Origin of the sequence: Streptomyces sp. NRRL WC-3742 (assembly GCF_000720635.1) — a bacterium.
Lineage (GTDB): Bacteria > Actinomycetota > Actinomycetes > Streptomycetales > Streptomycetaceae > Kitasatospora.
The window spans coordinates 115,343-171,848 of record NZ_JOCF01000007.1; the positions used below are offsets into that span (position 1 = coordinate 115,343).

General features: G+C 70.8%; 50 protein-coding genes and 4 pseudogenes. 27 read left to right on the forward strand and 27 right to left on the reverse strand.

Going from position 1 to position 56,506, the window contains the following annotated elements:
- Positions 1 to 72 precede the first annotated feature (72 nt).
- The 3 genes and pseudogenes from IH61_RS46775 to IH61_RS0106535 all read left to right on the forward strand — a co-directional run.
- The gene (locus IH61_RS46775) at positions 73 to 222 is read left to right on the forward strand and encodes a hypothetical protein (protein ID WP_158844709.1); all 150 of its coding nucleotides are present in this window, start codon (positions 73 to 75) and stop codon (positions 220 to 222) included.
- A gap of 729 nt (positions 223 to 951) precedes the next feature.
- Positions 952 to 1,359 (forward strand): hypothetical protein, encoded by a 408-nt coding sequence (locus tag IH61_RS0106525; RefSeq protein ID WP_031066305.1) that lies wholly within the window; start codon positions 952 to 954, stop codon positions 1,357 to 1,359.
- A 233-nt stretch (positions 1,360 to 1,592) separates the two neighbouring features.
- Positions 1,593 to 1,799: pseudogene (locus IH61_RS0106535) on the forward strand (transposase); the annotation flags it as partial.
- A gap of 155 nt (positions 1,800 to 1,954) precedes the next feature.
- On the opposite strand, the gene IH61_RS0106540 reads toward IH61_RS0106535, so the two are convergent.
- Positions 1,955 to 4,405, reverse strand: a complete 2,451-nt coding sequence (locus IH61_RS0106540) for a tetratricopeptide repeat protein (protein ID WP_078910885.1) — start codon at positions 4,403 to 4,405, stop codon at positions 1,955 to 1,957.
- Positions 4,406 to 4,636: 231 nt separating this feature from the next.
- Positions 4,637 to 5,479, reverse strand: coding sequence for a hypothetical protein (locus tag IH61_RS0106545; protein WP_031066316.1), 843 nt, complete (start codon positions 5,477 to 5,479; stop codon positions 4,637 to 4,639).
- A 1,045-nt stretch (positions 5,480 to 6,524) separates the two neighbouring features.
- On the opposite strand from IH61_RS0106545, the gene IH61_RS0106555 reads away from it, so the two are divergent.
- Genes IH61_RS0106555 through IH61_RS0106565 form a run of 3 tightly spaced genes read left to right on the forward strand, consistent with a single transcriptional unit; the run spans position 6,525 to position 8,548 of the window.
- Positions 6,525 to 6,833, forward strand: coding sequence for a hypothetical protein (locus IH61_RS0106555; RefSeq protein ID WP_031066321.1), 309 nt, complete (start codon positions 6,525 to 6,527; stop codon positions 6,831 to 6,833).
- 43 nt (positions 6,834 to 6,876) lie between these two features.
- Positions 6,877 to 7,599, forward strand: coding sequence for an HAD family hydrolase (locus IH61_RS0106560; protein WP_420713849.1), 723 nt, complete (start codon positions 6,877 to 6,879; stop codon positions 7,597 to 7,599).
- A 58-nt stretch (positions 7,600 to 7,657) separates the two neighbouring features.
- A complete protein-coding gene (locus IH61_RS0106565; RefSeq protein ID WP_031066328.1) occupies positions 7,658 to 8,548 on the forward strand; it encodes a hypothetical protein in 891 nt (296 codons plus the stop codon).
- Here IH61_RS0106565 and IH61_RS43890 read toward each other — a convergent pair.
- The 7 genes from IH61_RS43890 to IH61_RS0106605 all read right to left on the reverse strand — a co-directional run bounded on the left by IH61_RS43890 (position 8,438) and on the right by IH61_RS0106605 (position 16,728).
- Entirely contained in the window at positions 8,438 to 9,013 is a 576-nt protein-coding gene (locus tag IH61_RS43890; RefSeq protein ID WP_037971783.1) for a DUF4913 domain-containing protein, read from the reverse strand. The genes IH61_RS0106565 and IH61_RS43890 overlap by 111 nt on opposite strands.
- Positions 9,006 to 10,742, reverse strand: coding sequence for a type IV secretory system conjugative DNA transfer family protein (locus tag IH61_RS0106575; protein WP_031066335.1), 1,737 nt, complete (start codon positions 10,740 to 10,742; stop codon positions 9,006 to 9,008). Before IH61_RS0106575 ends, IH61_RS43890 begins: the two co-directional genes overlap by 8 nt.
- Entirely contained in the window at positions 10,739 to 12,265 is a 1,527-nt protein-coding gene (locus tag IH61_RS0106580) for an ATP-binding protein (RefSeq protein ID WP_234327056.1), read from the reverse strand. Before IH61_RS0106580 ends, IH61_RS0106575 begins: the two co-directional genes overlap by 4 nt.
- 14 nt (positions 12,266 to 12,279) lie before the next feature.
- Positions 12,280 to 13,728, reverse strand: coding sequence for an SCO6880 family protein (locus tag IH61_RS0106585; RefSeq protein WP_234327057.1), 1,449 nt, complete (start codon positions 13,726 to 13,728; stop codon positions 12,280 to 12,282).
- On the reverse strand, positions 13,725 to 15,314 hold the full coding sequence (locus IH61_RS0106590) for a hypothetical protein (protein WP_158844712.1): 1,590 nt from the start codon (positions 15,312 to 15,314) through the stop codon (positions 13,725 to 13,727). Before IH61_RS0106590 ends, IH61_RS0106585 begins: the two co-directional genes overlap by 4 nt.
- Before the next feature lie 670 nt (positions 15,315 to 15,984).
- Complete coding sequence (locus IH61_RS0106600) at positions 15,985 to 16,281, reverse strand: hypothetical protein (RefSeq protein WP_051836399.1); 297 nt, start codon at positions 16,279 to 16,281, stop codon at positions 15,985 to 15,987.
- A gap of 3 nt (positions 16,282 to 16,284) precedes the next feature.
- Complete coding sequence (locus IH61_RS0106605) at positions 16,285 to 16,728, reverse strand: hypothetical protein (RefSeq protein WP_158844715.1); 444 nt, start codon at positions 16,726 to 16,728, stop codon at positions 16,285 to 16,287.
- Positions 16,729 to 16,926: 198 nt separating this feature from the next.
- Here IH61_RS0106605 and IH61_RS0106610 point away from each other — a divergent pair, with 198 nt between their 5' ends.
- A complete protein-coding gene (locus IH61_RS0106610; protein WP_107057062.1) occupies positions 16,927 to 17,952 on the forward strand; it encodes an NlpC/P60 family protein in 1,026 nt (341 codons plus the stop codon).
- Between the two features lie 104 nt (positions 17,953 to 18,056).
- Here IH61_RS0106610 and IH61_RS44250 read toward each other — a convergent pair whose 3' ends face one another.
- The gene (locus tag IH61_RS44250) at positions 18,057 to 19,277 is read right to left on the reverse strand and encodes a helix-turn-helix transcriptional regulator (RefSeq protein ID WP_031066352.1); all 1,221 of its coding nucleotides are present in this window, start codon (positions 19,275 to 19,277) and stop codon (positions 18,057 to 18,059) included.
- Between the two features lie 456 nt (positions 19,278 to 19,733).
- Between IH61_RS44250 and IH61_RS46780 the strand changes: the two genes are divergently transcribed.
- The 6 genes from IH61_RS46780 (at position 19,734) to IH61_RS0106650 (ending at position 23,724) form a co-directional block, all read left to right on the forward strand.
- The gene (locus tag IH61_RS46780) at positions 19,734 to 19,952 is read left to right on the forward strand and encodes a hypothetical protein (RefSeq protein ID WP_031066356.1); all 219 of its coding nucleotides are present in this window, start codon (positions 19,734 to 19,736) and stop codon (positions 19,950 to 19,952) included.
- Positions 19,953 to 20,179: 227 nt separating this feature from the next.
- Positions 20,180 to 20,623 (forward strand): NUDIX domain-containing protein, encoded by a 444-nt coding sequence (locus IH61_RS46785; RefSeq protein ID WP_267883992.1) that lies wholly within the window; start codon positions 20,180 to 20,182, stop codon positions 20,621 to 20,623.
- Positions 20,624 to 21,092: 469 nt separating this feature from the next.
- Entirely contained in the window at positions 21,093 to 21,362 is a 270-nt protein-coding gene (gene tgmA / locus IH61_RS0106635) for a putative ATP-grasp-modified RiPP (RefSeq protein WP_031066366.1), read from the forward strand.
- A gap of 11 nt (positions 21,363 to 21,373) precedes the next feature.
- The gene (gene tgmB / locus IH61_RS0106640) at positions 21,374 to 22,327 is read left to right on the forward strand and encodes an ATP-grasp ribosomal peptide maturase (RefSeq protein ID WP_031066369.1); all 954 of its coding nucleotides are present in this window, start codon (positions 21,374 to 21,376) and stop codon (positions 22,325 to 22,327) included.
- Positions 22,324 to 23,439, forward strand: a complete 1,116-nt coding sequence (tgmC, locus tag IH61_RS0106645; protein WP_031066371.1) for an ATP-grasp peptide maturase system methyltransferase — start codon at positions 22,324 to 22,326, stop codon at positions 23,437 to 23,439. Before tgmB ends, tgmC begins: the two co-directional genes overlap by 4 nt.
- A gap of 96 nt (positions 23,440 to 23,535) precedes the next feature.
- Positions 23,536 to 23,724, forward strand: a complete 189-nt coding sequence (locus tag IH61_RS0106650) for a hypothetical protein (protein ID WP_158844721.1) — start codon at positions 23,536 to 23,538, stop codon at positions 23,722 to 23,724.
- Positions 23,725 to 23,802: 78 nt separating this feature from the next.
- On the opposite strand, the gene IH61_RS0106655 is transcribed toward IH61_RS0106650, so the two are convergent.
- Positions 23,803 to 24,129 carry a hypothetical protein gene (locus tag IH61_RS0106655; protein WP_031066376.1) on the reverse strand — a complete coding sequence of 109 codons (327 nt, stop codon included), beginning with the start codon at positions 24,127 to 24,129 and terminating at the stop codon, positions 23,803 to 23,805.
- 318 nt (positions 24,130 to 24,447) lie between these two features.
- On the opposite strand from IH61_RS0106655, the gene IH61_RS44260 reads away from it, so the two are divergent.
- A complete protein-coding gene (locus IH61_RS44260; RefSeq protein ID WP_234327061.1) occupies positions 24,448 to 24,555 on the forward strand; it encodes a hypothetical protein in 108 nt (35 codons plus the stop codon).
- A gap of 24 nt (positions 24,556 to 24,579) precedes the next feature.
- Here IH61_RS44260 and IH61_RS50190 read toward each other — a convergent pair whose 3' ends face one another.
- A complete protein-coding gene (locus tag IH61_RS50190) occupies positions 24,580 to 25,095 on the reverse strand; it encodes a hypothetical protein (protein WP_420713850.1) in 516 nt (171 codons plus the stop codon).
- Between the two features lie 22 nt (positions 25,096 to 25,117).
- On the reverse strand, positions 25,118 to 26,539 hold the full coding sequence (locus IH61_RS0106660; RefSeq protein ID WP_031066379.1) for an alpha-L-fucosidase: 1,422 nt from the start codon (positions 26,537 to 26,539) through the stop codon (positions 25,118 to 25,120).
- Between the two features lie 815 nt (positions 26,540 to 27,354).
- Between IH61_RS0106660 and IH61_RS0106675 the strand changes: the two are divergent.
- Positions 27,355 to 27,723: pseudogene (locus IH61_RS0106675) on the forward strand (IS5 family transposase); the annotation flags it as partial.
- 54 nt (positions 27,724 to 27,777) lie between these two features.
- Here the strand turns inward: IH61_RS0106675 and IH61_RS0106680 are convergent.
- From IH61_RS0106680 to IH61_RS0106690, 3 genes are all read right to left on the reverse strand, one after another.
- Positions 27,778 to 28,482, reverse strand: a complete 705-nt coding sequence (locus IH61_RS0106680) for a hypothetical protein (RefSeq protein ID WP_031066391.1) — start codon at positions 28,480 to 28,482, stop codon at positions 27,778 to 27,780.
- A complete protein-coding gene (locus IH61_RS0106685) occupies positions 28,482 to 30,593 on the reverse strand; it encodes a hypothetical protein (RefSeq protein ID WP_031066395.1) in 2,112 nt (703 codons plus the stop codon). The genes IH61_RS0106680 and IH61_RS0106685 overlap by 1 nt, the downstream gene beginning before the upstream one ends.
- 117 nt (positions 30,594 to 30,710) lie before the next feature.
- Positions 30,711 to 31,586 carry a hypothetical protein gene (locus IH61_RS0106690; protein WP_031066398.1) on the reverse strand — a complete coding sequence of 292 codons (876 nt, stop codon included), beginning with the start codon at positions 31,584 to 31,586 and terminating at the stop codon, positions 30,711 to 30,713.
- Positions 31,587 to 32,887: 1,301 nt separating this feature from the next.
- Between IH61_RS0106690 and IH61_RS0106705 the strand changes: the two genes are divergently transcribed.
- Positions 32,888 to 34,039, forward strand: coding sequence for an agmatine deiminase family protein (locus IH61_RS0106705; RefSeq protein ID WP_158844724.1), 1,152 nt, complete (start codon positions 32,888 to 32,890; stop codon positions 34,037 to 34,039).
- Between the two features lie 208 nt (positions 34,040 to 34,247).
- Here IH61_RS0106705 and IH61_RS0106710 read toward each other — a convergent pair whose 3' ends face one another.
- Positions 34,248 to 34,679 carry a hypothetical protein gene (locus tag IH61_RS0106710; protein ID WP_031066406.1) on the reverse strand — a complete coding sequence of 144 codons (432 nt, stop codon included), beginning with the start codon at positions 34,677 to 34,679 and terminating at the stop codon, positions 34,248 to 34,250.
- A 221-nt stretch (positions 34,680 to 34,900) separates the two neighbouring features.
- Here IH61_RS0106710 and IH61_RS0106715 point away from each other — a divergent pair, with 221 nt between their 5' ends.
- Both IH61_RS0106715 and IH61_RS0106720 read left to right on the forward strand, forming a co-directional pair.
- Entirely contained in the window at positions 34,901 to 35,299 is a 399-nt protein-coding gene (locus tag IH61_RS0106715; RefSeq protein ID WP_031066409.1) for a hypothetical protein, read from the forward strand.
- Positions 35,300 to 35,520: 221 nt separating this feature from the next.
- Positions 35,521 to 36,051 carry a GNAT family N-acetyltransferase gene (locus tag IH61_RS0106720; RefSeq protein WP_031066412.1) on the forward strand — a complete coding sequence of 177 codons (531 nt, stop codon included), beginning with the start codon at positions 35,521 to 35,523 and terminating at the stop codon, positions 36,049 to 36,051.
- Positions 36,052 to 36,114: 63 nt separating this feature from the next.
- Here the strand turns inward: IH61_RS0106720 and IH61_RS0106725 are convergent, their stop codons facing one another.
- The gene (locus IH61_RS0106725; protein ID WP_031066413.1) at positions 36,115 to 36,876 is read right to left on the reverse strand and encodes a dienelactone hydrolase family protein; all 762 of its coding nucleotides are present in this window, start codon (positions 36,874 to 36,876) and stop codon (positions 36,115 to 36,117) included.
- Between the two features lie 68 nt (positions 36,877 to 36,944).
- Here IH61_RS0106725 and IH61_RS0106730 point away from each other — a divergent pair, with 68 nt between their 5' ends.
- The gene (locus tag IH61_RS0106730) at positions 36,945 to 37,766 is read left to right on the forward strand and encodes a helix-turn-helix transcriptional regulator (protein ID WP_037971785.1); all 822 of its coding nucleotides are present in this window, start codon (positions 36,945 to 36,947) and stop codon (positions 37,764 to 37,766) included.
- Between the two features lie 37 nt (positions 37,767 to 37,803).
- Here IH61_RS0106730 and IH61_RS49505 read toward each other — a convergent pair whose 3' ends face one another.
- The 4 genes from IH61_RS49505 to IH61_RS42625 all read right to left on the reverse strand — a co-directional run bounded on the left by IH61_RS49505 (position 37,804) and on the right by IH61_RS42625 (position 41,468).
- Positions 37,804 to 37,935: a hypothetical protein gene (locus IH61_RS49505; protein ID WP_267883994.1), complete on the reverse strand. Its 132-nt coding sequence runs from the start codon at positions 37,933 to 37,935 to the stop codon at positions 37,804 to 37,806.
- A gap of 347 nt (positions 37,936 to 38,282) precedes the next feature.
- Positions 38,283 to 39,404 carry a hypothetical protein gene (locus IH61_RS0106740; RefSeq protein WP_031066417.1) on the reverse strand — a complete coding sequence of 374 codons (1,122 nt, stop codon included), beginning with the start codon at positions 39,402 to 39,404 and terminating at the stop codon, positions 38,283 to 38,285.
- 16 nt (positions 39,405 to 39,420) lie between these two features.
- Positions 39,421 to 41,115, reverse strand: a complete 1,695-nt coding sequence (locus tag IH61_RS0106745) for a relaxase/mobilization nuclease domain-containing protein (protein ID WP_051836402.1) — start codon at positions 41,113 to 41,115, stop codon at positions 39,421 to 39,423.
- Complete coding sequence (locus IH61_RS42625; protein WP_234327058.1) at positions 41,112 to 41,468, reverse strand: hypothetical protein; 357 nt, start codon at positions 41,466 to 41,468, stop codon at positions 41,112 to 41,114. Before IH61_RS42625 ends, IH61_RS0106745 begins: the two co-directional genes overlap by 4 nt.
- Before the next feature lie 165 nt (positions 41,469 to 41,633).
- On the opposite strand from IH61_RS42625, the gene IH61_RS0106755 reads away from it, so the two are divergent.
- On the forward strand, positions 41,634 to 41,969 hold the full coding sequence (locus IH61_RS0106755; RefSeq protein WP_158844727.1) for a hypothetical protein: 336 nt from the start codon (positions 41,634 to 41,636) through the stop codon (positions 41,967 to 41,969).
- Positions 41,970 to 42,076: 107 nt separating this feature from the next.
- Positions 42,077 to 42,328 (forward strand): annotated as a pseudogene (locus tag IH61_RS48250) (cytochrome P450); the annotation flags it as partial.
- On the opposite strand, the gene IH61_RS50195 reads toward IH61_RS48250, so the two are convergent.
- Entirely contained in the window at positions 42,212 to 42,649 is a 438-nt protein-coding gene (locus IH61_RS50195) for an MFS transporter (RefSeq protein ID WP_031066425.1), read from the reverse strand. The pseudogene IH61_RS48250 and the gene IH61_RS50195 sit on opposite strands and share 117 nt — an antisense overlap.
- A 131-nt stretch (positions 42,650 to 42,780) precedes the next feature.
- Here IH61_RS50195 and IH61_RS0106765 point away from each other — a divergent pair, with 131 nt between their 5' ends.
- Together IH61_RS0106765 and IH61_RS0106770 are read left to right on the forward strand one after the other, a co-directional pair.
- Entirely contained in the window at positions 42,781 to 43,155 is a 375-nt protein-coding gene (locus IH61_RS0106765) for a YciI family protein (RefSeq protein WP_234327059.1), read from the forward strand.
- A pseudogene (locus IH61_RS0106770) lies at positions 43,152 to 43,937 on the forward strand (RNA polymerase sigma factor); the annotation flags it as partial. The gene IH61_RS0106765 and the pseudogene IH61_RS0106770, both read left to right, overlap by 4 nt.
- A gap of 483 nt (positions 43,938 to 44,420) precedes the next feature.
- Here IH61_RS0106770 and IH61_RS45665 read toward each other — a convergent pair.
- Entirely contained in the window at positions 44,421 to 44,921 is a 501-nt protein-coding gene (locus IH61_RS45665; protein WP_324607583.1) for a YciI family protein, read from the reverse strand.
- On the opposite strand from IH61_RS45665, the gene IH61_RS0106775 reads away from it, so the two are divergent.
- Positions 44,920 to 45,285, forward strand: a complete 366-nt coding sequence (locus tag IH61_RS0106775) for a nuclear transport factor 2 family protein (RefSeq protein ID WP_051836406.1) — start codon at positions 44,920 to 44,922, stop codon at positions 45,283 to 45,285. The genes IH61_RS45665 and IH61_RS0106775 overlap by 2 nt on opposite strands.
- A gap of 87 nt (positions 45,286 to 45,372) precedes the next feature.
- Positions 45,373 to 46,626 (forward strand): RNA polymerase sigma factor, encoded by a 1,254-nt coding sequence (locus tag IH61_RS0106780; protein WP_051836407.1) that lies wholly within the window; start codon positions 45,373 to 45,375, stop codon positions 46,624 to 46,626.
- Positions 46,627 to 46,660: 34 nt separating this feature from the next.
- On the opposite strand, the gene IH61_RS0106785 is transcribed toward IH61_RS0106780, so the two are convergent.
- The 3 genes from IH61_RS0106785 to kdpB all read right to left on the reverse strand — a co-directional run bounded on the left by IH61_RS0106785 (position 46,661) and on the right by kdpB (position 52,548).
- On the reverse strand, positions 46,661 to 48,574 hold the full coding sequence (locus IH61_RS0106785) for an ABC transporter ATP-binding protein (RefSeq protein ID WP_078910891.1): 1,914 nt from the start codon (positions 48,572 to 48,574) through the stop codon (positions 46,661 to 46,663).
- 98 nt (positions 48,575 to 48,672) lie between these two features.
- On the reverse strand, positions 48,673 to 50,139 hold the full coding sequence (locus IH61_RS40460) for a S41 family peptidase (RefSeq protein ID WP_107057064.1): 1,467 nt from the start codon (positions 50,137 to 50,139) through the stop codon (positions 48,673 to 48,675).
- A gap of 222 nt (positions 50,140 to 50,361) precedes the next feature.
- Complete coding sequence (kdpB, locus tag IH61_RS0106795; protein ID WP_078910892.1) at positions 50,362 to 52,548, reverse strand: potassium-transporting ATPase subunit KdpB; 2,187 nt, start codon at positions 52,546 to 52,548, stop codon at positions 50,362 to 50,364.
- A gap of 598 nt (positions 52,549 to 53,146) precedes the next feature.
- On the opposite strand from kdpB, the gene IH61_RS0106800 reads away from it, so the two are divergent.
- On the forward strand, positions 53,147 to 53,968 hold the full coding sequence (locus IH61_RS0106800) for an SDR family NAD(P)-dependent oxidoreductase (RefSeq protein WP_031066440.1): 822 nt from the start codon (positions 53,147 to 53,149) through the stop codon (positions 53,966 to 53,968).
- Positions 53,969 to 54,345: 377 nt separating this feature from the next.
- Positions 54,346 to 55,842 carry a hypothetical protein gene (locus IH61_RS0106805; protein WP_051836408.1) on the forward strand — a complete coding sequence of 499 codons (1,497 nt, stop codon included), beginning with the start codon at positions 54,346 to 54,348 and terminating at the stop codon, positions 55,840 to 55,842.
- Positions 55,843 to 56,506 lie beyond the last annotated feature (664 nt).

Here is a 56,506-nt window from a genome sequence, read left to right on the forward strand (position 1 = left end):
GGGTGTGGGCGGCTGCGATGGCCATCGGAACACTCTCCCGTTTGGGCAGGCGGTTGCGGGGGTCAGCAGCGGGTGGGAGGTGAGCGGACGGGCGGGGACGAGGACCGTGTCGCCGGCGGCCAGACCCAGAGCCAGCGGCGCACCGCCGCAGGCCCGCGCGAGGGCCTCGGCAGCGGCCGGTTCCGCCCACATCTGCTCCTCGCCGACGATGCGGCCGACTAGGCGGGCGACATGGGCGGGCCGCGAGCAGGCCCATGCGCTGGTGGTGGGCGCCCAAGGCGGCGAGCCCGGGAATCGGCGAACAACTGGTCACGACCGTCGGGCAGCTGGGTTCCGCCGGGACCAGCGGCACCACCTGTTCGACGCGGACCGCGTCATCGAGCAGCACGAGCAACCGCCGCCCGGCGGCCTCACTGCGCCACATTCCGAGCAGGTCCTGCTGGCGGCGAGCAATACTCGATTTTGCCGAATGCGTCACCACAAAAATACGGAAAGTCACCGCAGTTAAGGCGGCCGTCATGCCTAGCACGAACTGTGCTGTGACTGGAAGTGGCAGTTGGCGGTAGGAAGCAATGGTTGGCGGCTCGCCGCTATCGTCACTGTGGGTGATCTGTGACTCGGTGCGCTAAAGCCGCGGCGCTGGCCTGAGCCTCTACCAAGTCGTCCGCGAGCTGCAGTTACTCCTCGCCCCCTGGGCCGGCGCCTGCCCCACCTGTCACCGCGACATCCCCACGCCGACACGCACCTGCCCGGGAGGATCTACGAAGCGGCTGTACGGGTTCGTACGGGAAACGTGACTCCGCACGGCCGCCTCGGGCAACCTGGACCCGCTGGCAGGGACGAACAGCGAGGAACGTCCAACGGCACGAACGGTCGTGGACGGCACGCACCCGCCACGAGAACCACGCGACCAAGCCATCCAAGCCTCACGTAAAACCTCGGAGGTAGCACATGAAGATCCGGCTCACCCGCCGCGCCGCGACGATCGTGGCGGCAGCGACGCTGACCGCCGGCGCCGCTGTCGCCATCACCCCGACGACCGCGTCCGCGTCCACCACGGACATGGGAATCCGCCTGAGCACCACCCACAACGTGGGGGTGTACGGGTATTACAAGAACATCAGCAACGCCAGCAAGGTCGCCCCCGACCTCTCCCCCTACAACAATGACGGGATCGAGACAGACTGCTGGAGCAATCAGGGGCAGGACCTGGGCTACGGGCCGTACTGGTACCACACGATCAGCGAGTACTACAACAGCGCCGGACAAACCCTGCACGTCTACTCGTGGACCTACGCCCCCTACGTGGACAACGGCAACGCCATGAACCACCTTGGCCTTCAGTACTGCAACTACTAGGCCGTTTCGTTTGGATCAGTGGGCGGACCAGAGGGAGGTGCCCGCGATGTGGAGTCCGGCCCGGTAGATGGTGTCGGTCTTCTTGTAGCGGGTGGCGATGCCCCGCCACTGGTCGGGTAGCCGGGCCACGTTGCCGTGGCCCGGCTCCCTCAGAACCGGTGGGCTGCCCCGAATTTCGTGGAGTCCATGATCGTGTTATCAAGCGGCTTGCGGGGCTTGGAAGTGGATTGGAAGTTGAGTCGATGAACTCCCGGCTGAGAAAGGCCACCCACAACCGCGGCCACTTCCCCTCGGAGCAGGCGGCGTTGAAGGTGCTCTACCTCGCCGTCCGAGAGCAGATCACTCCCAGGGCCAGCGACATCAACCATGTCGCCGCACGCTGGAAGGAGGCGCTGAACCAGTTCTCGCTCTTCTTCGAGGACCGGCTCAGCATCCGATAACCACAAGGCCCTGCGGCGAGACCCCCTGTTCCTACCCGCGAGGCCCCAGTTGATGAAGCCTCAGCCGACGACTCCCCGGGAGACGCCCACCGGGGCATCCCTGACGGTTCACCGTGAAGTCTGGCCGGGCCAGGGCCCGGACAGAGTGACCACACTCATGAGGTGCTGCGGCCGCCGCCTTGTCGCTCTGTCTGCTCCTCGTCGGCGGTCTCGTGGCGTTTCTCGATTTTCCTGAGGGGTTGAGGGGCGGCCCAGTCTGTCGGTGTCCAGGGGATCGGGCACTCAGTCGCGGTGGCGTCGAGCCGCTGCTGCGCTTGGGCCGCCCTGGGGTGGCTGATCTCCTCGAAGAGGTGAAGTGCTTTCTGCCAGGCGTGACGCGCTTGGTCGAATTGGCCGGACGTGGCGTGGGTCTCGCCGGTGCCGAAGAGCGCGTCGGCCTGGAGGAAGGTGTCGGAGAGGAGAAGGGCAAGGTGTTCTTGTTCGCGGTAGAGATCGAAGGCGACGTCGAGGTCTGCGTCGACAAGGTGGAACCAGGCCAGATTGCCGATGGCCAGAGCTTCACCGCGGCGATCGTCCAGCTGCCGGTAGATCGCTAGGGCCTGACGAGTATCCGCGAACGCTTGAGCCAGGCGTCCCAAACGTTGCTGGAGCACCCCACGGTTCTGCAGCGCTACCGCGCAGGCCCGAGGCGCGTCCTCGCCGTGGAGCAGCTCGAGGGCCTGGGTGAAGAGGGCGAGGCTGTCCTCGTTGTTCCCACGCTGGCATTGAACCGCGCCGTAGTCGATCAGAGCCGTGCCCTCGCCGCAGGGGTCGACGACCGTGCCACGGTAGATCTGCAGCGCCTTCAGGCAGCTTTCTTCTGCTTCGTCGAGGCGGTCCGTCCTCCAGTAGACACTGGCGAGCCCGGACAGCATCAGGGCCTCGGCGGCCTGGTCGCCGGCGGCCCGCGCGGCCACGACAGCGCGTTGCTGCACAGCGAGGAAGTCGTCGAACTGGTAGCGGGCGATACGGAATTCCTTCTGGACTGCGGCGAGTTGCCACACGTGACGGTGAAGTCCGGCTTGTGCGGCAGAGACCTGGATGGCGGCGAGGTTCTGGTGCTCGTTATCGAACCAGGTCAGGCCCTCGTCGTAGCCGGCGAACCGCATGGGCCTTCCGGCTCCTTCGGGCGGCACACCAGTCAGGGGCGGGGAACCGATGACGCGTGACGCGGCGTGGCCGGTGGCCACGGCCCAGGTCGCCAGCCGGGCCACAGGCCCGGCGGGGTCCGGCTCCGGATCGGCATCGGCGAGTTCCGCGGCGTAGCCCCGGAGCAGGTCGTGAAGTTCATAGCGGCCGGGTGTGTTCTGGCGGATCAGGTTCTCGTCCTGGAGCTGCTCGAGGGCGTCCTCTGCCTCGAGGTCGGGGATATCGGCGAGTGCGGCGACGAGGGCCGGGGTGAAGTCGGGGCCCAGGTGGTGGCCGAGGAGACGGAAGGTCCGCTGGAGCGGCTCGGCGAGGTCCCGGTAGGAGAGGTCGAACACGGGGCGTATCGCGCGGCGCCCGGCGCGGATCGCCTCAAGCCGGCCGGCCTGAAGCCGGTCGGCCAGCTGAGCAAGGCTCCAGGCGGGCCGGGAGCGCAATCGGGCGGCGGCCAGCGCCAGCGCCAGCGGGAGCCGGTCGCAGAACTCCACGATCCGCATAGCTGCCGCAGGTTCTGCCGCAACGCGGGCGCTGCCGGCGATCCGTGACAGCAGGTCGAGTGACTCGGCGTCGGAGAAGGTGTCGATCATGTGCGGGGAGACGCCGTCCAGGTCGGCCAGACTACGCCGACTGGTGATGAGGACCAGGCAGGTGGGGTCGGCAGGGATGAGGTCGCGGACCTGGCCCGCGTCCGCGGCGTTGTCCAGCAGTATCAACGCGCTGCGATTTCGCATCCGGTCGCGGAACATCGCCGCTCGCTCGTCCCGGCTCTCGGGGATCTGCCGCGCGGGCACGCCGAGCTGCCGCAGGAAGGCATCCAGGACCGCCGACGGGTCGGACGGGGGCAGATCAGGGTCGAAGCCGCGCAGGTTCACGTGCAACTGGATGTCCGCGAAGTGACCGGCACGGACCAGTTCGTGTGCGGTCCGGATTGCGAGCTGGGTCTTGCCTACCCCAGCCATGCCCTCGATCGAGGAGATCACCACTGCGTTCGCGACGCCACCGTCGCGAGGCTGCCTCGCGGCCTCGATGAGTCGGGCGAGCTCGTCCCGGCGCCCGGTGAACGTCACAAGGTCCCCCGGGAGCTGACCGAACACGCCCACCGGGCCACTGCTCTTGGCCAACCCGTGCACTCGGATGCACGCCTCCCGCCAACGCGCCGTTCCAGGCTCGTCCACGCCCAGTGCCCGGACGATCGCCACCACCAGATCCAGATCCAGGCGCCGTCGACCGACCTTGAAAGCGTCCACCACCGTGGTCGTCGACACAACGCGCGCCGGCCGTAGCAGCGGCCCGGTCCGCTTCGCCAGCACGCGATAAGACGGCATCCCCGCCCACGTGCGCAACTCACCCAACAAGCTGACGAGCTCGGCCAGATCCATCGCCTGGCTCGGATCCGGCATGCCGCCGTACGGCTCTCCCATGATGACCCCGCCCCGTGAAGCCGTGCCCCTGACCGTGAGTCTAGGTGCGAGGTGTTCGCGATCGTACGGGATCGTGCGGAAAGCGGGACTACGCCAAGCTTCCGCGAGCAACCCGGTTCTGCCGCTTCGCGCTAGAAGATCCTGATGATCTTGGAGTGGATGGGCGGGCTGGCCGGTGGTCGTGGGCGGTCGGCCGCTCACTGACCGCCCACGACCACTTTGCGAGTAGCTCTACTCCGGGCTGGTTGGGGCTTGTGCCGCTTGGAGGCGGCTGGCGACGTAGCTGGCGCGGTCGCCTCCGTTCCACTTGTGCCAGTGGTTGGCGGTGCCGTCAGCGGCGCCCAGGAGGTCGGCGAGCATCTTCCAGTGGACCGCGCCGACGAGTGCCAGCCAGGCGCCGTTGCGGGCCTTGTTGGCGCTGGGGATGCCGAGGCGCTGGAGGCGACGTTGCAGGGTGTTCGAGCTGAGGTGGCTGGAGGGGCGAAGGCCGGGAAATCGATAGGGGGACTCCTGATCTTTGAGTGCTGCCGCCAGCGGGCGGCGTTCGTGGATGAGCTGTTGGAGGAGGGCGGACAGGCGCGGCCGGAGCCAGAGTGTTTCTCGGCCGAGTTGGAGGCCGAGGACTCCTGGCTCGTCGGGATGGATGTGGATCTGGGTGAGGGTGAGCTTGACGATCCGGTCGGTGCTCTGGCCGTACTGCAGGACGAGGCAGCCGGCGACGCGGTCCGCGAGCGGGAGGCTGTGGTCGGTCTCCAGCTTGAGAGCGGTGAGGACCCGGTCGGTGTCGTTCATGATGGAGCGTTCGCCGTGCCTGCTTGAGGTGGCGATGGCGACGTCCGCGGGTGCGAGCTTGGCGGTTGCCGCCCACAGCAGGAAGGGCCGGGCGTAGTACGGGCCGGTCGAGTTGGCGATGAGCCACCGGTCGACGAGGTGCTGGGTGAGGCCGTCGAGGGTGCGTCCGCGGCTGCGGATGTGACCGAGGAGGATGCGGGCGGCGCTCAGCTGTCGGCGCAGGTGCTCGCGCTGGTAGCGGCTGAAGCCAGCTTGGTCGACGCGCTGGTGGGCGAGGGGCATCAGATGCCAACGCGCGTATCGGGCGAGGAGGGTCCGCCGTGGTGCGACGGCTGCCGCCGCGGCGTCTGAGGCCCCACCCGTACATCGTCGTGAACATCGCCAGATCCCGGGCCGCGGCGAGAGCCCCCTTGTGGCCCTGCTCGCGAAGCCGCTTGATCTCCGGGTCCATCTGGCCGAAGAAGAGCTTCACCTCTGCCCTGGTCAGCGGCCGGTTGCCGCTGGGCTGGCCGATGTACTCCTGCGCGTGCCGGACCGCGTTCAGATCCCGCAGGGCGAAGCCGGTGAACATCCCGAAGGTGCTCAGACATACCTGGGGCCACTCGTAGGCCGGGTCACTCAGGTAACTGAGGTACAGGGCAAGGTCGTTCTGGTACTTGCGCATGGTCGACGTGGCGACGGTGTCCGCCAGCATCGCCGACCATCGGTCGAACAGCTGCCGGTTCCAGGCCGGTTCCCAGGGATACCCGGCGGACATCGCCTGGACTTGGCGCGCGATCCTTGCCCTGGTGTTGACGGTGTCCCAGGACAGTCGGCGGGCCCGCTGGTGGTCTGCGAAGCCCTGCAGCGTCTTCCCGAAGACGACCTCCTCGGGGCGGAGCATCGCCACGCCGGGCAGCACGTGCAGGGTCGCGACGCCGGGAACCGCCACCGAGCTTCCTGAAGTTCCTCGGCTCATCCATCACCCTCTGTGTCCGACGCTGGGCCCCACTTTCGACGCGGTGATGCGCGGGACACAACATCGGTGCGCTGAACACACCACTTTTGAGGGGATCGCAGGCCAAACCGCACACGACCCCAGCGGAGCGTGATAGAACTCGACTCCAGCGGGCACTGGTCGCCCTGCTGGCCAGGAGGAACGCCGCAGAGCTCTTGGTGCGCGCACCGCAACATTGCTCGAAGTGCTCGGCCCAGGGAAGGGAGACGTGCTCGCCGAGTCCGAGTGAGTGCAGCAGCGACCGGGCGGTTTCGGCGGCCGGGGCCGACGCTCGTGGCCCGGCCCCGCGCAGGTGGGCCACGAGCTGCCCGTCCAGGCTGGCTCTACTGGATGAACTCAGGCGGAATCCTCGGCCAGACCGGCAGCTGCCACCTCGAACTCGGCGAGCACAGGACGGCGGCGGAGCACTTCGAGCAGGCCGCCTCGACCTTGAACCCCGCCGATCTGCGGACGCGGGCGCTCTTCGCCTCGCGGGCGGCCTCCGCCCACTTCCTCGCGGGCGACCAGGACGGCGGCCTCGCTGCCGCCGACTCCGCCCTCGACCTCGCGGCTCACGTCCAGTCCGCCCGGCTGAACGAGCACCTGGAGCAGACCATGGACCATCTCCGGGCCGCTCCGGCCACCGGTCTAACGACCTGATAGAACGATCACGACAAGTGATGGCGGCCAAGGAGTCGTGACCGTGACCGGCACCGTGCTCGTTCTATGGGACGTCGACCGCACCCTGGTGTACGTCGGCGAGACCGACCGCGCGGTCTACCGCGAGGCGTTCCTCCACGTCGTCGGCCGCGAGGCGGCGAGGCTTCCCGAGCGGGGGACCGGACGCACGATGCCGCTTGCCGTACGCGAGCTGCTCGCCGCCAACGACGTCGACCAGCAGGACGTGGAGCCGCTCGCGGAACAGATCGTCGCGCTGCTGCCCAGGCTCCTCGCCGCCAAGTCCGAGGAGCTGCGCTCGGCCGGCGTGCTGATGCCCGGCGCCACGGCGGCCCTCGCCGCGGTCGCGGCCCGTCCCGACCTCGTCCCCACGGTGGTCACCGGGAACCTGCAGCAGAGCGCCGAGATCAAGCTGAGCGCCTTCGGACTCGACCGGTACGTCGACCTCGCCGTAGGCGGCTTCGCCTCAGACGACTCCCACCGGCCAGCTCTGGTCGGCATCGCCCAGCGGCGCGCGGGCGCCCGCCACGGGACGGCCTTCGACCGCTCGAACACGGTGATCATCGGAGACTCGCTCGAAGACGTTCGGACCGGAGCGGAAGGCGGAGCTGCCGTGATAGCCGTGGCCTCCGGCACCACCAGCGCCGAACGACTCGCCGAAGCCGGGGCGGACCGCGTCCTCGACAGCCTGAGCGACCCTCGCGCGGTACTCCGCGCAATCGCCGAACTCACCGGAACAAACCAGTAGTTCGGAGGGTGGCTCTGGTCACCCAGCCCGGGCGCACGGGACTGCTACCGTCACCGCCATGACGCTCTCCGCAGCAGACGGCCGCGTGGTCGACCTCCGCAAGGAGGCCGTCGACCAGGTCCTCGAACTCGTCGAGCAGCGCCTCGGCACAGCGCTCGGCCGGAGCGGCCTCGTGCGCAAGCGCCGCTCGGTCGGGGCGAGCACCGGCCGGGGCACGTGGGTCCGCATCGAGCGCCGCCCGTGGACGAGGGCCCGCGAGCAAGGCTGGACCGGCACCGAGACCGCCGCCGCGCTGACCGATGTCGCGATGCCCCGCTGGCTCGGTTCCGTGGCATGGCGCGACGCGGTCGACGGAGCGATCTGGCGAGCGGACGAGACGGAACTCCTCCCCGACAGCCCGGTCGGCACCGCCGTCCTGGCCGCCGACCCCCAGCTCCCGGACAGCTGGTGGCAGGCCCTGAACGCCTCGCTGGACGCGCTCGCAGCCCAACCCACGTCCACGGTCGCGACACCGGACACCGAACCGATCACCCAGCAACTGGTCGACCACACGGTCCGCACGGCCTTCCCCCTGGCCCAGAACACCCGGGTCATCTCGCGGCGAACCGCGCACGCCGACCTGAACTGGGCGAACCTCACCGGCCCCGCGTTCAGCGTGTTCGACTGGGAGGACTGGGGGACCACTCCACGCGGCCTGGACTCGGCCTCGCTGCTCGCCGCCTCCCTCGCCGCGAGGAGCCGCCGGTACTCGCGGAGGCGTCCGGTCCACCTCCAGCCCGATGGCGGCCGCCAGCTCCCGCAGGAACGTCAAGTCAAGGTGTGTTCGGGGGAGCGCAGTTCAGTTGTCCTCGGCTCTGTACCACGCGCTCGGCACGCGGCCGGGGAGGCGGTGCTCGATGCGGTGCTCGCTCTTGGTGCAGCCGGCGAAGGGGCCGTTGGGGCCGCGTAGGTCGGCCATGCAGGGGCGGTAGTGGTCGCGGTACCAGGTGCTGGGGCCGGTGTAGCCGCAGGTGGCGGGGTCGGTCAGTTGTTGCCAGGCGAGCCAGAGGGCGTGCAGTGCGCCGACGGCGTCCCAGTGTTCGGTCCAGAGGTGGCACCAGCGGGCGTCGGCGGAGGGCTCGCCGAGACAGCCGGGGACGAGGACGCCTTCCACCCACTCGGTGAGCAGCCGGAGCTCCGACTCCAGCGAGTCTCCCTCGAGGAGGAAGATGAACGGCGGGTACTTGTCCTTGTCCTCCGGGGGCTGCCCGGGCGGCGATACGGCGGTGAAGAGCGCGTCGGGTTCCGGCGTTCCGGAGGACAGTTTTCGTACGGTGGCGCGCAGCGCGGCCATCTCGGCCTTGAGGTCTTCGATGTCCTCCGCCATCGCCGTGTGGTCCGGTGCCTCCGCGCCGGGGCCGATGGCGTCAGCCACGTCGTCCTGCCTTGCGCTTTTCCCAGGCCATGTTGGCGCGTTCGGCGATGGCGGCTTCCTCTGCCCGCATGGCGGGAGCGAGGTGTCCCAGCGTGTCCTCCAGGTACCAGGGCCGCAGGGCGATCTGGGCGACGGGCATGCCGGTCGACAGGAGCAGGGCGGTGCCGCGCTTCAGGGCGCGGATCTGGGCCGGTTCGAGGATCTGTTCGCGGTGTTCGCTGACGGAGGTGGAGCCGCCGTCGCGGCTCTTGGAGTAGGACCCGCGGGTGATCTCGTGGTTGCCGACCAGGGTCGCGATGTCGTTGACGAACCGCGCGTCGTCCAGCCCGACACCGATGACCTTCTTGGTGGCGGCGCCCCAGAGGGAGCTCATGCCGGCCTCGCCCCAGGCGCGTACGCCCTGGGAGTAGCTCTGCAGGATCGTGTAGGGGGTGATGCCGCGCGAACCGAGGTGGCTGTAGAGGTCGGGGAGGTCGGCGATGTTGCAGATGTTGGCGGCTTCGTCGAGGACGGCGCGCATCGGTTCGGGCAGGCGTCCGCTGTGCCGTTCGCCGGCCTCGGAGGCCGCGGTGAAGACGGCGTCGGCGAGTGCGGCGACGACGGCGGAGGAGGCGCCGCCTTTCTTACTGAGGAGGTAGAGGGTGTCCCGGCCGAGTGCGAACTCCTCCGGTCGGAATCGGGGCCGGTACCGGTCGGGCATCATCCAGGCGAGGACGTTCTCGTCGCGCAGCGCCGAGATGGCGGTGCGGGCGTTCTGGTAGATGCCGGACTGGGTCTCTTCGGCGATGTTGACGGAGCTCTCGACCTGCTCGGCCAGGACCTCCTCGTGCTGGTAGAGAATTCGCAGTGGCGCCCGTTCCTTGGGGTCCGCGACCCAGGTGAGGACGTCCCGGACGGTGGCGCCGTCCCACCAGGCGGCGCGGAACATGCCGACGAGCAGGTCGCTGGCGCCCTGGGCCCAGAAGGGGTCGGCGGCGTCGCTCTTGACCTGGTTGACGAAGTGGGTGGCCAGGCGCTCCGCGCGGTCGAGGGTTTCGGCCTCGGCGATGATGTCCCACCAGCAGGAGCGCGAGATCTGCGCGACGCCCTGGGTGTCGAAGGCCCAGACGGTGCCGGCCTTCTGTCGGGAGGCGAGGGTGGCGGCGTAGACGTCCGGCTTGTTGCTGGTTACCAGGAGCGCGGCGGGCGCTTCGACGGCCACGGGGATGGCGATGGCGCTGGACTTGCCGGCGCGGGGGGCCATCAGGGCGAGGTAGGTGTCCTCGTCGGAGCCGCGCAGCTCGACGTCGGACGGGAGGTGGTCGCCGAGCAGCACGCCCCGGTCGCGTGGGGCGAGTTTGCGGGGTTTGACGTCGCGGAGGGAGGCGCGCAGCCGGGTCGCGGTGCGGGCCGCCCGCTGGGGTGTGAGGTCGCGGACTTGGTGGAGGGTGGCGAGGTGGGACGCGTTGTGGAATCGGCGCAGGCATGCCCACAGGCCCCAGGTGAGGGCAGCGACGACAACCAGGTCGAGGAGCACGGCGCCGACGGCGCTTGCGGTCGGTGATTGTGGCCAGACCGCCGTCCAGTCACGCGTCATCTCGAAGACGGTGTACGGGCTGAGCGGCGGGACGTCGGCTTCGGTGACGGCAGCGCCGAGGGCGGCCCCGGTCCAGGTGGAGGCGGACAGCGCCGCCGCACCGACGACGAGCACGCCGCCACCGAGCCACAGTCGGTCGTTCTCGGTCATCATCGGTCGGCGCCGTCCAGGGGCTCGGTGTTCTTGTCGGTGTGGTAGAGCCGTCGTTCGGTGACGGTGAGTTCCATCGCGGCGGCGATGCCGGGCCGGGTGCCGATCTTGATCAGGTACTTCCCGCGTCCGGGGTGGACCTGGTCGGCGGCGTCGAGGCCCGTGCTGGTGGCCGATGCCCAGGAGGTGATCATCATCCGCTCCTGCTCGGTCAGCGATCTCTTGCCGGACACGCGGCCCAGTTCCTCGTCCGTCGAGCCTCCGATCACCCACGTGTCGCAGCGGTCCATCAGTCCTCGCGCCTTCGCCCGGTCCTCCTCGGTCGGCAGAGCCTCGACGTCCTCGAGGGAGTGGGTCACGTAGACGGTGACGTCGTCGGTGGTCCTGTTGAGCCGGCTGATGGAGTCCATGGCGTCGACAAGGCCCGGTCCGGCGCGCAGGGCCCGCCACATCTCGTCCATGGGCAGCACCAGCCGGCGGCGCACCACGTCGAGGCTGCGCGCGCTGTCGATGGTGTTGTAGGTGTAGGCCCAGCTCGCGATCATCCCGGCCGAGACCACGTCGTTGCCGCGGGCGCGCAGGGCGCTGATGTCCACGGACACGGCCGGGGCGTGGAGGTCGAGAGGCGTGCTGGTCGGTCCGTCGAACATGCCCTTGAGCGGTCCGTCGACGAGGTTGTCAAGGCCCGCGACGACCGATCGGGTCAGGTCGAGGTAGGTGTAGCCGTCCGCCGCCAGCTTGAGCCTCAGCGCCTCGGGCGCCTGCCGGAGGACGGCGATCACGTCGGGTACGACCGGGTCGGTGTGCGGTGCGGCGTCGGCGGCGAGTTGTACGGCGGTGGTCAGCGCGCTGCGCTCGATTTCGTCGGGCTGGCGTCCGAGGCCGCAGCGGGTGGCGAGCAGGGCGCCCAGCGTCTCCAGGCGCCTTCCGGTGAGGACGTCGAGCAGGGCCTGGCGTTCGGTGACGGGCAGCCGGGCCAGGTGGTGCTTCAGGGGGCCGGAGTCGAGCGGGTTGATTCGGTCGACTCCGGTGCCGATGCGCAGCACGCTGCCGCCCAACTCGCGGATCAGTGTGGAGTATTCGCCCTTCACGTCGGCCGGCACGCACATCATGCAGCCGTACGCGACGTAGACGAGGCAGACCCGCTTTACCAGGGCGCTCTTGCCGACGCCGGGCTGGGCCATCACCCACATGCCGGGGTTGGTGGTGAGCCGACCGGTCCAGCCGGACGGGTCGACGCAGACCAGCTCGCCGGTGAGGACATCGCGGCCGACGGGCACCCCGCGCGGTGGCAGGCCCGAGCCGAGGAGGAAGGGGTAGATCGACGCGACCTGTGTGGAGGGGCCGGTGTAGACCGTCCCGGCGTCCTCCACCGCCACCCGGCCGCCGAACGGGCCGCCCCATCCCAGCCGAGGGGCGAAGACTCCACGGCCTCGCAAGGGGGACCGAAGGCTTCTGCGCGGAGCCGTCGGCACGGTGTCGACGGCCCAGCGGGGCGTCAGGAGCTCCGGCTTCTTCTCGGGCATCGTCAGCTCAGCTCCTACTGGACGAGGGGGTGGTAGCCGATGGGCAGACCGGCGGCGAAGACGGCCGCCTGCGCGCCGTAGGCCGGTCGCATCCGGATGCCCCGGGTCCCGGACACGGCGAGCTTCAACTCCTGGAGCGCGAGCGGGAGTTCCTCGGAGTTCCGGGCGGTGGTCGTGACCGTGAGCGTCCAGTCGACGACCTGCGCGCCTCCAGCTGCCTGGCGAGCGGCCTGCTCGGCCCTTTGGTAGTCGGCCTTCTGGCTCCACCGGGCACGGCCCTTGACCTCGGCGGTGGCCTGAGCGCGGTGCTCGGCGGCCGAGATCTCCCGCTCCAGGACCGCTTCGCCCTCCCGCGGGTCCAGGACCCGGTAGCTCAGCGTGATCCGCCGTTGGAAGCGGCCGGGGGCGAGCAGCGGGAGCAGCGCGCTGTAGGGGATCGGGCGGCGCGGCATCTCCTCCAGCACCCAACTCGCCGACACGGCGCCGTCGTGCGCGTAGGACTCCACCCGGTCGTCGGCGGCGACCGGCCCGCACTCGCCCCACTGCAGCTCCTCGAACTGTTCGTCGCGGGCGAGCGCGACCTCGGGGTCGTACGCCGAGCGGACGATGCGGCGCAGGTCCGTGGGGGTGACCCGGCGCACGATGTCGGTGCCGGTGCCGCTCATGTCGAGGGTGTCCACCACCCGGAGGGTCTCGCCGACCTGCTCGGCGAGGTCGGTCGGTGGGAGGGTGGTCGCGGACGGATCGACCACCACGCTCATCCACGAGGCCACCGAGGCGGTGGACCTCGGTGTCTTGCGCACCAGCTCGTCGATGGTGTCCAACGCCAGCGGGGGAGCGTCCGCCCGGCGGCGGGTCTTCACGTCGTCGGCCAGGGCTTCGCCCGCTCCGGGCGTGATCTGGATGGTGACCGAGGCCCCCTTGACCTGCTCGCTCGTCGACATGGCGTTGAGTACCTCGCCCCAGGTCCGGATCCCCGCTCGGACGGCGCCCGTGGGAGCCATGAGGCTCCCGCCGGGGGCGAGCAGGGTGGACACGGTCATCCGGCCGGTGGAGCGGTCGTGCACGACGCCGATCCTGCGCCCGCTGACGGGGTCGTGGGCCGAGATCAGGGCCGAGCTCGCACCGACACCGGGCAGGTCGAGGGCGTACGGCTGGGGCAGCAGGATCCGCCGGTAGGAGGTGTTTCCCGCGCGGGCCGCGCGACGCCACGCCAGCTGCGCCCAGTAGTAGGCGAGAGCCGACATGCCGTGCCGCCGTGCGGCCGCCAGACCCACGAACGCGCCGGTCAGCGGCAGGGTGACGAGCAGACTGGCCGGGTGGTGGGCCCCGACGAGACCATCGGCGACGAGGACCGTCGCGGCTGCGATCGTCGCCTGCTTGGACAGGGTCCCCATTCCGAAGCTGCGGCGGGTGCGGAAGCCGCTGACCATCAGCCCGTCCGGAACCTCGTGGGCGCTCACAACTCTCCTCCACCGTTTCCGATTTCACCCGCGCCGCGTTGGACGGCGCTGTTCAGGCCGTCGAGGACCTGGATGGCGATGCCCACCCCGCCGGCCGCTGCTCCAGCGGCGCCCGCTGCGCCCGCGGCGCCTGTCGCGCCGGCGGCCCCGCCTCCGCCGGCCGCCGCGGAGGCCCCGGCTTCGCCCGACAGCCCGTCAGGGGAGACGGTGGGGGAGGGGATCATCCCGGCCTGGGTCTGGTTGCGGGCCGCCTGAGCGAGCGCGTCCCCGCCCGATCCCGGCTGCCCGTCCCCGCCGGAACCGGCGGACATCGACTGCTCGACACGGCGTGCGTGCTCGACCGCGGTGGACGGCCCGGCGCCTTCCTCGTGGTCTTCGCCGCCCTTCGGGCGAGAGGCGTAGGACGCAGCGGCGGACATCGCGGCCGTCGCTCCGCCGCTGCTCATCGCGCTCCCGACCTCCTCGGCGATCGGCCCGAAGATGCGCATGAGCGCGGCCGGGGCGATCACGCCGAGCATCAGCGTGGTCAGCCCGCGCAGCCACTCGACGGTCGTGTCGGCGTGGCCGAACTCGGCGAACCCGGCGCAGACGATGACCGCGACCATCGGCTTGTAGGCGATGCCGAGGAGGATCGACTTGATCAGCAGCGGAGCCCACTTGCGACTGGCGTCGCCCCCGACCCGGCCTGCGCCGGCGATCGGGAGCAGTAGGCACTGGATCGGGATCGCTGAGTTCCGAAGGAAGATCAGCACGAGCTGGATGAATCCGATGGGCACGAGAACGAGCAGGCCGCAAAGGACGATGAACGGATTGACGACGTGGGGGACGAGGACGTCGGCGATGTGCCCGGATGCCGCCCCGAAGTCGCCGAACGCGAGCTTCACCAGTCCGTCCGTCAGCGCGTCGCCGGCCTCGAGGACTATGGCGACGGCGGAGACGCCCACCGCGCACAGGAGGCAGTTCTGGAACCAGCCACTGACGGCCTGGCCGAGATGTCGGACCTGGCCGGTGACGGCCATCCGTCCGACCTGCCACATCAGTCCGACGACGGAGATCACCAGACCGAGCCAGACCAGTATCCCGGCCAGGGTTGCCTTCTCGCCGAAGAGCCCGGTGTCCTCGAGGCGGAGAGACGGCCCCTTGAGGGCGACGGTCAGGGTGAACTTCACCAACCCTCTGGTGAACTCGGTTCCGGCTTTGAGTAGTTCCCCGAGGGCGGAGTCCCAGAGGTTGCTCCACTGCTCGGAGATGACGTGGTCGGCGGTCTCGCCGGCTTTCGCGCAGGTGTGACTGTCGGTGACGATGTCGTAGATGCCGACGAAGTTGTACCTGCAGCCCATCTCGACGATCGAGCCGACGACGCCCTTGTCGTCGGCCGCAGCTGGGTGAGCGACCGGAAGGCCAGCGAGCAGCATGGTGAGTGCCAGCACCAGGCTGGCGAGACGGCGCCTCACGATGCCTGCCTGATCGCGGTCCAGCCTTGCACGTTGAACGCCGCGTCGCCGGGCGCTGCGATCTCGGGCACCGGCCCCGGGGAGGCGGAAGCGCCCCCGGTGACGTCGAGCTTCCAGTCCTCGTCGAGCCATGCCACCGCGATCGTGCCCACGGTGTAGACCACGGACTCCGACTTGGTCTCGCCCGCCTTCTGACAGGTGCGGAGCAGCACATGGGCGGTGACCGAGTCGGGTCGTGCCTGGACGATCTTGAAGCCGACAAGATGAGTACGGACCCATGTGCCGGACGGAAGCGGTCCCGATTCCGGTGCACCCATGGACGCGCGCACCTGTGCATCCGCCTTCGCTGCGCCCTGACGGACCCTCTGCTCCCTGGTCGGCGTCCGGTCGGACTCCGCGGTATAGGTGAAGTAGGTCGTGAGCTGTTCGTCCACGGTTGTCGTGGCGCCTTCGACGTTGTACGTGGAGGAAGCCAGAAGCATCCCGATCGCGCCGTCCGTGGTGTGGGGAAACCCGACCTCGTGGCCGTGGACGGTGCGAGTTCCGCGAGGGGCAGCGAGCCATCGGGCGGGTTCGCTCCACGTGGCGGGAATGCTGTACGTGGACACCGGCACAGGGGTGGCAGTGGTTGTGGCGGAGGCCGGTGGTCCCGGAAGCGGCGTGCCGCTCGCCGGAAGGGACGCCGACTTGTCGCCTGAGCCGAGGAAGGCGGCGTAGCCGGTCAGTCCGATCACTGCCGCCACCATGGCTCCGGCTCCCCACAGCACAGCTCGGGACCGACGATGGCTCGTTCTGCGCACCGTCACCCCGCGATGCCGTTGAGGATGGAGATCAGAGAGCCCGCCAGCAGGATCGCCGCGATGCCCGACCCCATCCATTTGAACGGTTCCGACCCGCCGCCGTGGCGGTTCTTCTCCGACGTCGCCAACTTGACGACGCCCCAGCCCGTCGCGCAGACCCCGGCGAGGACCACGATCCACAGGCCGTAGCCGAACAGGGTCGAAACCATGCCGTCCATCCCCGGGATCTTCGTGGGCTTGGCGGCGGGGATCAGCCCCGAGCTGGGCTGAGGTCCCTCGGCGATGAATGCGATGAGCATGTGTCACTTCCCTTCGAGCTGGGCGCGTAGTCGGGCTGCCGCGCGGGCCACGGCCTCGTCGGCCAGGGCGTCCTCGACGCGCTCGACCGCTCGGAGCGCCGGCAGATACGGCAGGTACGCGATCCCGGCGAGCCGGCCAGCCAGGGCGCGCAGCCGGTAGCGGGCAGCCGGCGCCGGGCGGACCGGCGCGTCGGCCACCACGACGAGCCAGGGCGTCGGGACGAGGCCGGTCGGCCACCCTCGGAGCAGCCCCTCGAGCGCCACAGTGCCGTAGACGGTGCTCGGGGCGACGATCACCGGCTGGACACCGTAGGGCACGGACTCTCCCGGACCGAGCCCGCGCGCTCGAAGTCCCCGCCCGTCCTCGCCGTCGAGCATGTGGAGCACCGCGGCCGCGGCGATGTCGTAGCCGTGGATCGGCATCAGCCCGTACCGCGGTTCGGCCACGACCTGTTGACGGGGAACCACCGGATCGGGCGGCAGGTCGGAACCTTCGTACAAAACCTGCGTTGTCAAAATCGCCTCCCTTCGAGTGCAGAGGGTAACGTGATCGTTCGACCACGTGGCGTAACCGGGCTGGTGAGGTGAAGGGCACGCTGATCCGCCCATTCGGACGGATCTGATTCACGGGACGGAGAGGGATCGGTGACGAAGGTCCTCGTCGGATGCGGTGCGGTTCTGGTGCTGGTGCTCGCTGCGTTCGGCATCGCCGTCGTCCTCGTGGTGCCGACGGCGGCAGCCGGGCCGCGCGGTGCATCCGTGAGCGGGACGCCGGAGGAATACCGGGTTTGGACGCTCCGCGCCTCGGGGGAGTGCCGGAACCCGGGCCTGACCCCGGCGCTGCTCGCCGCTCAACTCTTCGAGGAGAGCGGGTTCCGTGCGGGCGCCGTCAGTCCGGCTGGCGCGCAGGGGCCCGCGCAGTTCATGCCGGGTACGTGGGCGACGTGGGGGCGCGACGACGACCACAACGGGTCAGCGTCGCCCTTCGATGTGGGCGACGCCGTGATGGCGCAGGGCCGGTACATGTGCAGCCTGCTCGGGCAGGCGGCGTCCTCCGGCTTCGCCGACGATCTGCGGCGCCTCGCGCTGGCTGGCTACAACGCCGGATGGGCTGCGGTCGAGGGCCACCACGGCGTTCCGCCGTACGCCGAGACGCAGCGCTATGTGGCTGACATTCTGGGGAATCTGAGCCGCTTTCAGGCCGGTGGCTCGCTGCCGCAGATCGCCGGTACAGGCGCCGGCCCGGAGGCCCTGCGTAGAGCCGCCACCCAGCTCGGAGTCCCGTACAGCTACGGCGGCGGGAGCCCCGCAGGCCCGAGCCGTGGCCATTGCGACGGGGACGGCGGATACCGGGACGGGCAGTGCTTGGCCGACTCCACCACCGGTTGGGACTGCTCGGCCCTCGTTCAGTACGCCTACTGGCCTTCGCGTCGGCTTCCGCGCACCGCGGCCGAGCAGTACTCCGCAACCGCGGACCACGCCGTCGCCCAAACAGCCCTTCGGGCCGGGGACTTGCTGTTCTGGCGCCACGACGACGGCCACATCTACCACGTGGCGCTCTACCTGGGCGACGGCCAGATGATCTCCGCGCCGAAGACCGGGGACGTCGTCAAGTCCGCGCCGGTCACCGACATGCCCGGCACCGACTACGTGGGCGCCACCAGACCCTAGACGGTCGCCATGTAGGTTCTCATGCCACTTTCGGGTTCTCGCACGAGGGCCCCGCCCTGCTCTCGCGAAATGGAGGCAGGGCGGGGCCTTTTGTGTTTGCCCCGTCAATCGCCCGATGACGATATCTGTAGGCGCATTCCTTCGTAGACCTCCCTGAGGTCCCGCGCATCGGAAATCTTTCGCACTTCTACTGCCTTTACGACTTCAAGGGCGCGCCAATGGTTAGATGGCGCCACCCGACCAGATAGCATGGCGCGCTGTGCCGAATCACATGCTTCATCCAATCGATTAGTAGCCACCAGAGAGAGCGCCAGGTCGATATTGGCAGATGCCACCCGGCGAGGCCATTTGCTAACGTCATCCGAGGGGGAGAGTCGCGAAATGACTTCTCGTGCATACGCTTCGGCTGCCGGGTCACCGAGCCATGCAAGCGTGGTAGCCGCATAGGCAAGTGATTTAGCTGGATCATATTGAAAATGATGTTCCGGCCGATTTGGAGTCCCCAAGGCAGCGGAAAGCGCTTGCACTCGATCTATTGCGGCATAAGTCTCGGCCGAATAGCCCAAGCGTGCAAATGCTCGCCCTTGCTGAGCAAGAGACTGGATTTCAACCGAGCTTCCGGTCGGCGCCAACTGCTGAGCAGTAGCGCTGAGTTCCACCGCCTTTGAGTAGTTGCCATCAGTGAGAACCCGCCAGGCATCAGTCTCAAAGCACCAAGCCTGGATTTCCGAATTCTCTGCATGTCGCGCTAGCGTCATCGCCGTTCGCAGTCTCGCCGTTGCCGCATCCTGTTGATCAAGGTCAATGTGCAGGGTTGCACCGAGAAGAGAAAACCAGCCACCTATTACGAGCAGCTGCCGATGTTCGGCGAGAGTCTTTTTTGAATCCATGAGACTTGCTACATAAAGTGCATACTTCCGCACCTGGCCCAAGAGTTCCTGTGGGGCTACGGTCGGATATTTGATTGCCAGGTCATGAAAAGTCAGCTCAAGACGTTCAAGCGTTTCCCTGCCTACGTCACTGGCGGAGACCCTGCGTGCAAGCTCCAATGCTTCAATTTCATCGTCATATTCCGCCGCATTGCTGGGGATCTCATCCCGTGCGGGTTTCGGAGTCGCTGCACCACGCAGGAGAGAGTCGAGCTCAACTAGCGTAACTCGCAATACCTTGGCCAGGGTCGGGCGCTGCCAATCCTGCGGATCTACATTTCCATTTTCCCATCTCGCAACAGTGGAGCGGTCCACAGCCAGATTCTGAGCCAAGGACTCCTGAGTGAATCCAAGGGCCTTTCGCCTTTCGACAAGGGCCCTGCGCCGCTCTGCCATGCCGCCTCCCGGTCTCTGACTACCCGTTCTAGCAGGTCAGGACCCTTGGTGCAGAGAGTCTGAGACATGGATGCCACACGGATGCGTCATCCCTGCTCTGTCCAAGTGCGAGCGGCAGCCCTGTACTGGTGAACCACACAGTCCGGCGCTGATCGGAGGAGCAACAGTGAAACGACCGAGCATCGTGACTGGCGCCCTGGCGGTCGTGGTCGCTCTCGGGCCCGCCGCTCTGGTGGTTGCCCTGGCCAAGCTCGACCCGTACGCCGCACGTCGGTGGGTCTGGTGGTTCTTCGCCCTGGCGGTGGCCATGCTCGGCATCGTCTACGGGGCGGACTGGGAACTCTGGTGGCGCCGAAGACGGGCCCGAGCCCGCGTGAGAGCCGCCCGTCGCCACGGCACGGCACTTTGCCGAGAGGCGAGGCGGGTGTCCTCGCGGCACGCAGAAGGGCGCGTAGGGTGACGGATCTCCCGAGTGCGGCGGAGCCGCTTAAGTGCCTGTGCAATACCGAGATTGAACCGGAGGAGCCGAACGCGGACGGGCTCGCCGGCTGGTGGTGCGGCAAGTGTCGAGAGTTCGGGTTCATCGTGTCGAACGCGGACGCGGACACGCTCAGCGTGCAGTACTGCGGGCGCTCGCCCTACGGCCGCCGGAAGGTCGACACCGCGCAGAAGTAGCCCCCAAGACTCCCGTCCCGGCCGGACGTCTCTCGGAACCAGACTCCGGCCGGGATGGGATCCAACTCCCGTACCGCCGCCGCTCAGTACGGGACAGGTCCCGTCCGTACGCGTATCCCCCGTCTCGGACGGGCGGGACCACCCTCAAATCCCCCCGTCCTCCGATCGGAGCCGTTTCCGTGATCCCCCTGAGCATCGAGCCGTTTGCCGTCCTCCGCCGTATCGACGTGTCCGTGTTGATCCGCGACCCGCAGCGCCGCGTGCTGCTGGTGCAGCCGGCGACCCGAGACGACTTCGTGGTTCCGGGTGGCAGCGTGCACCCGGACGAGTCGTTGGAACAGGCCGCCGCTCGGGTGCTCGCCTACGACTTGGGGATGCGCAGGTCCACCGAGGGTGTCTTGGTCCGCGATCGGGTCCCGGCCTGTTTCGACTCGGGTGCGGCCGAGCGGCTGCACGTCGTCCTCGACGGTGGAACGATGAGCGGTGCCCAGGCGGGCGCCCTGTCTGTCCCCGTGGGCGGACAGGCGGTCAACACCCTCGCATGGGTGTCCCTCGACGACCTGTCCAAGTACGTCCGGCCCCACGCCGAGGCCAGGGTGCGGGCCGCGTACGGCGCCGCTTGCAGCGGGCTCCGCCTCCGTGCGGGCGCCGGACGGTTCTGCGCCGCCTAGAGATGCTGCCTCGCAGGACGCCCGGTGCGAACCTGGCCGTGTTCGCCGACGGCATCAGCCCACGCGCTGGCGAGTCCACGGCCTGTCAGTGCCCGCAGCGCCCCGATGGATGTATCGAGCGGCTCGAACTCCCAGTGGCCCGAAGCACGTTCGCGGATGCTGAGGGTCGCCGATGGGTGGTGGAGCAGCGTACGAAGTTCGCGGACCCGCTGTCCGGCCAGATTCGGTACACGACCATCGTGATCAGCCGGACCGACGAGAACGGGCAGACGGTCCGCAGGAAGTACCGCTGTAAGGGCCCGATCCGGATCGAGAACCAGTACGAGCGGGCGCGCGCTGACAGGCCGCCCCGGACCCGATAGGACCCATCCCAACTCCACAGATTCCCGTCTCGGCTTCCAACTAGTGCGTCGTCACAGCACTGCCGAGGCGGGCTCGCAAGTCCGTGCAACAACGAGACACAGGAGGCATGTTGAGCACCACTACCGAACTCCACCCCGCTGCTCCGTGGGGCATGGGGCGCATGGCACCGCTGCGTAACGGCGGTGAACCGTCGCCCGTGCGGTTCGCCGGGCTCGACCCGGAGACGCAGACCGGCCTGTGGACCGGCGAGGACGGCACCCTGACCGTGGCCGAGATGGGCAAGCACGGCACCAGCGTCAACACCTACCCGCCCACCGCCATCGGTAAGGACGGGAAGAACGACCCCGACACCGGCCACGACGCGACGCAGGACTAGGAGGTAGGACCATGGACGGACGCCCGGTGCTGGTCTCGACGGAAGCCGAGGACCCGACCGCCGATCTGGTCATAGCGGAGTTGAACCGGCGCCGGGTTCCCGTCCTCCGGTTCGACCCCGGACGCGACTTCCCGACCCGCGCCACTCTGGCCGCTTCGATCACGGCCGGTGGCTGGTCCGGAAGCCTCACGGTGGACGGACGCGCTGCCGATCTCTCCCGCGTTCGCGCGCTGTACCACCGGCGGCCGAACCCGTACGCGCCGGAGGGCGACCACCGGGCCGACCGGTTCGCCGCGCAGGAGAACCGGCGGGGGCTCGGCGGTGTGCTGGGCGCGCTTCCGGGCTGTCTCTACCTGAGCCACCCGCAGGTCATCGCCCGCGCGGAGTACAAGCCCGCGCAACTGGCCGTCGCCGCCCGACTCGGGCTGCCTGTCCCGGCGACTCTGATCACCAACAACCCGACCGAAGCGAAGCTGTTCGCCGCTGCGCAACCCACGATCTACAAGCCCTTGCATGCCGGGGCCTACCACGTGGACGGCGAACCCGCCGGTATCTGGGCGGCACCGGTCGAGCCCGGGGAGCTCACCGACGCCGTGAGCAACTGCGCCCACCTATTGCAGGCACAGGTACCGAAGTCCGGCGACGTGCGCGCCGTGGTGGTCGGGGACCAAGTGTTCTGCGCGCTGATCACCGGCCCTTCCGGGGTGCTCGACTGGCGCAGCGAGTACGGCAACCTGACGTACGAACCCGTGGACTGCCCCGCGCCAGTCCGGGCCGCCCTGCTGCGGTTCCTCGGTGAGTTCGGTCTGAGTTTCGGGGCGTTCGACTTCGCCGTGACCGCCGAGGGTGAATGGTGGTTCCTGGAGTGCAACCCGAACGGTCAATGGGCGTGGCTGGAACACTTGGCGGGACTGCCGATCGCGTCCGCCATTGCCGATCTTCTGGAGAACGGAGTATCCGAGTGAGCGGGTCCGAGGGGCTGCGGGCGGTGCTGGCCGCACAGCTCAAGGAAGCGGGGGTGATCCAGACCCCCGAGTGGGAAGCCGCCGTGCTGGCCGTCCCGCGCGAGGCGTTCCTGTCCGGCGGCTGGTTCGAGCACGACGGCGGCGGGTGGTACCGACCCGTGTCGCTGGAGACGTCGCCCGAGCTGATCGACCGCGTGTACGAGGACGACACGTTGGTGACGCAACTCGCCGGCTGTGTGGTGCCCCGACAGGTCGAGGGCCGGTTGGCACAGGCACCCACGTCGTCCTCGACGCTGCCGGGCCTGGTCGTCCGGATGCTCGAAGACCTGCGGGTGAAGCCCGGCATGTCCGTGTTGGAGATCGGGACCGGCACCGGCTACTCAACTGCGCTGCTGACACACGTCCTTGGCGACGACCTGGTGACGTCGATCGAGGTGGACGGGGACGTGTCGGCTCGGGCGTCCGTGGCGCTCGGTGGGCTCGGCTACTGGCCCGATCTGGTGACCGGTGACGGGCTCGCCGGGTACGCCAAGGAGGCGCCGTACGACCGGATCATCGCCACGTGCGGGGTCCGGACCGTTCCGGCCGAGTGGATCGCCCAGACCCGTCCGGGCGGCGAAATCCTGTTGACTGTGTGCGGCTGGATGAACGCTTCCGAGCTGGTACGGCTCACAGTGGCCGAGGACGGCACGGCAACCGGCCCGGTACTCGGCGGCGGAGTGTCGTTCATGCTCGCCCGTCCGCACACGCCCCCGCCACTCGGCATGCTGCCCAATCTCGACCAGGGCGACGCCCGTCCGGCGGGCATCAGCGCTGACGTGCTCGACCAGTGGGCGGCCCGGTTCGTGGCGCAGTTCGCGGCGCCCACGGCGCAGTACTTCGCCATGCCCCGCAACGAACGCACCGAGCACGTGTTGGTGGACGTGCACAGAGGATCATGGGCCGTGGTGTTCGAGGACGACGGCCGCTGGCTGGTCCGGCAGGGCGGGCCGGTCCGCCTCTGGGACGCGGTGGCCGAGCTGCTCACCCGGTGGCGCGCCGCAGGTGAACCCACGGGCGAACGGCTGCGGATGGTCGTCAGCGCCGAGGGCCAGCAGCTCGACTGGGACTGAGCCAGTCGCAGGCGCAGTTGGGGTCACATGCGCTGTTCCGCGTCCCCTACGAATTGGCTGTCGATGAACGCCATGGGCAGCAGTACCCTCGCAGCCATGGCGAACCCCCTGCGAATCGAACTGACCAATGGCCTCGAAGAGTCGGCGAACCTTGTGATCACGATACCGGCCGCCGTGTGGGCCGAGCTGCAAGAGACGAACCGGTGGACAGGCCAGGCGGCAAACGGAGAGGTTGAGGGCGACCGGATCGAACTCGGCAAGGTCACCATCAAGCTCGAAGGCTGATCCCGACCTAGCCGGACAGTCAAGCGCCCCGTTCGGCCAAGCGCCGGGCGGGGCTCTGTCGTTGGTGCTGACCTGCGACTAAGCTGCACAGAACTGGTAGTCACGTGTGTTGGGGTCGACGAGCAGGTGCCAGCCGGGGTCGGCCTGCTCCCGCAGCGCGTCGCGCAGTTCGGTGTTGGTGTGCTCGTGCCACGCTCCGGTGCTGACCTGGCCTGTGGGGAGGCCGAGGCTCTGTACGGTGTCCAGTAGCTGGCGGCGCCAGGCGTCGGGGACGTGCTCGGCGAAGTGGAAGGCGAGGCGGAAGCGCTCGACGCCGAGCACGCGGTAGTGGGCGGTCCACGCGGCCAGCAGGGCCGGTTCGACCGGGCCGATCACGGCGACCAGGGTGGGGGAGGCGGGCGTCATCGGTACTCCTTGACCAGGTCGGTGTACGTCTCGGTGAGGTAGGCGGCCTACTCGGAGGCGGAGAGCATGTCCAGCACCGCAGGGGCCCGCGTCCCCGGCCGGGCGGGCGGCCCGTCCGCCAGCTGGTCCAGGGTCTTGGCGAGGGCGCCCGGGTCGCCGGCTGGGAAGAGCTGGGCCCAGGGCTGTTCGGCCAGCCGCTCGGTCAGGTCCGGGTCGTGGTCGGAGACGACCAGGGGAAGTCGAGCCGGGCGGCGTCCATGACCAGCCCGGACTCCTTGCTGGTCCCGGGACGCCGTCGCCCGCCTGATCCACCACGAGATCGACCACCTCGATGGCTTGCTCTACACCGCTCGGATGCGATCCGGCGTCGACCCCATCCCCGTCGAGCAATACCGACAGACAGGACGAGCGTGGGCCTACGAGTAGCCGAGCGAGGGGTATCTCTGTGAATCACGAGGAGCTCGGGGGTTGCCTGCGGGCACGAACCCAGACGCAACCGCTAAAGCGATGACAAGTAGGCGGTGGCGAATCGGTCGCATGCCCCAGACCGCAGAAGAGTGGATGACCGAGTTCGAGCATCTCGACGGACTCTTCACTGCGCTGGTTGCTAGGCGTGCGACGTCGGAGGAACGAGCGGCCCAGTTCCTGCTCGGCCGAATCCCGGAGACACCAGAGGAGGCAGCCGCTGAGGTCCAACTCCGCGAGACCGCGGTCACTCCGGGCGCGGTGCGCGACGGTCAGGTCCCCGGACGTGAACTCGGAATCCGAGGCCGTGGCCCAGAGGTTGCTCAGCCGCAGGCCCCAGGGGCTGTCGGTCCGGTTGTACAGCCACACCTGCCCGATGTCGGTCGACGTACCGAGGTCGACCTGCCACCATGCCTGGTTGGCGTCATCCGCGGTGTGCGTGCAGGTGCCCGCCGACCAGGTGCCGTTGGGTGTTGCCGTCGGCGGCGCGCTCGGGCACACCGCCGTAGGCGGTCGAGTGCTGCTACGCCGGCCCGCCCCTGGCGAGGTTCGGGCCTGTCGGCCGCAGGGTGTCCCACGAGATCGCCCTGCGGGTCACATACTCGACGGTCATCGGGCGGTCGACGGTGAGCCTGAGGATGAAGTCCGGCGCGGTGTAGGCGATCGAGCTGAGGTCGACCAGCAGGTCGCCCCCTCCGTCCTCGGTGAACGGCACGGCACGGCCGTCGAAGGTCGCGACCGCTGTCACCCTGGCGTTGAGGCAGGGCAGCCGAAGTCTGCCCGGCGGCGGGTTCCTGGTGAGGTGCAGGTAGATCGTGCTGCCGCGGTAGGTTGCCCCGCCGAGGTCGGCGGCCGGCCGGTAGGGCCCGCCGTGGGTGCCGACGATCGCCTCCCCGTAGGTGGCCATCCAGTCGCCGACCTGGCGCAGGGTCGCGCTGACGTCGTCCGCGAGGTAGCCGGTCTTCATCGGCGGCACGTTGAGCAGCAGGTTGCCGTCTCCGGTGGCGGTCGCGACGAGGGTCCTGACGACGGTCGCGAAGTCGGACGCGGGATGGTTCGGCTGCCAGGACCAGTCGGGCGGGGTGATCGTGATGCAGGACTCCCACGGCCGGATCGGGTCGAACGCTCCGACCTGCTGCTCGGGCGTGTCGTAGTCCCCGGACAGGGTCGCCGGCAGGTCCTCGAAGCCCATGGTCGCGTAGCCGCGGTTGTTGACCAGGATGCCTGGCTGCAGGTCTCGCGGGACGGTGTTGAGCAGCGGCGGGCGGAACGGCGACATGCTTGCGTAGGGGATGTGGTCGTACCAGAGGAAGTCGATCCTTCCGTAGTCCGTGAGTAACTGTCGGACGTGCTCCACCATGTAGCCGTAGTAGGTGTCGTAGTCGCCCTTGCGGTAGTCGGGCTGGGTCCAGTCGCGGGCCGAGTAGTAGAAGCCGACCTTGAGACCTGCGGCCCTGGTGGCCTCGGCTACCTCCCGGGCGAGGTCCCGGCCGGACCGTCCCATCGGTGTCTGCGCGTAGTCCGAGTAGAACGAGCGGGTGACGCTGTCCGTCCGGAAGTTCGGATACCCGTCGTGATGCTTGGTGGTGAAGACCAGGTAGGTCATCCCAGCCGCCTTGGCCGTGGCGGCGAGCTTGGGGGCCCAGTCCGTCTCGGGCAGGAAGTCGCGGTAGGCGACGTCGTAGACCGGGTCGGACTGCACCGACGGGTCCCGATACTGGTTGTCCGGGGACTCGCCCGGCCGGTAGGCGTTGCGGCCCCAGCCGATCTCCCGCCCGACCACGGACGACGGGTTGAAGTGCACGAACATGCCGAACCTGAGGGAGGCGAGGAGGTCGCCGGCGGCGCGCGGGTCCAGGGTGCTCGCGGCGGCGGGCACGGGATCGGCCGACGGCCGCGATGGGGGGACGGCCGCGTCGGCGGGGGAGCCGGCGGCGATGACCACGGGCACTCCGAGAATGGCGGAAAGTACGCCGCGGCGCGCGAACCCCTGGCGACCGGACGGGTCGGGTGGGGTGCCGAGAGGCTGGGCGTCGGACATGCGATTCTTCCGTCGACGGACTGTGGGGGTGGGGGGAACGCTCCGCGTGGGCCGGAGCGCGTAGCGCGCAAGGTGGCCGCCGATTCGTCCGATCATTTTGGCGCAATACTTGCGGAAGTTGCCGATCGACGGAAAGCTATGGGTCGATTCATCGGATGTCAAGGCTCTCTGTAGCACTTGTGGCAACGGAGAGGATGCGTCGAAATATCTGTGACTCGTGCGGTGCCCAAGGGTCTCCCAGAGCAGAGGGAGTGGCCGCCTACCTTCCGCTGCCCGCGGGCAGACACCAAGCAAGGCAGGGGAGGATCTGCCATCTGGACCTCCTCCGGCGGTTGGAGGCGGTGGCCGATCACCTTGATGAGCTCGGGAGCCTCTCAGCCGGTCCCCGGCAGGTCCGGGACCGGCACATAGCCGCACATCACAGCCGCTCCGCAGCGTCCGCCCTGCGCAACGCGCTGCCCGTGGAGGAAGGCACGGAGGGGTGACCCAGGAGGCCACGTGGGGTGACTTCAACGCCCTGGCGTCGTTCAGGCTGGAGTACGCCCTGGCGGCGCCGGCCGAGGCCGAGGGCCGCAGCACTCCCGGCCAGCACGGTGCGCGCAGTACGCCCCGTCCGGCTGTGCCCGCTCTCGGCCTCATCCACCTCCGCGCGCGCAGCGCAACTAGGAGTTGTCCGCCCGATCATGTGACTATCACCGGCCTTGGTCGTTAGTTCGGGCATGGGGCGGGGTGATCTCACGGATGCCGGGTGGGAACGGCTGAGGCCGTTCCTGCCGGTCAGCAACAGGCGGTGCGGCCGCTGGCGCGACCATCGGCAGGTGATCGACGGGATATTGCACCGGGTGCGGACGGGTGTGCACTGGCGTGACCTGCCCGAGCGGTTCGGGCCGTGGAAGACGGTCTACGAACGCCATCGGCTGTGGTCGGCCGACGGGACCTGGGAGCGTCTGCTCCAGCGGGTCCAGGCGGAAGCGGACGCGGCCGGCGACATCGACTGGGACATCTCCGTCGACTCCACCATCGTGCGGGCTCACCACCACGCTCGTCTCGTGCGCCGACGGCCTGGGCGAGGACGGCGCCGACGCCCGTGAGGCGCGGCGCGTGCTCGCGGGGATCCTCGCCGATCGGTGCTGAGGCCGCGGCTATCCGGGAGGCGGCGGCATTCCGGGGGTCGGCGGCGTTCCGAGTGGTGGGGGCGGGAAGCGGTGCGGCGGGGGTTGCGGGGGTGGCTGGGTGAGGTAGCCGGGGCGTGGGACCGGGGTGCTCGGGAGCGGGCGGGCGTGGCCGAAGGGCGGCGGGGGCGCCGGCGGCAGGAGCGGCGGCGGCACGGGGCGGGGCCGGCGGCGCGTCAGCCGGTAGTAGCGGTGGGAGGCCGGCAGGGCGAGCAGGGTGAGGGAGACGGCGGTGAGCGCCAGCATGCCCGCGGCCGTGAGCCGGATCAGGTCGCTGAGCCAGGACAGCGAGCCGTAGGCGTCCGCCCGCAGGACCAGCACCTCCGCGACAGCCGACAGGCCGCCCACCACCCAGGCCAGGACCCGGGCCGTCTGCCGGCCCCGGCCCGCCAGGACGGCGAGCAGCAGGACGACCGCGGCGACCACGGCCGCCAGGGTGCCGAAGGCGACCAGGCCGGTCGCGGCATCGCTGCCGGCCTGGGGGTCGGCGGCCTGCTCCGTCCGCTGGTCGCGGTACTCGGGGATCGCGAAGAAGGCGCCGGTGGCCGCCACCAGGGCGAGCGATGCCGCCCCGGCGAGCAGGTAGCCCGCCGCGAAGACCGTGCCCGGCGCGCGGGGCCGCCGTGGCGGCGGGGGTGGGAGGGGCGGTGCGGCCGGCCAGGCCGCGGCCGTCATCACGCGGCCCCTTCGGCCGTGCGCCGGCGGCGGATCAGCAGCACCCCGCCGGCCGTCAGCCAGAGCAGGAGCGGCAGGGCCGCGAGCGGGTAGAAGAGCCGGTTCGAGGTCGCCTGCGGCGGGGCGGCGAACGCCTCGGCTGGCGGGACGGCGGTGGTCTGGCCGCCGAGCCAGAGCCCCTTCCCGTCGCCGCTGGGCCCGTTCAGCGCGTCCCGTGCGGCCGTGGCGAGTTCGGGGTGGTCCTGGGCGAACTTCTCGGCGCTGACGCGGTTCTGGTTGATCCGGCTGAAGTTCACGCCGCCGTAGACGTACGTGTAGGTGTAGACGGTGTCGCCCTTGGTGGTGGTGTGGCTGACGTTGAACTCGCCGTTCTTGTACGACTGCACGTAGCGGTCGAACACCTCGCGCGGCGACCAGGGTTCGCGCGAGGTCCAGTGGCTGATGTCGCCCTTGCCGACGAGGTCGGAGTACGCGGTGTGCTTGGTGGCGCTGCGCTGGCGGAACCATTCCGCGGCGACGCGGCTGGCGTAGACCCGGCGCAGGTCGGCGTACTCGGGCGCGTGGTTCACGGCGTCCTGGACCTGCGGGAGGATGGTCTGGCGGTAGACGTCCTCGTTGTGCTTCGTGGCCGCCTTGTCCTGATGGGTGCAGCCGTTCGAGCCGCCGACGCCCTGGGCCTTGACGACGTCCGACTCCATCTTGACGAGCAACGGCGCGTCCAGGATGTACAGTTCGTCGCCCGTGTCGCGGACGGTGGCGGTGTCGGGCACGATCCACTGGCGCATCGAGATGCACTTGGTGTCGCCCTGGAGGGAGTCCCAGAACGTCTGGCCGCCCGGGGTGTCGGGGTGGATGAACTTGGCGACGACCTTCTTCATCGCCAGGTCCGCCTCCAGCAGGACGCGGCCTGCGTCGGTCTTCCCGAACTTGGCGTCGATGATCCGGTCCGGCTCGTCCGGGTTGAGGTTCACGGTGAAGGAGGAGGGCGGGAGTTCCATCCAGACGAAGAAGGAGTCGGAGGCGAGGCGGGCGTTGCGCACGCCGCCGAAGGATGCCTGGTCGGGCTCGAGGGAGTCGGCCTTGAAGGCGTACTGGACGCCGGGGCCGTGGTGGTAGGTGTCGGAGACGTAGCGCAGTTCGAGGGTGGAGAAGTCGACGCCGCCCAGGTCGTCGGTCAGCTCGGGGTGGCCGGACTCCTCGTCCAACGCGGCGTTCTCCGCCCGGAATTCGGCCGCCTCCTCGGCGGTGTTCGCGGAGCCGGTGATCTCGCTCGGGGCGGCGCCCTGGGCCTGGAACTGGTCGGGGGCGCGCATGGTGTCGTCCGGCACGGCGGGGCCGGCTTTGGCGCCGTTGGGGGTGGTGCCGGGGATGACGGGCTGCTTCTTCGCGGGCACGACGAAGTAGGAGATCCCGGCGCTCTGGAGCAGGTTCTTGGCCCCCTTGGTGGGTTCGCTGGGGAAGATGTACACCAGCTTGCGGGGGTTGGCCTTGCCCTTCTCCGCCTCGACGAATGCCTTGTCCTTCGGGTACTGCTTCATGTTGATGCCCCGGCCGGACTTGACCTCGTAGTACAGGCCGAGGTCCTCGTTTCCGAAGTCGTACTGGCGGTTCGCGTCCGCCACCTGGACCTCGGTCTTCCAGCCGAAGTTGGCGCCGAGTCGCAGCCGGTCGGCGACGTGGAGCTGGAATGCCTTCCCCTGGGCGTCGTTGCCCTCGCGCGGGATCTGGCCGTTCAGCCAGGCCGTCCAGGGCTGCGTGCGGGAGGGGGCCTTGACGTTCACGGGGTCCTTGGCGTAGGCCGCCTGCTCGCCGGCCTTGCGGAGCAGGTACTCGTGCCGCCGCGTCAGGAGGTGCTCCCAGGTGCCGGACTTCCCGGCCTTGTCGCTGTAGGTCGCGGCCTCGATGTCGGCCTGGCTCGGCTCGGGGGTGCCCCGGAACGCCTCGGAGGGATTCTCGTAGCGGTACACCTGGACCCCGCCGGGCGACACGGGGTGGGCGCCGCCCGGGAGTTCGTCGGCACTGGGTGCCCTGCCGCCGAAGGTGGGCAGGGGTATCTGCGGGGGCGCGGCCTCTCCCGCACCCGGCAGGCCGACGACCCCGATCAGGGCCATGAGTAAGAGCCCGAGCGACAACGGCAGGACCCGGCGACGTCCACCCATGATCCGGCTTTCCCCTCGACAGGTACTTCGGCCCCCGACGGTAACCGGGCGCACCGAATTTCGGAAGGCTCATGCCAAACGATCGTGAATGCGCCGGAGCATGCCCGGCGCACGGTCGTTGAGCGCGATCTGCAGGATCAGGAAGGGCACGGCCGTCCTGCCGTCGGGAAGGAACTGGTCCAGGAACGGGCGCCCGAGGAACATGTTCTCGGCCGGATCGCCCGGGTAGTAGTTCCACCGCGCGCGCATCGCGGGCCGGATCACCTCGCCCAGGTACCAGACGGCGCCGTCCGTGAACTCCGGATGCGAGGCCAACTCCTCGGAGCAGGCGACCAGTTCACGCAGGGTCTCCTCCAGCTCGCCCAGCGAGTCCGGGGAGAAGTCCCAACGCTCGGGCCTGCGCGTGTACGTGGCGAGCCAGGCATGGTGCTGCGCGGCGCGCTCGGGCAGCCAGTGGGCGAGGAAGTCCTCGCCGTAGAGGGTGAGGTCGCGGTCCAGCCCGGGCGTGAGCTCCTTCACCGGCTCCCAGCCGGGCACGGCCGCGCGCCGCTCGGCGATGGCGGCCTCCAGACTCCGGTACGCGCGGCCGAACTCGCCGCCGTCGCCCGACTCCTGGGCTCGGCCGACGATCCGCGCGGGGCTCAGCGGCGCCAGCCCGAGGGCCGCGTCCGGTGCGACGACCGGCCCGTCGCCCTGGTCGTCCCACTCCCAGTGCCCGCCCGCCAGCGTCAGCAGGGCCTCGCCCAGGAAGGCCGCGACGCGCTCCAGGAACTCGGCGGTCGGGGCGCTGCGGGTGTTTCGAGCACTGCGGGCGAGGACCTCCGCCTCCAGCCGGGCCAGCGAGGCCGCCGAGTAGTCCGGCAGGGCGCCCTGCGCCAGCTCGTGGTCGACCAGGCCGGTGACCCGGGGGTGCATGCCCTCCAGCCACTCCTGCAACGGGTCCATCACGCCTCCTGCCGACCGGCCGCGCGCATCCACGGGCTCACGCCCATCCTCCGGGTACGGCGCGCGCGCCGCAACGGTCAGCTCCGACGCGGCGGTTCGGCGCCGTACAGGTGGTCGACCGCGACGTGACCACCCCCGGCTTCGCCGCCCTGCGGGCCCGGCTCCTCACCGGCCTCGACGTCACGGACGGGCCCGCCCAGCAGCCCTGACGGCCGACGGCTCGCCCCGCGCCCAATCCAACACCCGCCGTCAGCCCACCGGGAAAGGCGGCGTCGGCATCGGCCCGCCCCACGGTCACCTCCCGAGGCCCGCCCGCTGCACGGCGGGCGGGCCGTACGGCCACCCACCCCCATACGCCAGAGCCAACGAACCAGTGGGTGGCATGGGCACGGTCAGCACCTGCGATGCCACCACGCCAACTCCGGGTCCTCCAGGGGCTCGTGATGCGTTCGCTCGAGGAGCACCGCATCCAGGCGCTCGACCTGCACCCGGAGTTCGCGGGCGGCCCTCAGCGGAAGCATGAACAGAGCGTCTTGCAGCTTGTCCCGGGCCCAACCCTCTCCGCAGCAAGGGCAGGTGAACTCCGCCTCCCACTGCCTCCATCGACGCCCCGTGCCGTGGACGCGCACGGACCACACGCTCAGCGCCACCGCCACGATGCCCGGAGACAATCGCTCCCGCTCGAGCACACGGACAGCGGCATTCGCCGCTCCCGACAGGCATGGGACATCGCGATACCGCACCCAGCAGCTACCCAAGCCGCATTCCCGCGGCCGAAGCGAAGCTGGTGTTCTACGAGGCACAGCCCCTTCGGATGAACGTCATGGACGGCATCCTCCCACAACCCAAGATCGGCCGGACAGGCTCTAGATGTCGCGGCAGGTGGCGAGGAGTTGGGCCCGGCTCATCCCCCCGGAGCCGGTCACCGAGAGGCTTCGCTCGGCGCAGCGGGGAAGCAGCGTGCTGGTCGCCGTCGAGGGGCTGCTCGTGGAGACTACGCGAACCGCCGCCGGGCGCTCACCGGTTGAACCTGCCCTCGCGTACCTGAATGCCTGGCGGATCCTCACCGAGCAGGTAGCCCAGGATCAGTTGCTTCCACCGGTTGGGACCGAGCGTGGACTTCCGAGGGGCTCACGCAACGGTGGTCCGGGGTTCGGTGGTTCGGGTATTGACTTCCGGTCATGAAAAACTCACCTTCCGGCTGGGACCCTGGGCAGATGACTTCCCAGCAGCGCGCCGTAGCGGCCGCCTCCGTGCTCATATCCTCTCTGCTCATCACTGTCGCGCTGTCACCCCAGGCCGTGGCGGCGGGGCCGGACCCGACGAGCGGTGGCAGCACCTGGGTCGACGGTCCGCGCCTGGAGCGGCCGGGCGGCACGCTCATGGCCGGCGAGCGGCCTTCTCGAGCGAGTGCCGCCCCGGCCGGCAACGCACGTACCGCGCAGGCGCGGCACCCCGAATCCCACGGAAATGACCCACTGCCCACCGATGTGGCCGTCGTGCCGGGGGAGTTCGAACCGGTGGACAAGACCCTCGTCGCCTGGCTGGTCGACGATCAGGAGTCGTCCGCGGACCAGAAGACCTACTTCACCGAGTTGGTGCGGGCCGCGTCCGCGAACTCGCGTGCGGTGGTGGTCGGCGGCTCCCGGGAGGCAGTGGACGACGCCCGCACCAGGCTGGGCGCAGCGGGTGTGGACACCTCCGGCATCGACTTCGTGGACGCCAAGCTGAACACCTGGTGGATACGTGACTACGGCCCGATCGCCGCCCGTACCACCGGCGGCGGTAAGCGGTTCATCCATACCAAGTACTACGACGACCGTCCCAACGACGATGCTTTCGCCGCCCGGGCGGCGGACCTGTGGAAGGTGCCCCTGTCGCGGACCGACCTGGAGAGCGAGGGCGGCAACTTCCTGTCGGACGGGGCGGGCGGATGCCTGGTCACCACCGCGATACTCGACCGTCCACTCAACGTCGAGAACCACGTGACCGCCGCGGACGTGCGCGACAGGTTCGGCTCGCTCTACGGCTGCCGGCGGACCACGATCCTGGACCCCATCAAGGGCGAAGGAACCGGCCACGTCGACATGTTCGCGGCCTTCACGGGCAACAAGGATGTCTTGGTCGGAAAGTACGACCCGGCGTACGACCCCGAGAACGCGCAGGTGCTCGACGCCGACGCGGACCGGCTCAGCGCGGCCGGCTACCGGGTACGCCGGATCCCGATGCCCCGGCACGACGATGGCGTGTTCCGCTCCTACACCAACTCCCTGGCAGTGAACAGATCGGTCCTGGTCCCGGTCTACTCGGACGACACCGAGAACGAGAAGGCAGCACTCGATGCCTATCGCGCGGCCTTCCCCGACCGGACGATCGTGACGATCGACGCCACAGCGATCATCACGACCGGCGGGGCGATTCACTGCACCACGATGACGTTCGCAGCCCGCTGAGCCCGCCAGTGGCGCAACGGTGTTCGCTGCTCCGCCCGGACCCCCGGGACGGGCACCTCAGGCACCTCAGGCACCTCAGGCACCGCGCTCCAGCGCGTCACGCGGTCGAGCGCCACCGATGTAGGTGCCCACCTCCGGCGAGCGGCAAGACCATCAAACGCGAGGTTGGCCTCGCCGCACGCTTCGGACAGACCGCGTGAACGGCGATCTAACAGACGTATTCGCTGGGCGAATACAGCTGATATGCCTGGCCAGGGAAGTCGACGAGCGCTTGTCCCTGTACGTAGCAGGTGTTTCGCCAGTTGGTGGAAGCTCCCCAGATCTTCGTCGTGGTGCCGGGGGGTGCCTGGGTGTAGGGGATGGGCTTGTAGGCGTTGAAGGCCCCACCCGAATTGATCCACTGTTTGTCGTTCGAGAGGCCCAGGACCGTGATCCAGCCGTTGTGGATCTCGAGGTACGGCTGCCAGTAGCCGTTGCCTCCGAGATGGATGCACTCGTCGATGGAGATCCCCTGACCGAGGTCCAGCGGCGTGGAACAGTAGTAGGTGTCGGCCGCGTGGGCGGCTGTGGTCTGGAGGCCGACGTCGGCCAGTGAGGCCAGCGTGACCACGGCCGCTGTGGCGATGCGGTGCAAGCGCATGCGCACGGTTCCCCCCGTTGCTTCGAGCCCCGTCGATGGGCTGCAGTGGTCGAGACCCTACAGAAGGACCTGCGTACACCCCAGGCGGTATTCAGCCAGCCAAGCGTCTTCACCGAGCCGGAATGGTCGGACGCGTGAGAGACGGGTGGGCCTGGACAGCGCCGCTGGTCACTGGCTCGGAGAGCGGGGAACCGGTTCCATCCTTGTCGCGTCGAAGGGCCATGATGAATCGCAGCTCCGGCAATCGCCGCACCAGCGGCCGCAGCGCGGCCCTGATCCTCACCGCCATGTTCGCCACTCCGCTGGTCACCGGTTGCGGCAGCAGCGGTGAAGCCCCGGCCTCCCCGGCCTCCGCCGCACCCGTGGTGGTCCCGTCCTCCGCGCCCGCCACCTCAACTCCGGTCGACCCCGTACACGTCACCGCGACGCCCGTCCCCGCAATGGTGGTGCGCCCCGCCCTCAGGTGCCCCGACGGCACTCACCGCGGCATAGCGAACCGGGGAACGTGGAGTGCAGATGCCTGCTTCGACGGCTCCGGAAAGGAAGTCCCGCCGATCACGATCAGCTACGAGGAGTGGGAAGCGTTGGTCGCGGCCCACGACCCCAAGGTCTTCCCCTAAAGCTTGCCGGGTGGGCGGGTCCTGGCGTTGGTCGCTGCCGTTCCTCCGGGCATTGGGTCACATCAGTCCAAGACTCCGGACCTGGTGATGGCTTCGCCCACCGTCCGCGAGCGCACAGAGGCGCGGCGTTCGCACAGCGCACCGGGCAGCCCTCTCGGGTGGGCGGGCGCGCGATGGAAATTCGGTGTCGTGGGCCGCGTTCGGGGCTGTAGAAATGTGACATGCTACATGGCGCTCAGGTCATCCTCCGGGCCCGGCACGAGGGCGATGTCCCCGTGCTCCAGGCCGAGTTGTACGACGACGTCGCGACCCGCGCCCGGGCCGACTCGCGGCCGTGGCGGCCGATCCCGCCGGGGTCGGCGCAGTCGCCGTACGTGGTGTCGGGACCGTCCGAGGATGCCGCGTGTTTCTCCGTGGTAGAGGCGGCGTCGGGTGAGTTGGCCGGGGAGGCACTGCTGTGGGGCACCGACGTCCACAACCGGGTCGGACACGTGGGCATCGCGCTGCGTCCGCGGCACCGGGGGCGCGGGTTTGCGGCGGATGTCCTCCGGGTGCTGTGCCGGTACGGGTTCGTGGTGCTTGGGCTGCACCGGCTTCAGGTGGAGACGCTTGCCGACAATGCGCCGATGGTCCGGGCGGCCGTTAGGGCAGGCTTCGCCGTCGAGGGGACGCTGCGCCGTTCGGCCTGGGTGTGTGGGGAGTTCGCGGACGAGGTGGTGCTCGGACAGCTGGCCGAGGAGTGGCACCGGTGAGCCGCAGCCCTGCCGGCTCGATGCCTCCGCCCCGCCGGACGAGGTCCAGCAGGGCGCTCGGGACTACGCTCCGGCGTCGGCCAGCAGGGTGTGCACGCGGTTCCATGCGTCGGACGCCGTGGCCGGGTCGGTGCTGAGGAAGCCATGCCCGGTGCCGGGGTAGACGACGAACTCGTGGTCGATGCCGGCCTCGCGCAGTGCCCGGGCGATCTCGCGTTGGTGGGCGGGCGGGACGACGTGGTCGTTCTCGCCGACGAGGAAGAGGACCCGGGCAGTGATGGCGGGGGTCAGGGAGAGGGTTGGTTCGGGGCGGCTGAGCGGGATGTCGGTCGTCGGCAGCCATCCTCCGTAGAGGACGGCGACGGAGGCGAGGTCGAACGCGGTGGCCGCGAGGTAGGCGATGTGACCGCCTATGCTCAGGCCGACCATGCCGACGCGTTCGCTGCCGGACGCCCGAAGGTGCTCGATGCAGGCGCGGACGTCGTCGAGCACGGTGGTGCGGGTCATCAACTCCAGGAGTTCGAAGCCGCGTTCGCGGCCGGCGGGGTCGCGGGGGAGTTCCGTGCCGGGCGCGGTCCGGTGGTGCAGGTCCGGTGCGAGCGCGGTGAACCCCAGAGTGGCGAGGCGGTTGCAGACGTCGCGGACGGCGGCGTCGACTCCGAAGAGTTCCATGGCCACCACGACGCCGGGGAACGGGCCGGGAGTTGCCGGCCGGGCGAGGTAGCCGCCCATCGGCGGCCCGTCGTCGCCGACCTGGATGCCGACCCGTTCGGTACGGATGGTGTGGGGCCCGGACGCCGTCCCACCGGTGTTTCCTGTGTTCATGGTGCCAACGTAGTCACGCCGTAAACTGGTATCCACAGGACGCTGTTCCTAGTAACAGGAGTACCAGGATGACCCAGTCCGCGATTCGGGCACGGGAGTTGGGGAACCTGCTCCGGACGCGACGCGAGCGGCTCCAGCCCTCGGACGTCGGTCTGCCGCCGGGCGTCCGGCGCCGGACCCGGGGCCTGCGCCGCGAGGAGGTGGCCCAGCTCGCGGCCATCTCCTCGACGTATTACACCGTCCTGGAACAGGGCCGCGACGTGCGGCCCTCACGGCAGGTGCTCGACGCGCTGGCGACGGCGCTGCGGCTCGACGGCGCGGAACGGGCGCACATCCACGAGCTCATCCACGGTGCCCCGCCCGCGCAGGTCAGCGCCGTCGAGACGCTTCCTCCCGCGCTCGTCGCACTGGTCGACCGGCTCGACCCCTGTCCGGCCTACGTCACCGGCCGGTGTTGGGACGTCCTGGCCTCCAACCGCGCGGCCAGGGTGTTGTGGACTGACTGGCCCGCCCGGCCGGCTCGGGACCGCAACCTGCTGTGGTGGATGTTCACCGACCCCGAGGCCCGGGACGTCATGGCCGACTGGCCGGCCGAGGCATCCGCGCTCCTCGGCCGCTTCCGCACGGCCGCAGCCCGCCACCCGGGCGACCCGGCCTTCAACGCATTGCTCGAACGCCTGCATACCGCGAGCCCCGTGGTGAGGCAGTGGTGGCCGCAACACCCCGTCACGCCCCTGGGCTCCGGTACCAAACGGCTCCGCCATCCCGTGCTGGGAGAACTCGAACTCCACCACGTCGTGCTTCAGCTCGCGGACGATCCGGAACAGAAGCTCGTCACCTTCACCGCCGGTGACCGGGACCAGGCCCGAATCGCCGAACTCCTGGCGTAGGGGCGCAAGCCTCACCGTGAGCGCCATGGCGGCCCGCTCAGGATCGGCGGCCCCCGGACGCCTCGTCATCGGCGATGACCAGGTCGATGGCGCGCTCGACATCGCCGCGGGCGCGTTCGTGCAGGGCCGACACGCTGTAGAGCGACGGCTCGGGAGCGGTGTCGACCACGAGCGAGAGCCCAGGGGCGAACCGCTCCATGACGAGGGAGGCGTCGAGGCCGGGGCGTCGGTGGTGCAGGGCCCGGACGAGTGCCCAGCTCCACGCGTCGAACCGAGCCCGGCGTGTCGGGTCGCAGGCATCGACCGCCTGGGCGACCCCGGTGTCGTCGACGTCGTAGGCCGCCAGCAGGGCGTGGAAAGTCTGGCCGAATCACGCTGAGGATTCGATGAGGACCGCTGTCGGTGAGGTCGGCGAGCTGCCAGGGGCGTGATCTCCGGTCAGCACCTGTACGGCGGCCCCTCGTGGCGGGCCGGCTCCGGCACGTCACCGCCCCGACCGAGGAGCGGAGTCGCTGACTACCGCGAACGCCTCGACGTCGGCCTGGGCACCGGAGCCTGGTACGGGGCGCCCGTGAAATGGGCGGGCGCTCCGCGGCGTGTCCGCGACGGGGGCCGGCCGGCGGTTGCCGAGGTGGCGGTGGCGGAGGTGGTCACCACCGGGGTTGAGGTGAGGTCGCCGGAGGTCGGCCTGTGGAGCGCCTCCGTGGTGGCCTGGACCAGGCGTGGGACGAGGGCGGAGACGGGGCTGGCCTCCCAGGAGCGGTCGCGCAGCAGGTGGGCGAGGTGGTCGGGGACGGAGCGTCCGTCGTCCTCGATGCGTGCCATGCGGGCGGCCAGCAGGGGCCACTGGCGGGAGTTGACCAGGAGCCCGGCCTCCCGTTCCTTGCCCGTCAGGGCCAGGTGGACCCACCGTACGTAGCGGGCGTTCTCGGTGTCGCTGACGCCCAATTGTGCCAACGCCCGGCGACGGTTGTTGAGGTCGAGGTCGCGGGGAAGGTCCAGGCCGACCGTCAGCGGGCCGTACGAGCGCACCGCATCGCGGCTCGGCCCCGCTGCCGGCCGCCGGGCGGCGTCGACCACCCGGTTGATCGCCTGGTCGACGCCGACGCCCTCGGCATGGGCGGCCGCCAGGATCTGCCGGACGTCGACTCCGCGTTCCCGCAGCGCGTGCATGGTGGCGGCGAGGTCGGGCCATGCCGGGGAGGAGAGGATCGCCTCGCGGACCGGCCCTGCGGGCATCGTCGAGCGCAGCAGGCGTGCCCATTCCTCAGTTCCTGCCGAGTTGGCCGCCACCGCGTCCCGTACCTGGACGGCGATGTCGCCCAGCCTGGGGAGGAACTGGTCCAGGTCGACGCCGGCCTGCCGGAGTGCGACCAACTGCTGCGCCATGGCCGGCCAGTCCGCGCCGGACATCAACGCCCATGCCACGTCCGGGGATACGCGTTCCTTGAGGTCGCGGGCCGCTTCGGGGACGGCCTGTTCGGGCGACGGCAGCGGCCGCTCCTCGCCCGCTCTGCGCCGGGCGGCGCGTCGCACCGCGTCCGCCACCGCCAGTACCAGGCGGACGGCCATGGTGGACGTCTGCACCGCCTCGCCCACCGCTTCCGCGAAGGGCTCGCCCGGATAGGGCATCGTCATCCCGGTCTCCTGTCGTTCAGCGGACCCGCTTAGGGCTCTCGCGATCGGTCTGAAGGTCTGGTCGCGTTCTGGCCGCGAGGTGTGCGGCAGCGGCCCGGGGTGGTGAAGGCGGGGTCGCGGTGCCGTTTGGGTTGGACGGTACGGTGTGGGCGGCGAGCCAGCCGTCCAGGCGCCAGGCCAGCACCTGGGCGGCGGAGCCCGCCGGGTCGAGCTCGCGCCGGGCCGCCACCCCCTCCAGGACCGAGCCGGCGTCGACGGCGTTGCGCTCCAGAGCGGCAAGCCGCAGGCACAGGGCAGGCCATGCCGGATCGACCAGCACCTTCGACGCGTGGGCGGGAAGAGCCTTCGTCACCAGGGCGGAGTGGTCCGGCTCGGATTGCCGGGCACGTGGGTGCCCGCCGGCCGTGGCCGCGCCGGTACTCACCTCGGCGGCTTCCCGCAGAGCCCGTTCCGTCCTCGCCGCGGCCTCGGCCTGGAGCGGGTACCCCTGGGCCTCGTGCCAGCGCTGCGCCGCTGTGACGGCGGTGACCAGCGCGAGGAGGAAGCCGAGGAAGGCGGCCGTGTCGTTGCGGCCGGAGAGCGTGGTGGCGGAGGCGAGGATCCGCGCCGACCGGCGGAACAGCGCGCGGGCCTCGCCGTCGAGTTCGCGCCGGCCCGGGGCCCGGGCGGCGCGCTCGAACGCCGTCGCGGAGGCCCGTAGCTGCGTCCGGGCGGAAGGGGCGGAGCCGGGTACGAGTACGAGGAGGTCGCCGAGCGCGGCCACGTCACCGGCGCCCTGGAGCGCACGCGCCGAGCCGATCCGGTCGGTGGCGGCGCGGACGTTCTGCTCGAGCGTCTGCCAGAGCGAGGCGGCCGGCACGTCCTGAACCGGCATCGGCAGGCGCCAGCGTTCACGGACCCGGGGGAGCGACAGGTCGTAGGCGAGGGAGCCACCGCCGAACCACACCGCCCGCTGCCCCCGGTCACGGTCGCCGGGCAGCGCCACCGCATAACCCGCGGCCGTACCGGTGCCGGGGGCGGTGCGGCGCGCGACCCGGACACCGGAGTCGCGCAGCCGGGCGAAGAAGTCCTCCTCGCCCGCCGCAGCGGCCGCCGCCACGCGCACGGTCCGCTCGAGCTGGTCGCGCACGCTCTCCGACAGCCGGCGCCGCTCGGCCTTGCGCGTCTCACCGGTCGTGGGCCACCTTTTCGCGGTTCGGTCCCCGGACGTCAGACGCCGCAGACCCCACTCCGCCTCGAACCGCCGGGCCAGGCGCTGCATCCGCACGATGTCCTGCCGCAGATTGGGCTGGATACCGTCCTGCCGGGCCTTCGTCGCGACGATGTGGATGTGGTCCTGCGCGTGGCGGACCGCCACCCACCGGCACCCCCACGCATCACCCTCCGGGGCGATACCCGCCGCGGCCATCATGGCGCGGGCCACCTCCGCCCACTGACCGTCGCTCAGCACAGGATCGTCAGGCGCCAAGCGCACCGCCACGTGGTAGACGTGCTCGGCCGGCACACTGCCCCGCAGCGCCCGCACCGGGGCGTCCAGCAGCAGCGCCAGATCCCCGACCTTCACCTCCGCCGACCGCGCCGGATCGGGCACCCACGGCGCCCAGGCGGCGACCATCCGCGGGTCCTCGTGCTCGTCCCGCTTCCCCGGCCCGTACAGGTAGAACAGCAGCCCCGCGGTGTCACTCCCGCCCCGCGCCCTCTTCGGAATCACCAGCGCGCCGCCCGCTCCCGCATCACCTGCACCGTCGCGCGATCGACCCGCCGTACGGCCTCCTCCACGGACCCGGCATCCGCACCGGCCGACTCCCCGATCCGCACCAGTTCCGCTCTCGAGCGGATCAGCTCCACCAGCACATCGCGCGCGTCCGCCGACACCGGCACCAGCTGCTCCATCGCCACCGCCAACGCCTTACGCGCCACCCACGCCGACACCGCCATGCCCTCGCGCTTCGCCGCCTCCTGCACGATCGTCAGCTCGGCATCGTTGTACGCCAGATTCACCCGGTTCGACCGCGGCGACTGCATCTGCCGCTCCCGCCGCCGCGCCACCTGCCCGTCCACCACGTCGGCCCTCCTCACCTCCGGCAGCTCTCCCGCTGCGCCACTCTGCTGGGTCCTCGATTTCGCCGCATGGATCTGCACCGGTGACCCACCGGGAAATCGCTGACACGAGTGACTCCGCGGAGTTGGTCCACGATCGGCAGAGGTCGTGCCCGTACGATCCCCGCCATGTCGAGAGAAGAAGAGTTCCTGCTGCGGATGCGCGAGATCCAGGCCGAGCGCGAGAAGGCCATCGTCCCGCTCGCCGCCATCATGACCGAGCGCCGCCGCCTGAAGGACCTCCTGGCCGAGACCGAGGCCCCGTACGGCCGGGCCTACGCAGCCGCCGAATCCGCAGGCTGGAGCGTCGACGAGCTCTCCAGACTCGGCGCGGAGACGCCGACCCGCCGACCGAAGGGCAGGCCCCGGAAGCACGCCTCCGTCAACGGCGGCGCCATCCCGGGGCCATCGGCCGGCGGCGCGGGGAACGCGACAGCGGCGGCGCACGGTCCGGTGGGCGGGTAGAGCGAGTTAGTGCCATTTGTTACTGCGGCGATTCGGGCGGTGGGGAGGGCTCGTGCGCGAATCAGGGCGTCGGGGCGGTGGCGGCTCGGCAGCGGGTGAGGTCGAGGCGGGAGGTGGAGGTCTTCACTGACCCCGACGAGTTCGACGTGGCCCGCGCGCACAACGACCACGTCAGGTTCGGCAAGGGCAGCCCGCACCTGTGCCTGGGCAACCTGCTGGCGCGGACCGAGATCCGCATCCTGTTAGAGGAGTTGATCCCGCGCCTGTCGTCGGTCCGCCTCACCGGCGAGGTGCCCCGCGTCCGCTCCGACTTCGTCAATGGCATCAGGCACCTCCCGGTGGGGGTCACCCCGGAGTGAGTGCCCGGCGGCGACCCTCCGCCGGTGGGCGCGGGTTACCGTCGGTCGGTGCACCGCCAGGCCGACGGCGTACATGCGCCTGCGACCGAACCGGTCGCCCAGCGCGGCGCCGGTGAGCAGTGAGCAGGCGAAGCACAGGTTGTAGGCGTTGACCGTCCACTCCAGGTCGGACAGGCTGCCGTGCAGCGAGCTCCGCAGGACGGGTAGAGCAGTGGTGACCACCAGGGTGTCCAGGGCGGTCATGAAGGCGCCCAGGGACGCGAGTACCAGGGTCCAGGTCTGCCGGGTGGGCTGCGCCGGGTGGGCGGTGAGGGCGGTCATGGTGACGACACCTCCTCGTGCCGGTCGTGATCTCTCACCAGGTCGTGCTCTCTCACCAGTAGGACGAGCGGCCCCGGGTCCGATGGACAACGATGGGACTGTCCATCCGGGCGATTCCGTTCGTCCCACCTGTGACCGAACGGATGGAGGCGGACGAGATGCGGTACCTGCTGATGATCTGCACGGAGGAGAGCGCCATCGGCGCGCTCAGCCCGGAGGAGGGCGCAGCGATGCTGGCCCGGTACGCGGCGTTCGGCGAGGAGATGGCCGGCCGCGGAGTGCTGCTCGGCGGTGAGCGCCTGCGGCCGACCACCGATGCCACGACCGTACGGGTGCGCGACGACGAGGTGCTGGTCGCGGACGGACCGTTCGCCGAGACGAAGGAACAGGTCGGCGGCTACTACCTCGTCGACTGCCAGGACCTCGACGAGGCCATCGAGATCGCGTCCAGGATTCCCGGGGCGCGCCACGGAACCATCGAGGTGAGACCGATCTGGGAGCGGTGACGGACCACACCGAGGACGCCGTCGCGGAGGCATTCCGCGCCGAATGGGGCCGAATCGTCGCCGTCCTGATCCGCTGGACCGGCGACTGGGACCTCGCCGAGGAGTGCGCTCAGGACGCGTTCGAGCGGGCGCTGGACCGATGGCCCCGCGACGGCGTCCCCGACCACCCGGGGGCGTGGCTGATCACCACGGCCCGCAACCGGGCCGTGGACCGTCTGCGCCGTACCCGGACCGAGGCCGTCAAGCTCCGGGAACTCGCGATGACCACCTTCGACCCCGAACCGCCCCCGGCGGACGACAGCGGAATCGCCGACGACCGGCTGCGGCTGATCTTCACCTGCTGCCACCCGGCCCTGCCACTGGACGCTCGGGTCGCCCTCACCCTGCGGACCCTGGCCGGACTCACCACCCCGGAGATCGCCCGCGCGTTCCTCGTCTCCGACCAGGCGATGGCCAAGCGCCTGGTCCGCGCCAAGGCGAAGATCCGCGACACCGGCATCCCCTACCGCGTACCGCCGGGCCACCTGCTGCCCGAACGCACCGCAGGCGTGCTCGCTGTGCTCTACCTGCTGTTCAACGAGGGCTACAGCGCCACCGAAGGCGCAGAACTGGTCCGGACCGGTCTCTGCGCCGAGGCGATCCGCCTCGGCCGCCTGCTGGTCGAGCTGATGCCCGACGAGGCCGAGGCCCACGGGCTGCTGGCGCTCATGCTCCTGCACGACGCCCGTCGCGCCGCCCGGGTGAACGAAGCCGGGGAGCTCGTACCGCTGGAGGAACAGGACCGCACCCGGTGGAACGCCGGCACCATCGCGGAAGGGCTCGCCGCCCTCGACGCCGCCGCCCGTCGGGCCCCGCCTGGCTTCTACCAGCTGCAGGCCGGAATCGCCGCCCGCCACGCGACCGCGCCGACGGCGGCCGACACCGACTGGGCGGGGATCGCCCAGCTCTACGGGCGCCTCGCGGAGCTCACACGCTCACCGGTGGTGAAGCTGAACCTGGCGGTCGCCAGGGCCATGGCCGAAGGGCCGGAGGTCGGCCTGGACCTCATCGCCCAGCTCGACGACGAGCCGGAGTTCGCCGGATACCATCTGCTCCCCGCCACCCGCGCCGACCTGCTCCGGCGCCTCGGCCGCCACACCGAAGCGGCCACCGCCTACGGCGAGGCCCTCGCCCTGGCGGGCAGCGACACCGAACGCCGCTACCTGCGCGCCGCCTGGCGGAGGCTGCCAACGGCTGATCCGGTGAACGGGGACGGCGGCGCCCCCTCACGGGTCGGTGCGGATACCCGGGATGACCGGCCGGACCTCGACCGCGCCGCGCCAGGCGGCCGGGATCTCGGCGGCGAGCGCGATCGCCTCCGCCTGGTCGGCGCAGTCCAGGAGGACGAAGCCGGTCAGGGCCTCCTTGGTCTCCGCGTACGGCCCGTCGCTGGCCACGATCTCGCCGCCCCGCGCGCCGCGGACCCGCACCACGGTGGCCGTCGAGGTGGGACGCAGCGCGTTGCCGCCGACGTACCGGGGCCCGGCCTCGGACCGGAACCGGTCCCACTCGGCCAGCTGCGAGGCGTACTCCGGGGCGCTCCAGTCGACGTCGGCCGTGTAGATCAAGGCTGCGTAGAGCGTCATCGTGCCGTCCTCTCCGATCGGTGAGCGGTCGGGTGTCCATCCTCCGGCCCGGCCGTTCGTCCAGAAGGCGAACCCCCGCCATGACCTCAGAATCCCCACCCCGTCGCTCCGCCGCACCCGCTGGCCTTGGAGGACCGTCATGAACACCGCCGACACACTCGCCGTCGTCCGCGCCTACCACCGGGCCTGGACCAGCGGCGACCACCCGGCAGCCGTCCGGCTGCTCGCCCCCGACCTCGCGGTCGAGACGCCGGTCAACGAGTACCCGACCGTCGAGTCCTTCGCGCAGGCCCTCAGCGGCTTCGGCAGCCTGGTCCGCAGTGTCCGGCTGCTCTCCGAGCTGGCCGGGGACGACGAGGCCGTGCTGCTGTACGACCTGGAGGCCGAGAGGATCGGGCCGATGCGCATCGCCGAACACTTCACCGTCCAGGGCGGTCGGATCACCCGGATCCGGCAGATCCATGACACGGTGGCCGTGCGGGCCGCCGGCCTCGTAGCCTCGTAGCGGAGAGAGAGTGACCGCGATGACGCTCCACCCGGCGCCGACCCACACGCCTGATGTCGACCGGACCGCACCGGAACAGGGCCCGTGATGACCCGTGTGAACGACGGCGCGCGGGAAACCGGGACCCTCCTGGCGGAGACCGTCCGCCTGGAGGGCGCCCGGATCCTGGCCACCCTCGTCCGGACCGTCGGCGACCTCCGGCTGGCCGAGGACGCTGTACAGGAGGCCACGATCTCCGCCCTGCGCGACTGGCCGGTGCACGGAGTGCCGGACAGCCCGCGCGCCTGGATCACCACCACCGCCCGGCACAAGGCCATCGACCTGCTGCGCCGGGAGCGGCTGCGCACCGGCAAGGAGCGCGAGGGGGTCGAGCTGATGGAACTGCGCGCACCCGACCCGCCGCCGGAGAGTCGGGTCCGCGACGACCAGCTGCGGTTGATCTTCACCTGCTGCCACCCCGCCCTCGAACCGGTCTCCCGGATCGCCCTCGCGCTCCGCACGCTCTGCGGCCTGTCCACCGCCCAGATCGCCGCGGTTCTGCTGACCACCGAGGCCGCCACGGCGAAGCGGCTCACCCGGGTTCGCCAGAAGATCGCCCGGGCGAAGATCCCGTACCGCACACCGGACGAGGCCGAACTGCCGGTCCGGCTGACGGCCGTGTGCGGCGTGGTGCACGCGCTCTACACCACCGGTCACACCGCGATCGCCGGCCGCGACCTCGTTGACGTGGACATGTGCCTGGAAGCCGTCCGGCTGGCCAGGCTGCTGACCGCGCTCCTGCCGGACGAGCCCCAACCGCAGGCGCTGCTCGCGCTGCTACTGTTCAGCGAGGCCCGCCGGGCCGCCCGGCTCACCGCGGACGGACGGGTCGTCCTGCTCGCCGACCAGGACCGCGGCCGGTGGGACCGACAGGCGGAAGCCGAAGCGCTCGCCCTGCTCAACCGCTCCCTGCACCGCACCGAAGCCATCGCCGACCCCTACCAGTTGCAGGCCGCCATCGCCGCCCAGCACGCGATCGCCCCGACCGCCGCCGACACGGACTGGCGGGAGATCGTCCGCCTCTACGGCCTGCTGCTCCAGGTCCAGCCCACCCCTGCGGCCGCTCTCGGCCACGCCGTGGCCGTCGCCGAGGACCGCGGGCCCGAGGCCGGGCTCGCGGAGCTGGACGCCATCGCCGAACAGGACCACCGGTGGTGGGCGATCCGCGCCGAACTGCTCGCCCGCACCGGCCGTTTCGAGGCCGCGACCGCCGCCATGCGTCGCTCCCTCGACGCCACCCTGCCCGAGCCCGAGCGCGTCCACCGCATCAGCCGCATCACGCGCTGGGCTGACATGGACTGACTGATCGTCGGACCGGAACGGCGGCCTCGCCCGCCTATGCCACCGTGTCCCCCACGCCCGCTCCCGCGGTCTCGTGCGCGCTGGTCGCGGGCGGGTGCTTCTCGAACTGGGTGCGGTGCAGTTCGGCGTACCGGCCCTCCGCGGCGAGCAGTTCCTCGTGGGTGCCGCGTTCCACGATCCGTCCGGCCTCGACGACGAGGATCATGTCGGAGGCCCGGATCGTCGACAGCCGGTGGGCGATGACGACGGCGGTCCGCCCTTCCAGGGCCTCCGTGAGGGCCTCCTGGACGGCCGCTTCCGAGGTGTTGTCCAGGTGGGCCGTGGCCTCGTCGAGGATGACGACGCGCTGGCGGGCGAGGAACAGCCGGGCGATGGTCATGCGCTGGCGCTCGCCGCCGGAGAGCCGGTAACCGCGCTCGCCGACCACGGTGTCGAGACCGTCGGGCAGGGAACGCACGAGGCCATCGAGGCGGGCCCGGCGCAGCACGTCCCACAGCTCGTCCTCGGTGGCCCCGGGCCGGGCCAGCAGCAGGTTCTCGCGTACGGAGTCGTGGAAGAGGTGCCCGTCCTGCGTGACCATGCCGAGGGTCGCCCGCATCGAGGTGGCGCTCAGGTCGCGCACGTCGACGCCGCCGATCCGGACGACTCCCGCGTCGGCGTCGTACAGCCGTGGCAGCAGTTGCGCGATGGTGGACTTCCCCGCGCCGGACGAGCCGACCAGGGCGACGGTCTGGCCGGGTTCGGCCCGGAAGCTGACACCGCGCAGGACCTCCGCGCCACTGCGGGTGTCCAGGGCGGCGACCTCCTCCAGCGAGGCCAGGGAGACCTTGTCGGCGGACGGGTAGCCGAAGCGGACGTCCTCGAACTCCACGGCGACCGGCCCCTCCGGCACGGCGCGGGCGTCCGGCTTCTCCTCGATCAGCGGCTTGAGGTCGAGCACCTCGAAGACACGCTCGAAGCTGACGAGGGCGCTCATCACCTCGACGCGCGCCCCCGCGAGCGAGGTGAGTGGCGCGTACAGGCGGGTCAGCAGCAGCGCCAGGGACACCACGGCGCCCGGCTGCAGGGAGCCGCTCAGCGCGAACCAGCCGCCGAGCCCGTAGACGAGCGCGAGCGCCAGGGCCGAGACCAGCGTCAGGGCGGTGATGAACGCCGACTGCGCCATCGCGGTGCGCACCCCGATGTCCCGCACCCGCCGGGCCCGCGCCGCGAACTCGGCGGACTCGTCCCCGGGCCGCCCGAACAGCTTGACCAAGGTCGCGCCCGGCGCCGAGAACCGCTCGGTCATCCGGGTGCCCATCGAGGCGTTGAGGTCGGCGGCCTCGCGCTGGAGCTTCGCCATCCGGCTGCCCATCCGCCGCGCGGGGACGACGAACACCGGCAGCAGCACCAGCGCGAGCAGGGTGATCTGCCAGGAGAGGGTGAGCATGACGGCGAGGGTGAGCAGCAGCGTCACCAGGTTGCTGACGACCCCGGAGAGGGTGTTGCTGAAGGCACGCTGCGCGCCGATCACGTCGTTGTTGAGGCGGCTGACGAGCGCCCCCGTACGCGTACGCGTGAAGAACGCGACCGGCATGCGCTGCACGTGATCGAACACAGCCGACCGCAGATCCAGGATGAGCCCCTCGCCGAGCGTCGACGACAGCCAGCGGCCCAGGATCCCGAACGCCGCCTCGGCGAGCGCGATGAGGGCGATCAGCAGCGCGAGCCGTACGACGGTGCCCCGGTCACCGTGGGACACGATGGCGTCGACGACACGCCCCGCGAGCACCGGCGTCGCGACCGCCAGCAGCGCCGTACCCACGCTGAGCGCCACGAACTGCAGGATACGACGGCGGTGCGGCCGGGCGAACGCGCCGATACGCCGCAACGTCGCCCGGGCGAAGGGCCGACGCTCCTGCTGCGCGTTCATGACGCTGTGCAACTGCATCCAGGCTGTGCTTTCCATGCTCACGGGGGAGACGTTATGACCTCAACCTTTCCCGAGGCCAGCGGATGCCTCGATGTGCCGCCAGCCGCCCCGGATACCCGCCGGTGGGCGCCGGGTCACCGTCGGCCGGCTTCGGCGGTGAGGAGGCGGCGGGCCTCGGTGAGGGCGGAGTCCTTGAGGGCGGCCAGCTCCTCGGGGGTGAAGACCGGGGTGCGGGTGTCGGGCGGGATGCCCGGGCCGTCGAAGGTGGTGCCGGCGGGGGTGAGGAACTCCTCGTTGGGGAGGAGGAGCAGGAGGTCGGGGGAGAGGCGGCGGGGGAGGCCGTCGGAGAAGACGCCCTGGGTGTTCTCGCCGATGCGGGTGACGTGCGGGGTGCGGCCCGTCATGGCCTGGGTGAAGGTCTCGCCGGCGCTGACCGTGGAGCCGGAGGTGAGGAGGGCGACGGGGCCGGTGAAGCGGGCGGCGCCGGCGGCGGGGCGGACGGTGACGGGCTGGGGCGGGGTGAAGGCGGTGGGGTCGGCGGGGTCGTTGCGGGCGATCTTGCGGTAGGCGAGGTACGGGTGGTCGGTGAACCGGGAGGCGAGGCGGACGGCGAGGGCGTCGGAGCCGCCGGCGTTGACGCGGACGTCGATGACGACCCCTCGCAGGGCTGGGGTGAGGAGGGCGTCGGCGGCCCGGTCGAGTTCGGCTTCCTGGGCCTGCTGGCCTCCGGCGGCGTAGTCGCTGAACGCGCTCACCCGCAGGTAGCCGAGGTCGTCGGGGAGCCGGCCGACGCCGATCAGGCCGTTGGCGAACTGCTGCTCGGGAGCCGTGAGTTGGGCGTTGACCGGCGGGCGGACGGCGGCGAGGAGCTCAGGGGTCGGCGCGACCGTGCCCGCGCGCATCGCGCGGAAGAAGGTCCTGTACCCGCCGTCGGGAGTCGCGCGGAGCAGGGCGATGTGGGAGTCCTGGAGCGGGGCGACCATGGCTATGATGGTGTCGACCAGGTTCTCCGCGGTGACCTTCGGACGGTACGCCGCCCGCTGGGCGTGCCAGTCGACGCCCTTGGCGTCGAAGAACGGGTAGTTCTCCTCGAAGCTGTCCCAGAACCGGTCGAAGACGGCGAGGGGTTCGTTCGAGACCGGCAGGGTGCAGCGCCCCGGGAGCCCGCCGGGCAGGCGGACGAGGGCGCGGGTGCCGGTGCTCGGGTCCCTGGCGTACACGGCGCGGTGGCGCCCGTGCGGGGTGACGGTCAGCTGGGCGAAGGGCTCGCCGGGGGCGCCGTAGCGGACGGCGCCTCCCGGCAGGGGCGTGCCGAACTGTTCGGCGGTGGTGACGCCGGGGGTGCAGCTGTTCCGGGTGACGTCGTAGGTGGTGAGGGAGGTCCCGTGGATGGCGACGATCGTGCCGTAGCCTCCATCCGCCAGACGCCCTCCAGCCGGTTGCCGGCCGCCTCCGCCGTACCGGCCGCCCCCACCGTGCCCGCTGCCAGGGCGAGGACGAGCGCGGCGACTCCCGCCGTCCTGTCGTGTCCGGTCCCCATGACGTCCTGCGCCTCCCGGTGCCGGGCGGCCCCCGCGCGGAACCCCTCCGCCCCCGCCCACGGCTCGACGGTACGGACCGGCCCGGGCGCCGCATGTCGGCCTGGGGAGCGGTCCGGACCTCGACCCTGGGCGTACGCCGGGGTGGCCGCGGCTCCGCCCTGCGGCGTACCCGGGCCCGGAGACGCGTCAGGGGTACGGGCCGCCCGTCCGGTGCGCGCCGAGGGCGTCGAGCGGCTGCCCGTCGTCGCGGACACCGCCGGCCCGGTCCGCCGTGACCCGGTGCTACCCGAGGCCGGGGACGAACTGGATCAGCAGGTCGATGGCCTTGATGCCGAGGAAGGGCAGGATGAGGCCGCCCAGCCCGTACACGCGCAGGTTGCGCCGGAGGAGGTCGGTGGCGGAGGCGGGCTGGTAGCGCACGCCGCGCAGGGCGAGGGGGATCAGGGCGACGATGATCAGCGCGTTGAAGATGATCGCGGAGGCGATCGCTGAGGTGGGGCTGTGCAGGCCCATGATGTTGAGGTGGTGCAGCCCGGGGTAGGCGTTCGCGAACATCGCGGGGATGATGGCGAAGAACTTGGCCACGTCGTTGGTGATCGAGAAGGTGGTCAATGCCCCACGGGTGATGAGGAGTTGCTTGCCGACGCGGATGATGTCGATCAGCTTGGCCGGGTTGGAGTCCAGGTCGACCATGTTCCCGGCCTCCTTGGCGGCCGGGGTGCCGGAGTTCATCGCCACGCCGACGTCGGCCTGGGCGAGGGCGGGGGCGTCGTTGGTGCCGTCGCCGGTCATGGCGACCATGTTCCCGGCGGCCTGTTCGCGGCGCAGGTGGGCGAGCTTGTCCTCGGGGGTGGCCTCGGCGAGGAAGTCGTCGACGCCGGCCTCCTCGGCGATGGCCTTAGCGGTGAGCGGGTTGTCGCCGGTGACCATCACCGTGCGGATCCCCATCCGGCGCAGTTCGGCGAAGCGTTCGGCGATGCCCTCCTTGACGACGTCCTTCAGTTCGACGACGCCGAGCGCCCGCGCCCCGTACCGGTCGTGGACGGCGACGAGCAGCGGGGTGCCGCCGGCCAGGGCGATCCGGTCGACCAGCGGCTTGGCCTCCATCGGCAGCCGCCCGCCGTTGTCCACCACCCAGCGGGCGACGGCGGAGGCCGCGCCCTTGCGGATGAGGCAGGTGACGCCGTCCGGCCAGCTGAGGTCGACGCCGCTCATCCGGCTGTGTGCGGTGAAGGGGACGGGCCGCTGCTCGCCGAGATCGCCGGGTTCCCTCGGCGGCACCCAGTACTGGCGGTTCGTCAGTTCCACGAGCGAGCGCCCCTCCGGCGTCTCGTCCGCGACGGAGGCCAACTGGGCCGCCTCGGCGAGCTGTTCGACGCTCGCCCCGGGCAGTGGGTGCAGGGCGACGGCGCGGCGGTTGCCGTGGGTGATGGTGCCGGTCTTGTCGAGCAACAGCACGTCGACGTCCCCGGCGGCCTCGACGGCGCGGCCGGAGAGGGCGACCACGTTGCGCTGGACGAGCCGGTCCATCCCGGCGATGCCGATGGCGGACAGCAGGGCGCCGATCGTGGTGGGGATGAGCGCGACCATCAGGGCGACCAGCACGATGGTGGTCTGCGGCGAGTTCGCGTAGATCGCCATCGGCTGGAGCGAGGCGACGGAGATCAGGAAGACGATGGTGAGCGAGGCGAGCAGGATGTTCAGCGCGATCTCGTTCGGGGTCTTCTGCCGGTTCGCGCCCTCGACCAGGCTGATCATGCGGTCGATGAAGCTCTGTCCGGGCCGGGAGGTGATCCGGACGACCAGCTGGTCGGAGAGCACCTTCGTACCGCCGGTGACGCCCGTGCGGTCGCCGCCGGACTCGCGGATGACGGGTGCGGACTCGCCGGTGATCGCCGACTCGTCGACGCTGGCGACGCCCTCGACCACCTCGCCGTCGCGCGGGATCACCTCCCCGGCCGGCACCAGCACGATGTCGTGCAGCATCAACTCCTCGGCGGGGAGCACCTCGTGGCGGTGGTCCCGGGTGCCGACCCGCCAGTGCAGCAGCCGCCGGGCCGTCGTCCCGGCCTGGGCGGCGCGCAGCGAGTCGGCCTGCGCCTTGCCGCGCGCCTCGGCCACGGCCTCGGCGAGGTTGGCGAACAGCACGGTCAGCCAGAGCCAGAAGGAGATCACCCAGGCGAACACGCTGGGGTGAAGGACGGCGCTGATCGTGGTGAGCGCCGAGGCGGTCTCCACCACCAGCATCACCGGGTTGCGCATCATCACGCGTGGATGCAGCTTGCGGGCGGCGGCGGGCAGCGCCTCGGCCAGCTGCCGACGGGTGATCAGCCGGCGTCGGCCCCTGGGTACGGACGGCCGACGGCTGGGCGGTGGCTCGGGGGAGGGGGTCGGCGTCGGGCGGCGGAACCAGTTCTGCTGCTGGTCGCCGGCGGTGTCCGGGGTTGAGGTGAGGGCCGAACGGCGCATCGTCTCGGGGAACCTTCCGGGCCGCCCGGGGAGGGGCGGCGGTTCGGGGAGCGTCGGGGAACGCCGCACAGCGAAGCACCGGATTTCCTTGAGGCGCGCGCGTCTTGACGGCGGCTTGGCGCGGGGTGCGGCTTCCTTGACAGCTCCCTGACACCTCGACGCACGGGTGTTCGCGGCGGGCGTCAGGGATTCGTCAGGGCGGCCGACCGGGCTTGCCCCGGGCCTCGGGGGAGGGCTTTGATGAGGGACATGCACCGCTCGACACGCCACCACGACCGCCCGCCGCATAGTCGGCCGCGGATCGTCGCTGTCGCGGTCGCCACCGCCGTCCGGTAGGACCGAGCTCCTTCCCGCCGGTCGCCGGTCGCGTGTACGGGCCCGGTTTCCGTTCGCCGTCGCCCGTGCCGATCACCGCCGTCCGTCCCCTGCCCCAATTGGCTCCGACCGGTTCCGACCGGCTCCGATCGGTTCCGATGGCAGGGGACGGGCGAGCGCTCTCCTCGCACCACCTCACTTCCGCGCCGGCGGCCCGGAGGCGTGCGGCCCCGTGCCGCCCTGCCCCGCACCCCGCCGGCGCCCTTCCACCCTTGGATGGGTCATGTCCGACGCTGTTCTGTCCGCCCGCACCGCCCTCGTCACCGGCGCCTCCTCCGGCATCGGCTGGGAGACCGCCCGGCTGCTCGCCGGGCACGGCGCGACCGTGCTGGTGCACGCCCGTACCACCGCCGAGGCGGAGGACGCCGTCGAGCGCCTGGTCGCCGCGGGCGCGCGGCGCGACCAACTCGTGGAACTGGCAGCCGACTTCACCCGCCTCACCGAGGTCGCCGTGCTGGCGGGCACGGTCGTCAAGCACTACCCGGCGCTGGACCTGCTGGTGAACAACGCCGCCGTGATGGCGCCCGAGCGCTGCACGCTCACCGACGACGGCAACGAGGTCTCGCTCCAGGTCAACTTCCTGGCCGCGCACCTGCTGGCGAAGCTGCTGCGCGCCCCGCTCTCGGCTGCCGGGGACGCGCGGATCGTCAACGTGTCGTCCTCGCTGCACCGCACCGCCTCCATGAACTGGTCGGACCCGCACCGGGTGAAGAAGTACTCGCGGGTCGCCGCGTACGCGCAGTCGCAGCTGGCGCTGACCATGGCGACGGCCGAGATGGCCCCGGCCGGCTCCGGCATCACCGCCGTCTCCCTCAACCCGGGCCTGTGCGACACCGCGCTGCTGCCGCTGTACGGGCGGGTCGGCGCCCCGGCGGCCGAGGGCGCGGAGGCCGTGGTGAGCCTGTGCCTGCCCGGGACGGTCGTCGCCAACGGCGCCTACTTCGACGGCGGCGTCATCGCACCGACCGCCGCGGCCGCCCAGGAGGAGCGCTCGCTGAAGCGCCTGGCCAAGCTCGCCGACCAACTGGTCGGCCGGGCCGCCTGAACCACCCACCACCCCCGACGATCGAGAGGGAGAAGAGCAGGATGTCCAAGCGCGCCCGCAAGAAGAAGGCCCGTCGCAAGAAGAAGGCGAACCACGGCCGCAAGCCCGCGTAGCCGCCGCCGACAGGCAGCGCCAATGACGCGTCAAGACGGCCCTCGCGGGCGTCAAGGAAGCGTTAGGGGCGACGATCGGGCACCGGCCCGAACCTAGTCTCATCTGCGAGGAAACGATTCGCCGCCCGGGCGTGGGGCCTGACGGCGAACCGTTGCCGAACCCCGCCCCCCGGCGGTTCCTCCGGGGAAGGTTCGGCGGCCAGTGAAAAACAGGGGAGGGGGCGCGCGGCGATGCCATCGGGAACGTCGGGCGGTACGGCTGTCATGGAGAACGAGGTCGCGCCGGAGACGGCGCCACCGGAGGCGGCCGTACAGGTATCCGAGTCGCGCGCCCCCCGTCACCGGCCCGGCCGCGCCTGGCGCAGCCGGGCCTGGTGGAACACCCCGCGCCTGGTGCGCGGGCTCACCGGGCTCTGCCTGGCGGCCCTGCTCGCCGCCGGTACCGCGACCGGCGCCGTCCTGGGCGGCGCCCGGGACGGTACGGACGTCATCGGTCACCAGGCCGCCCCGCAGGTGGTGCGCTCGGCCGACCTCTACTTCGCGCTCAACGACATGGACGCCCAGGCGGCCAACCTGCTGCTGTTCGGCGCCGACCCGGACTACACGACGCTGCGCAAGCAGACCCTGGACACCTACGAACAGCGGCGCGGCCAGGCCGACACCGACCTTCAGCGCGTCACCGAGGCGGTCGTCGGCGACGCGACCGGGCAGCGCGCCGTTCAGACCGTCATCGGTGAACTCGGGCAGTACGAAGCCCTGGTGGCCCGCGCCCAGCTGCTGGAGGACCAGGCCCACGCCCCGGCCGGCCGCCCCTCGGCGGACGCCCTGACGGCCTACCGGCAGGCCACCGACCTGCTGCGCCAGCGGCTGCTGCCGGCCGTCGACGAGGTCACCAAGGCCAATGCGTCCGTGGTGCAGCGCAACTACACCGACCAGCGCGACGCCCTGGCCGGCGGCTGGTGGACGGTCCTGGCCGCCGGGCTGCTCGCCCTGGCGGCCCTCGGGGTGCTGCAGCGCGTGCTTGCGGTGCGCTTCCGGCGGCTGGTGAACGTGCCGCTGGCCGTCACCACCCTGCTCACCCTCGTCGGGCTGGTCACCGCGCTGACGCTGACCTCCCGGGCGGACCACCAACTGGTCGTCGCCAAGAGCAACTCCTTCGACTCGGTGATCGCCCTCGGCCGGGCACGCGCCGTGGCCTACGACCTCAACGCCGACGAGAGCCGCTACCTCACCGACCCCGCCCGGGCCGCCGCCTACGAGCAGACCTTCCTCGACAAGACCCAGTCCTTCGCCCGGGTCGACGGCGCCACCCTCGCCACGTACAACGACAGGCTCGCCGCGCTCGCCGACCGGCACCGGGGCGACCACCACCAGGTGGGCTTCGGGGGCTACCTCGGCGACGAGCTGCGCAACATCACCTTCCCCGGCGAACAGGAGGCCGCGGAGCGGGTGTTGACCACGTTCCAGCAGTACCAGCGGGACGACCGGAAGATCCGCGAGCTGAACGCCCAGGGCAAGCTCAAGGAGGCGGTCACCTTCAACACCGGCACCACCCCGGGCCAGTCCAACGCCGACTTCGACGCGCTGAGCGCCGCCCTCGACGACAACCAGGCGATCAACCAGCACGCCTTCGACGCGGCGGTCGCCGCCACCGACGACGACCTCGACGCCCTCACCGCCGCCCTGGGCGCGGCGGCCCTTGCGGCCGCCCTCGCCCTCACCGCGCTGGGAGTCCGGTCGCGCCTGCGCGAGTTCGCCTGACCCGGGCTCAGTCGATCAGGGCGCCCGTCGATCAGCGCGCCCGTCGATCAGGGCGGGCCGCCGTTGCGGCCCGCCCTTTCCCGTTGCCACCGGTCGACCACCTGCTCGAGGGTCCCGGCCATGAGGGTCAGGAACTCCGCGGAGTCCCCGAAGCGGGCGCCTGCGGGGTGACGGACTCCGCGACGCCCCGGACGACCTGCGGGTCGCGTCCCTGGTCGTCGGCGGGCGGCTGCGGCGGGCGGGGCGCCGCCTGCTCGGGCCGGCGCGCGCGGTGCCGGGCGCCCCCCCTGCGCCCGGTCCGCCAGGTACCCGTCCGGTCCGCCGTTGCGGGCCGCCTCGCGCATGACCGTGGAGGCCGGCCGGTCCGGCCGGCGGCCGATCTCCGTGTACCCGAGCCCCTCGGCCGGTCCGGCGGCGATCATTCGGCGGTCGAGATCACCGCGAAGGTCGCGAGCAACCACGACATGGTCCTGAGGAAGGACTTCGCGGCCGTCGCCACGGCCGTACGCGAGGTCGTCGGCGCGCGCGGCCGACCGCGCGCGCCGACGGCGCGGCGTCATGCCCCGCCGAGGGCGGCCTCCTCCAGGTCGAGGTCGCGCTGGAGGACGCGCAGGGTGGTGTCGCTGATGCGGTGCTCCTCGTAGAGGCGGCGCAGTTCGGTGTT

Coding starts and splice junctions, on each gene's coding strand:
- IH61_RS0106525 (WP_031066305.1), top strand. CDS start 952: ATGAAGATCCGGCTCACCCGCCGCGCCGCGACGATCGTGGCGGCAGCG.
- IH61_RS0106540 (WP_078910885.1), bottom strand. CDS start 4,405: ATGGGAGAGCCGTACGGCGGCATGCCGGATCCGAGCCAGGCGATGGAT.
- IH61_RS0106545 (WP_031066316.1), bottom strand. CDS start 5,479: ATGCCCCTCGCCCACCAGCGCGTCGACCAAGCTGGCTTCAGCCGCTAC.
- IH61_RS0106555 (WP_031066321.1), top strand. CDS start 6,525: ATGAACTCAGGCGGAATCCTCGGCCAGACCGGCAGCTGCCACCTCGAA.
- IH61_RS0106565 (WP_031066328.1), top strand. CDS start 7,658: ATGACGCTCTCCGCAGCAGACGGCCGCGTGGTCGACCTCCGCAAGGAG.
- IH61_RS0106575 (WP_031066335.1), bottom strand. CDS start 10,742: ATGATGACCGAGAACGACCGACTGTGGCTCGGTGGCGGCGTGCTCGTC.
- IH61_RS0106580 (WP_234327056.1), bottom strand. CDS start 12,265: ATGCCCGAGAAGAAGCCGGAGCTCCTGACGCCCCGCTGGGCCGTCGAC.
- IH61_RS0106590 (WP_158844712.1), bottom strand. CDS start 15,314: ATGGCTCGACGAGGACTGGAAGCTCGACGTCACCGGGGGCGCTTCCGC.
- IH61_RS0106600 (WP_051836399.1), bottom strand. CDS start 16,281: ATGCTCATCGCATTCATCGCCGAGGGACCTCAGCCCAGCTCGGGGCTG.
- IH61_RS44250 (WP_031066352.1), bottom strand. CDS start 19,277: ATGGCAGAGCGGCGCAGGGCCCTTGTCGAAAGGCGAAAGGCCCTTGGA.
- tgmA (WP_031066366.1), top strand. CDS start 21,093: ATGTTGAGCACCACTACCGAACTCCACCCCGCTGCTCCGTGGGGCATG.
- tgmB (WP_031066369.1), top strand. CDS start 21,374: ATGGACGGACGCCCGGTGCTGGTCTCGACGGAAGCCGAGGACCCGACC.
- IH61_RS0106650 (WP_158844721.1), top strand. CDS start 23,536: ATGGCGAACCCCCTGCGAATCGAACTGACCAATGGCCTCGAAGAGTCG.
- IH61_RS0106655 (WP_031066376.1), bottom strand. CDS start 24,129: ATGACGCCCGCCTCCCCCACCCTGGTCGCCGTGATCGGCCCGGTCGAA.
- IH61_RS0106680 (WP_031066391.1), bottom strand. CDS start 28,482: ATGACGGCCGCGGCCTGGCCGGCCGCACCGCCCCTCCCACCCCCGCCG.
- IH61_RS0106685 (WP_031066395.1), bottom strand. CDS start 30,593: ATGGCCCTGATCGGGGTCGTCGGCCTGCCGGGTGCGGGAGAGGCCGCG.
- IH61_RS0106690 (WP_031066398.1), bottom strand. CDS start 31,586: ATGGACCCGTTGCAGGAGTGGCTGGAGGGCATGCACCCCCGGGTCACC.
- IH61_RS0106710 (WP_031066406.1), bottom strand. CDS start 34,679: ATGCGCTTGCACCGCATCGCCACAGCGGCCGTGGTCACGCTGGCCTCA.
- IH61_RS0106715 (WP_031066409.1), top strand. CDS start 34,901: ATGATGAATCGCAGCTCCGGCAATCGCCGCACCAGCGGCCGCAGCGCG.
- IH61_RS0106720 (WP_031066412.1), top strand. CDS start 35,521: ATGCTACATGGCGCTCAGGTCATCCTCCGGGCCCGGCACGAGGGCGAT.
- IH61_RS0106725 (WP_031066413.1), bottom strand. CDS start 36,876: ATGAACACAGGAAACACCGGTGGGACGGCGTCCGGGCCCCACACCATC.
- IH61_RS0106730 (WP_037971785.1), top strand. CDS start 36,945: ATGACCCAGTCCGCGATTCGGGCACGGGAGTTGGGGAACCTGCTCCGG.
- IH61_RS0106740 (WP_031066417.1), bottom strand. CDS start 39,404: ATGACGATGCCCTATCCGGGCGAGCCCTTCGCGGAAGCGGTGGGCGAG.
- IH61_RS0106755 (WP_158844727.1), top strand. CDS start 41,634: ATGTCGAGAGAAGAAGAGTTCCTGCTGCGGATGCGCGAGATCCAGGCC.
- IH61_RS50195 (WP_031066425.1), bottom strand. CDS start 42,649: ATGACCGCCCTCACCGCCCACCCGGCGCAGCCCACCCGGCAGACCTGG.
- IH61_RS0106775 (WP_051836406.1), top strand. CDS start 44,920: ATGAACACCGCCGACACACTCGCCGTCGTCCGCGCCTACCACCGGGCC.
- IH61_RS45665 (WP_324607583.1), bottom strand. CDS start 44,921: ATGACGGTCCTCCAAGGCCAGCGGGTGCGGCGGAGCGACGGGGTGGGG.
- IH61_RS0106780 (WP_051836407.1), top strand. CDS start 45,373: ATGACCCGTGTGAACGACGGCGCGCGGGAAACCGGGACCCTCCTGGCG.
- IH61_RS0106785 (WP_078910891.1), bottom strand. CDS start 48,574: ATGGAAAGCACAGCCTGGATGCAGTTGCACAGCGTCATGAACGCGCAG.
- kdpB (WP_078910892.1), bottom strand. CDS start 52,548: ATGCGCCGTTCGGCCCTCACCTCAACCCCGGACACCGCCGGCGACCAG.
- IH61_RS0106800 (WP_031066440.1), top strand. CDS start 53,147: ATGTCCGACGCTGTTCTGTCCGCCCGCACCGCCCTCGTCACCGGCGCC.
- IH61_RS0106805 (WP_051836408.1), top strand. CDS start 54,346: ATGGAGAACGAGGTCGCGCCGGAGACGGCGCCACCGGAGGCGGCCGTA.